We start from the raw sequence: 57,671 nt of genomic DNA, 5'->3' as shown, positions 1-57,671 counted from the left end.
AAGCGTTGTGGCTTCATGGTAATATTGGAGTAGGAGTAGGGCTTACTATTGTTCGCATACAAAGCGGTAAGTCTAGGTTGGGGGTACACTTTGCCAAAGACTTTGATATCGTCTTGCTGCCAAGGGGTTTCCGACCTTAATAATTTAAAATAAGAATCGGCCACCTGCTCCTCTAAAAAATGGGGATAGTAGATAATATCGCAATCCGGTAAAGCAAGATGCTGACCTTTTTTTTCATTTTTAGACATTAAACCAAAACCGTTTTCAGTTCATTTCTATATTCACTTGGGTTTTGCCCGGTAAATGCCTTAAATGATTTATTAAAATGCGAAAAGTTATTAAACCCACACTCAAAACATACCTCTGTAATACTCATCGGTTTTTCCGCTAGCAATTTAGATGCATGCACCAATCTATATTCATTTACAAATTGAACAAAGGTTTTATTGGTGATTTTTTTAAAGTACCTACAAAAAGAAGGGATGGTCATACTTACCATAGAGGATATTTCTTCCAGAGTTATCTCTTCCTTAAAGTTACTCTTAACATGGTTGAAAACAACGTTTATTCTATCATTGTCCTTTACATCCGTGGCTAAGGAGAATCCGGTAGCGTTTAACATTTTCATTTCGTCGGAATTGCCAAGCTCGTTCAAGATATTTAATATGCTCAACAAGCGTTGAAAATCAGTTTGATATTCCAATACTTCAATTTTATCACCTATTTTTCTTTTGGTCTTACCATGAAAAGCAATACCGCCGCTAGCCGCATCAAACAGACTTTTGATTTTTTTCATTTCTGGGATGGTAAAAAAATCAGTCCCTAAAAAATCAAGCTTCATTTGAACGACTGTTTCGCTGGTATTCCCCGTAAGGGCATCAGTAAGTCCACAATGGGGTAGATTACTTCCTATTAATATAAGGTCCCCATGGGTATAATAGGATACATGACTTCCAATTTGGCGTTTTCCAGATCCGCCATTTACATATACCAACTCCAATTCTGGATGGTAATGCCATAAATTGTTGCGGTTTAACTTATGCTCATCAAATTTTTGATAGGTAAAGGAATGCCCAAAATCTGGTTCAATGGCTTCAAAAGCAGGTTTTTGTACAATCATCTTTAATGTTTTTGCTCGATAAACGAGGTCTCTATATTGCTCCACAAAAGCATAAACTAATAGTATAGGACTTTTTACTGTCTATTGGCTCGTCATTTAATAGTTTATACATGTAAAATTAAATAACCTTTTTTGCTGGTTACTTTGCAAAATTAACCTAAATATGTGGAATTTTACCATACCCTTAGCGAAAAGTTAGTGGAGTTGGTAAAATAGAACATAAATCGGGAAAATATGATGTAGTGGGCGCTAGATATCGGGCGTATGTTTGTAGTGTAAATTATTAATTAATCCTTTAAAGTAATTTATTATGAAAACAATTGTAAAAATCACAACCGTAGTTGCCTTTATGTTCGCTACAGTAGCGGGTATGGCAAGAGAACCTAAACTGGATGTTGTTACCTTGGGTAATTCCAAAAGCGTCTTAATGACTTTGGATGCGCCAGGACAAAGTGTCAAAATCCAACTTTTGGATTCGGATTCTAATAGTATCTATTTTGAAAAACTTTCAAATGGTCATTTCAGTAAAAAACTGAATATGAAAGATTTAAAAGATGGTAATTACTATTTAATCGCAGAAAGTGGTCTAAAAAGTAACACGTACACCATTTCCTTGGAAAAGGGTGAAATCAAAATCATCGATTCTGTAGTAGATGCTAAACCATTTTTCAGAAAAACGAGGAACAAAGTGTTCATGAACTTTTTAAACCTGGACAAGTCAGAAATATCATTGAAAGTCTACGACCAAAATTATAGACTGGTATTCTCTGAAACTGTATCCGATAAATTAATTGTTGAGAAAGCCTTCAATTTTGAGGGAGCTTACTCAGGAAGTTACATGGTAGTAGTATCCGATGATACTAAAACCTACAGTGAAGAGTTTGTTGTTAATTAAGTTGGTTTAAGTTAATTTCAAGAAAAGGAGGCTGGAGAGCCTCCTTTTTGCTTTTTATAATGTTAGGTATTGATAGGCCCAATACATAAGAAAGAATTGTAGGGGGAGGCGTATAATAAGTAACCATTTAGGTACTCCTGCTGCTGCTTTTTCTCCGCTCAGCATATAAAAATGCACTAATAAGAATACCAATAACATACAGATTATACCATAAATGGATATATTCTTGGTCAAGGAAAAGCAAAGGCCTATTCCTAAAAAAAATTCAATGACACCACTGATATAAACCAAAGGTGTGTGAAAAGGCAAGTACCTCGGCATTATTCTTAAATAAATCTTCGGTTTAACGAAATGCATAATGCCTGCGAATATATAGATTCCCGCCATTAAATATAAATGCCACGGATATTGAAGATTCATTTTAAATATTTTAGCATTCTATCCTTTTTATATTGGGGCACGGCCTCATTTTCCATAAATTTCTTCAATATATTTTGCGGCTTCTCCTTCAAGAACATGAGTTCGTAAAATTCTTGAATCGTTAGTGTGTTTTTTGACAAGGATACCAAGATTAACTCATCCTCTTTTGTAACTTCTCCTTCCTCAATAATTTTTACATAGGTTCCGGGATGATTCTGATTAATAAATTCTTTTAAGATTTTCTGGGTTCCAAAGCGAATACCCAATTTATAACAGGGTTCTCGGGGTTGGGACACTTGTACCAATGCTTTTCCCAATTGATAAATATTTCCAACTCTAATTTTGGATTCATCCAAACCTTCAACAGTTAAGTTTTCTCCAAACATGCCCCAATCCCATTCCTGATTTGGGTATCGTTCTTTCCAAAAAGGGTATTGTTCCGAAGAAAAAAGATAGCATGCTTTGTTGGTGCCCCCGTGGTTTACCCTATTTATTATGGTATCTTTTTTAACATCGTTCTTGGTCAAAAACAATTCTTCTTTTGTTGGATATTTAAAAATCCCGGTCTGCTCTTCCTTACCGTTCCAAATGAATGTTCTGGGATTGTTGCAAATATTCGTAGAGATTACCTTCATTTGGTGAAGATAAAAAAACCGTCAATTAAATATTGACGGTTTTAAGATTGAAATTTTAGAAACGGTATTTAAATTTCTTTCTCTAATTTTTTGGTTAGGTAAAAACCGGATAATAGTCCTATACCTGCCATTAAGAATATGGTACCAGGGTAAGCAACATCTTCCTCCACATTTAAACTATAAACCAATATTGAGGCCAAAAAGATTGCGGTGCCTATTCCAATTAAAAGTAAGGCAAGATTAAGGATTAGAATTTTCCAAAAAGGTGCGGCGTGTTCTTTTTTACTTTTTACAAAAATACTGGCATCGGCTCCTTTTTCTATAAGGGCCATACGTTCCTTGTTTCTTGTTGAAAAAAATAAATAGGCTATTCCAAAAATAACCCCAAAAATTAAAGTGAAAATAATGACTTCTCCTCCCATGATTTGTTTTTTAATTGATAAATAAACTTGTTTACCCTTTGGACGACAATTAATTGAAGAAGGTTACAAGTTTTTTATTTTTTCTTCGAATGTTGTAACCTTTTGTGTGTAAAATGCGTCCTACCTTTAGAAATGGACATGGATAGGGACCAACCTTTAATAGATCTTACCAAACAGGGTAATATCTCCGCGTATGAACAGCTTGTGGATAGATACAAAAATATGGTATTCACGCTGGCATTGCGTTTGGTGGGTAATAAGGAAGAGGCCGAGGAAGTAACTCAAGATACATTTTTAAAAGTTTACGATGCCATTTCAAATTTTAAAGGAGATTCCAAGTTTTCTACGTGGTTATATAAAATTGCATATCATAAAAGCCTAGATTATATAAAAAAAATAAAGACGCAACCCAGAACAAATAGTCTGGATGGAAGTTATGAGCTGGATTTCCAATTGATGAATGAAACTTGGAATAGTTTAGAGTCAAAAGAAAAAAGAAGAAACATAAAAAAAGCCATAGAAAGATTAGAAGGTGAGGATGGTTTACTCATCACATTATTTTATTTTGAAGAACTTACCCTTAAAGAAATAGCAAATATTACAGATTTGGAAGCCAACACTGTAAAAGTTAGACTTCATAGGGCTAGGAAAAAACTAGCTTTGATTTTAAAAAACACGTTGGAACCTGAAACGATTAAATGTTATGAAAGAGCAGGAAAATAAAGAATTAAATCTATTTATTAAAAAAGCTTTTGAGGACTTGGAGCTGGATGAAGTTTCAAAAGATTTTAATAGGACTCTTTTTCAAAAAATAGAATTTTCCAAAAAAGCAATATTGAGCCCTAAACCCCTTATATCAAGGTTGATATGGTATGTTTTGGCCCTATTCGTGGTTACACTTTTTATTTTAGGGAATTCCATTGTTGAAATAAATGAAGTGTTTTGGTTGTCTACATTAAAATACAATACCATTGGTAATTTTGATTGGTTAAACTTTGATATCAATGAACTTAAACTGAATTCCTCAATCTATGCCACTATGGGACTCACTATTTTTATTGTATTCCAGGTTTTAATTTTAAAAAATTATTTCGCAAAACGACGGGTGCTGATTTAAGACAAAGGGCTGAACTTTTTAAGAAAACTTTCTTAACCTTGCCAGATGATTTATGCTTTGAATCCCAATATAGAAGTGCATGCATAATATGAGAATGATTAAAATCGGTTTCCCTCAGATATAAAATTTATCATTACATTTAAATCGATGATATTCTTATCGTTTTTACTTTTCACGGGATTTGTCGCTTTTTATGCGACCTATCAACTGCGTAAAGATAAATTGAGTACCAAGGACGGTTACTTTTTAGGGGGTCGTTCACTTACGGGTATTGTTATTGCGGGTTCCTTATTGCTTACCAATATTTCCACGGAACATTTAGTGGGCATGAACGGTTCTTCCTATAGAAATGGTGCCATCATTATTGCTTGGGAGGTTACCTCGGCACTCGCATTGGTCATTGGAGCCTTGTACTTTGCACCTAGATATTTAAAAATGGGATTGACCACCATCCCCGAGTTTCTGGAGAAACGATTTGATGGTCTTACAAGAACGCTTGTAGCCCTTTTGTTGATTATCTCTTTTGTGGCAACCTTACTACCAATTGTGCTGTATACAGGAGCCCTTAATATTGAGGCTATTTTTGAAATTTCAAATCTTTTAAACATAACGCAGACCCAAGGTATTTGGGTTACTATACTGGTTGTTGGAACCATTGGTGCCATCTATGCTATTTTCGGAGGACTTAAAATGGTGGCCTATACCGATACTATAAATGGTTTTGGACTTTTGGTTGCGGGACTTTTGGTGCCCATTTTGGCGCTGCTAAGTATCGGTGCGGGAAACTTGTTCCATGGTTTAGGAGAGGTTTTCAATAACAGTCCAGAAAAATTCAATGTGATAAGTAATGAGAACGGTGTTGGTGAAGGTGCCCGATCGGCCATATTACCTTTTGAGGTTTTATTCACTGGGTTAATGGTAAACCAAATCTATTTTTGGACCATGCATCAATCCATAATACAAAGGGTATTGGGAGCGGTTAGTTTAAAAGAGGCCCAAAAGGGTTTGTTATATACGGGGCTATTAAAAATTTTGGTGCCTTTGATTATAGTTTTACCGGGTCTAATTGCTTTCTATTACTTTGGTGAATCTTATTACGATAACCCAGACAGTGTGTACCCGGAACTGGTAAAGAAGGTTATGCCCTTTTGGCTTACGGGATTTTTTGTTGCGGTCATGATGGGAGCCATATTGAGCACATTTAATAGTGCATTGAACAGTGCGGCTACCGTATTTAGTCTAGGAATTTACAAAAGATATATTTCTAAGGGATCCAATGATCAAAAATTGGTTTCCATTGGTAAATGGACTTCTTTAATCCTTGCTGTTTTTGCCATTGGTATAGCTCCTTTTGTAGCCAATGCACCGGATGGACTCTATCAGCTTTTACAGCAATTAAACGGTATTTTCTTTATACCTATTGCAAGTGTTATTACGGCAGGATTTCTTTTTCCAAAAGTGTCGGCATTTGGGGCCAAAGTAGGTTTAAGCTTTGGTCTGGTGTTTTATGTGTTGATGTATTATGTTCTGGAAGTTAATTTGCATTTTGTACATATCTGGGGTATCGAGTTTGTTCTTAATATCGGTATTATGCATTTGGCCTCGCTTTATCGCCCGACAAAAGAGCGGTTTTCAATACAAAATGCGGATATACTCGATTTAAAACCTTGGAAATACGCGAAACACTTTAGTGTGTTTTTGGTGCTCTTTACGGTTGTTTTGTATTTTTTGTTGGGAAGTGTCTAGAATTCAGTAATTTGTTGGTTGAAAAAGATTTCAAAATTTTAGTGTCATGGAAGAAAAAACGTTTAGGAATTATGATGCACCGGATGTTTCGGTAGCCGTAAAGGAACACTATAGAAAGATGCGCAAAAATCAAACCTATGATTATGTGCAACGGATGCATAAGAAATATCTAACATTTGATAAGCCAATGGATCTATGGGAAGCCATGGGGCATTTAAATAGTTTAATCGATGTCAGTGATCCTGATTTGGATTTACCAAATGTGCAGCACCTTATACAGAGTGCAGAGGCTATACGAGGTGATGATAGACCGGATTGGATGCAACTCACAGGGCTAATACACGACTTGGGTAAAATTATGTTTATGTGGGGATGTGATGAAGATGGAACGAGTCAAGCCGAGCAGTGGGGCATGGTGGGTGATGTTTTTGTGGTAGGTTGTAAACTACCTTCTTCCTGTGTCTATCCTGAGTTTAATAAACTAAATCCCGATATGGCCGATGAACGATATAACACTGCCACAGGTATTTATGATGAAGCTTGCGGATTGGACAATTTGGAACTGGCCTGGGGTCATGATGAATATCTATATCAAGTATTAAATAACCATGCGGAAAATTCACTGCCAGAAGAAGCTATGGTCATGATACGCTATCATTCCTTTTATCCTTGGCATTCTGGTGGTAGTTATAAGGAGTTGACGAACGAAAAGGACAAGGAATATTTAGAGATCATAAAGGATTTTAATAAGTATGACCTGTATACAAAAAGTCAGAAAATATATGAATTGGAAGATGTAAGGGATTATTATCAACCGATTGCAGAGAAATATTTGGGCAAGGGTCCTATACTCTGGTAGTTGATTGTGAAAAATAAAAAAGGGCCACTTATTTAAGTGGCCCTTTTCTTTTATATAAATGAATTTATTTCACCATGTCGTAACTACGCTTAATGAAATTCGTTAGGTCTGCTCCTTTAAGCAATCCTTTGGAAAGCTTTGCCAAATCTAGGGATTGATTAATCAATCTTTCCTTTTTCTTTGCTGTCTTTGTATTCAGGATTTCGCTTACCAATTCATGATTTGTGTTTACGATGAGGTTGTACATTTCCGGCATGTTGCCCATACCGAACATACCTCCTCCGCCACCGGTTTGCTGCATCTCCTTCATGCGTCGCATAAATTCCGGTTCCGTGATTATGAATGGGGAGGCATCACTGTCCATAGCTTCCAATTGTACCGTGTAACTACTTTTTTCACCAAAGACAGACTCCAAATCGGTTTTTAATTTTTCTTTTTCCTCATCGGATAATTTGGAAATTTGATTGCCCTCTTTTTGAACCAATTTGTCTATATGGTCCGCATCTACCCTTGCAAAGGATATTTTCTCTTTGGAAGTTTCCAGCTTTTGCATTAAATGTCCTATGATTGGCGAATCTAACAACAAGACTTCGTAACCCTTGGCTTTGGCCGCTTCAATATAACTGTGCTGTGCCTCTTTGTCAGACGCGTAAAGGATAACCAATTTGTCATCTTTATCTGTTTGATTTCCTTTAATTTTTTCCTGTAGTTCTTCAAATGTAAAATAGGAACCATCTACTGTAGGATAAAGGGCAAACTTGTCCGCTTTTTCAAAGAATTTATCCTCCGAAAGCATTCCATATTCTATAACGATTTTAATATCGTTCCATTTCTTTTCAAAATCCTCCCGATTGTTCTTAAATAGAGAACTTAATTTATCCGCGACTTTTCGGGTAATGTAGGAAGATATTTTTTTAACTGCTCCATCTGCCTGTAAGTAAGACCTAGAAACATTTAAGGGAATATCCGGAGAATCAATTACTCCACGTAACATGGTCAAAAATTCCGGAACAATGCCTTCTACATTATCCGTTACAAAAACCTGATTTTGATAAAGTTGTATTTTATCCTTCTGAATATTTAAATCATTGGTAAGCTTTGGAAAATAAAGGATACCTGTCAGATTAAATGGATAATCTACGTTTAAGTGAATGTGGAACAAGGGTTCCTCGAACTGCATCGGGTATAATTCCCTGTAGAAACTTTTGTAATCTTCATCCTTTAAATCCGTAGGTTGTTTAGTCCAGGCCGGATTAGGGTTATTGATGATATTATCTACTTCTTTTGTCGGTGCGGGATCTTCTTCCTTTGCGTCTTCGGGCTTGGGTAAAGTTTCTGTTTTAGTTCCAAACTTAATCGGAACCGGCATAAATTTATTATACTTTTTTAAAAGCTCACTAATCCTTGATTCTTCTAAGAACTCTGTTGAATCCTCTGAAATGTGTAGAATAATCTCTGTACCCCTTTCCTTCTTTTTAGATTCCTCAATGGTAAAATTAGGAGATCCATCACATGACCAATGAACGGCCGGTTCATCTTTATAGCTCTTGGTAATAATTTCAACTTTGTCAGCTACCATAAAGGCAGAATAAAAGCCGAGACCAAAATGGCCTATGATACCTGCATCTTTGGCAGAATCTTCATATTTATTCAAAAACTCCTCTGCACCTGAAAAGGCAACTTCATTAATATATTTTTTTACTTCCTCTTCCGTCATACCCAAACCTTGGTCAATAACATGGAGTTTTTTACCTTCCTTATCAACCTTCACTTCGATCTTTGGGTTGCCGTACTCAACCTTGGCCTCACCTAAGGTGGCCAAATGTTTTAGTTTAAGGGTCGCATCCGTAGCGTTGGATATTAATTCACGTAGAAAAATTTCATGATCGCTATACAAGAATTTCTTAATAAGAGGAAATATATTGTCTACCGAAACATTGATTTTACCTGTAGCCATTTCTTTTAATTTTTAAATTAATGCTACCCTTAATAGTCAAAAAAAATACCAGACTTATCTTAAGTGACAAACTGACACATCTATCGATTATCAAACTTTAACAAAAGTTTTGTTTAATATTTTTATTTAAAGATTAAACATTATATACATTTACATGTGATTAGGAAAGAAAATGCTATGAAAAAGTTTTTATCATAATCACGTTTGATTATTTATTGGTTAGGTTGTTTGAAAACGTGCTTTCCCCTGAGAGCACGTTTTTTAATCTTATTCGGTACGTTTTTTGCAATTGAATATCAACACCTCAAACACTAAGGAAATGGCTACAAAGAAGAAAAAGATTACCCAAGAGGATATTATCGCTAAATACATGGATTATGTATTGGAACATGAGAGCGAACCCAAGACGGTCTACAAATTTTGTAAAGTGTCTTCCATTACGGAGGAAGATTTTTACTGTTTTTACAGTTCTATAACATCACTCAAAAAGGGAATATGGGATGCTTTTTTTACGAGTACGATGTCCTTGATGGAGAAAAACAAGGAATATACCACCTTTACCAATAGGGAAAAGCTGCTTACTTTCTTTTATACCTTCTTTGAAACGTTGACATTGAATAGGAGCTATGTGCTTTTCTCTTTGTCTCAAAGTAAAAATCAATTAAAAAATTTAGAACAACTTAAAGGCTTAAGAAAACACTTTAAAGAATTTACAAAGGGCTTGATCAACCATGGGAATGAACAGAAGTCCAGTAAAATTACCCAACACAATCCAACTATTTTTTCGGAAGGGGCTTGGTTACAACTGCTATTTCTACTAAGATTCTGGACGAAGGATGAATCCAAAGGTTTTGAAAAGACGGATTTAGCGATTGAAAAATCCGTAAATACAGTATTTGACCTTTTCGATAATACACCTTTAGAGAACATTGTCGATTTCGGAAAGTTTCTATACAAAGAAACCTTTGCATAATTATATACTAGTAAGCCATTGAAAACACTTGATAAAATACCAACCGGCAAAATAGAAAGAGCCAGTAAGTTAATTAAGACTGGAGTAAAAATTGGGGGGAATTATGCTAAGTACTATGGTAAAAAAATGGTAAATCCAGAACTTACTAGGGATGAGTTGGATACTGATAATGCCGGAGATATTTATGATGGCTTAAAAAGCTTAAAAGGAAGTGCGCTAAAAGTGGCGCAAATGCTAAGCATGGAGAAGAACCTTCTCCCGAATGCATATGTAGAAAAGTTTTCCCTCTCCCAATTTTCCGTTCCACCCTTGTCCGCTCCCTTAGTAAGGAAAACCTTCAAAAAATATTTAGACAAGTATCCTGAAGAAGTTTTTGATACGTTTCAGCAGGAATCCGTCAACGCTGCTAGCATTGGTCAAGTCCACAGGGCTACCAAAGACGGGAAAAGCTTAGCGGTTAAAATCCAATATCCTGGTGTTGCTGAAAGTATAAGCAGTGATCTTGCCTTGGTAAAACCTATAGCCTTAAGAATGTTCAACCTTCAAGGTAAGGATTCCGATAAGTATTTTAAGGAGGTTGAAGGTAAGTTGCTGGAAGAAACAAATTATTTGTTGGAAGTACAACAAAGTCAGGAAATCACTACAAAATGCGGGGTTATAGACAATTTAATATTCCCGAAATATTACGAAGGACTTTCCAGTGAAAAAATCATAACCATGGATTGGATGGAGGGAACCCATCTGGGAGATTTTACAAAAACCAATTTCTCTAAAGAGGTAGGAAATAAATTGGGGCAGACTCTGTGGGACTTTTACATGTTTCAAATCCATGGCTTAAGGAAAGTACATGCAGACCCTCATCCCGGTAATTTTCTAATTAATTCCAAACAAGAATTGGTGGCGATAGATTTTGGTTGTATCAAGGAAGTACCGGATACCTTTTACAATCCGTATTTCGAATTGGCAAAAAAGGAGAATATTTCCAACGATGCTATTTTTACACAAAAAATGTACGAATTGGAAATTTTGACGCCCACGGATACGGACAGGGAAATCATATTTTTCAAAGAACTATTTCATGAAATGCTAAGCTTATTTACCTCTCCTTTCCATGACGAAACTTTTGATTTTGGTAACCCGGATTTTTGGGGAAAAATTGCGGCATTGAGTGAGCATTATGCATCGGACAAACAAATTAGAAAGATGAACGGAAATAGGGGGTCCAAACATTTTCTCTATATGAATAGAACCTTTTTCGGTCTATATAATCTTCTCAATGATCTAAAAGCGGAAATTAAGGTAAATCATTTCAAAAAGTATTTGTAGCAAAACATCCTTTCTAAAATGAGTTCCAACTTGGGAATAGTTGTTATATTGCACTATTAGTATTGACAATAATTACAGTCAAAAAATCACAACATGTATAATTCGAAAATAAAAGGCTTAGGATATTTTGTGCCCGATAATGTGGTAACCAATGATGACCTGTCCAAACTGATGGATACCAACGATGCTTGGATACAGGAGCGAACGGGTATAAAGGAGCGTAGACACGTTATTAAAGGTGAGGACACGACGACTTCAATGGGAGTGAAAGCTGCCAAAATAGCGATAGAACGGTCGGGTATAAGCAAAGATGATATAGATTTTATTGTATTTGCTACCCTTAGTCCTGATTATTACTTTCCGGGACCTGGCGTTTTGGTGCAACGAGATTTAGGAATAAAAACAGTTGGTGCGCTGGATGTACGAAATCAATGTTCTGGTTTTGTATATGCTATTTCGGTAGCGGATCAATATATTAAAACTGGGATGTATAAGAATATATTGGTCATCGGGTCCGAGTTACATTCTCATGGTTTGGATATGACAACTAGAGGAAGGGCAGTATCTGTCATATTTGGAGATGGTGCGGGTGCAGCAGTATTGAGCAGGTCCGAAAGCACGGATGAAGGAATACTATCCACGCATTTACACTCAGAAGGGCAACACGCCGAGGAACTATCTTTAATTGCACCTGGGATGGGAAAAAGATGGGTTACCGACATTATTGATGATAATGATCCTAATGATGAATCTTATTTTCCATATATGAATGGACAGTTCGTATTTAAAAATGCTGTGGTTCGGTTTAGCGAAGTAATCATGGAAGGTTTAGCGGAAAATGCTTTAAAGCCTGCAGATATCGATTTATTGGTTCCGCATCAAGCAAATCTTAGGATTTCCCAATTTATACAAAAAAAGTTCGGACTAAAGGATGAGCAGGTTTATAATAACATCATGAGTTATGGAAACACAACGGCGGCATCTATTCCTATTGCTTTAACGGAAGCTTGGGAGTCTGGTAAAGTCAAATCTGGTGATTTGGTCGTTTTAGCAGCTTTTGGTAGCGGATTTACTTGGGGTAGCGTTATTATCCGATGGTAAATAAAAACCCGTGGTATAAACCACGGGTTTCTCAAGATTAAAACTAAACGTGAGAAAACCAACCAATCCTCTATCGTTTTTAGGTTTAACCTTTGCTTTAATAGACTAATTTTTAGCGAAGATGTTACACCGATTAAAAGCTTTAACGATTGATTAACCATTAAAGATTTATCAAAACGATACTTTTATGAAAAGCGAAACCCAGACAAATGCCTGGGTTTCTTTGCTGATAAGCTATACTAAACACTAACCATTAACTATAAATATATAGCAATATCAACCTCTTAAATATTTTCAATAACACTAAAACTAATCTTTATTCGTATTCCCTTAACAACTAAAAGACTATTATTCCTGGAATTAGTTACAGATTCAATAAACTTTAACACCCTAATTAATCATGAAAACAACTCTCGTTTTTGGCGCATCCTTAAAACCAAACCGTTACAGTAATTTGGTAATTCATAGGTTGGTTCATAACGGAGTAAAAACCGAGGCTTTCGGTTTAAGAACTGGAGAAATCGGGGGAGTGCAAGTTAAGACCAATTTAATTGAATTCCAAAATATTCATACAGTAACACTGTATTTAAATCCGAAGAGGCAAATTGAATACTACGATGCCATAATCGACCTAAACCCAAGTAGGGTAATTTTTAATCCAGGTACTGAAAATCCGGAATTTTATCAGCTGTTAGCGTATCAAAATATACACGTGGAAGTAGCCTGTACCTTAGTCCTTCTGTCTACCAATCAATATTGAAGCTGGTTAAATGAATTAAGTAATTTTCTTATCAGGCTGTCTACGAATAAGCCATAGGCCAATAAATGTAATGAGACCGTTTAGAGGAAGCAATTCATAACCAAATTGATAACCACCAATGGATTCTGAAGGAATCTTGGCCAAACCTAAAATAATTAGTACCGAGGTAAGAGCAACTATCCAAGCATATCTATCCTTGATCTGGTGCTTGGTAAATATACCAAAGGCAAAAAGCCCAAGTAGTGGACCGTAAGTATACGAGGCTACAGTGAGCAGCCCATCAATGACATTCCTATCCAATACATATTTAAAGGTAATTACGACCAATATCAATAAAATACTCATACCTATATGGGTTTGTCTTCGAGCCTTTTTCGCTTCCTTGTCAGATTTTTTTCCAGTTCCTAAGAAATCTACACAAAATGAAGTGGTCAAGGAAGTTAAGGCACTATCAGCACTACTATAAGCGGCTGCAATGAGTCCGAGCATAAACGTTACGGCAACTGTCATGCCCAAACCACTATTCAATGCAATTTCTGGAAATAAAAGGTCTGTCTTTGGTTGCCCATCCATTAATGGTACTGCAATTTGGTATTTCTCGGCATAAATAAAGAGTAGTGCTCCCAACAACATAAAAACAAAGGTCACCAAAACAAGTACGAAACTGAAGGAGACCATGTTTTTTTGAGCATCTTTTAAATTTCTACAGGTTAAGTTTTTCTGCATCATATCCTGATCCAATCCCGTCATACAGATTGTAACGAACATACCGCCCAAAAAGGATTTTATTAGATGATTTTTGGCAAAGAAATCATCGATAAAAAATGTTTTACTATAATTAGATAGTTCCTTCGAGGTTAAAAAGTCTCCAAAGCTCCACTCTAGCCGGTTCAAAATAAAGTAAATGGATAGGCCAACAGAAACTAGCATGAACAACGTCTGAAGTGTATCGGTCCAGACTATGGTCTTTATACCACCTTTAAAAGTATAAATCCATATTAAAAGAATGGATAATGTCACGGTAATTTCAAAAGGAACGTTCCAAGCGTCAAAAACAAACTGTTGTAGCACTATGGCAACGAGAAACAGGCGAAAGGCCGCCCCCAAAACCCGAGACACGAAAAAAGAAATTGCACCCACTTTATAACTAACAAACCCAAACCTACTATCTAAATATTCATAAATAGATGTTACGTTTTGTTTATAATATATAGGAAGAAGTACGTAAGCCGTAACAAAATAACCCAGTAAGTATCCAAATACTACCTGCAAATAACTGAATTTTGAAGCATCCACCCATCCAGGTACAGAAATAAAGGTGACACCGGATAGTGAGGCACCTACCATTCCAAAAGCTACCAGATACCATGGGGATTGCTTGCCGGCCTTAAAAAAATCCTCATTTGTATCGTTCTTTCCGGTAAAATAGGATATCAACAATAAAACTGAGAAATAACTACCAATTAACAGTAGAATATGGGAAGCGGTCATGGCAAATAATTTATGGTCAAAGTACAAAAAGTAAAAATAGTGCGTAATTTTACCAGAAACTCAAAGCAATGGATTTTTCTTCAAAATTATTGGAAAACGCCGTTTATGAAATGTCTCAGCTCCCGGGTATCGGCAAGCGTACTGCTTTGCGTTTGGTCCTGCATATGTTAAAACAGCCAGAAAGGCAAACGGAGGAGTTGTCCAATGCACTCGTGAAGCTAAGAAGTACGATACAGTTTTGTAAAAAGTGCCATAATATTTCGGACACGGAGCTTTGTGAAATTTGCTCCAATCCTAAAAGAGATGCTTCCCTTGTATGCGTCGTCGAGGACATTAGGGACGTAATGGCCATAGAGAATACGAGTCAGTATAGAGGGTTATATCATGTTTTGGGAGGTAAAATTTCACCAATGGAAGGAATGGGGCCACAGGAACTGACAATTTCATCTTTGGTGAACAAGGTTAAGGAAGGCGAAATAAAGGAGTTGATCCTAGCCTTGAGTTCAACTATGGAAGGGGACACCACCAATTTTTATATTTTTAAACAATTAGAAGGGTTGGAAGTTCTTACATCTACCATTGCAAGAGGAATAGCTGTGGGAGACGAGTTGGAATATGCCGATGAGGTAACTTTAGGTCGCAGTATACTAAATAGAATACCATTTGAAGGTACATTTAATAATAATTGAGGAAATACCTTGCTAAAATAAAAGCAGTAAAAGGCTTTTAATTTTACTATTTTTGCAAAAAACATATACAAAATAGACGTTATATTATCGATATGTCAAAATTTGAATTAAAATTACCAAGAATGGGTGAAAGTGTTGCGGAGGCTACATTAACATCCTGGTTAAAAGAGGTTGGAGACACTGTTGAAATGGACGAAGCCATTTTTGAAATCGCAACGGACAAAGTAGATAGCGAAGTCCCTAGTGAAGTAGATGGAGTTTTAGTCGAAAAAAGATTCAATGTTGATGATGTAGTTAAAGTGGGTCAAATCGTTGCCGTGATTGAAATTGATGGTGAGGAAGAAAACGCCCATGGCAATAATGAGGATAAAGGTGAAAGTGCTAAAGTTGAAGAAGAAATGATTACAGCTGCAGAAGATGCCGTAGTACAAGCTAAGGACACCGTAAGCCGACCTGTCCAGGATTACTCGGCTTCCGATCGATTTTATTCTCCATTAGTGAAGAATATTGCTAAAGAAGAAGGTGTTTCTTTGGAAGAATTGGAGTCCATATCAGGTACAGGTAATGAAGGCAGGGTTACAAAAAATGATATTCTTGGATATTTAGAAGGAAGAAGTAATGGCTCATTTGGTAAGATGGATAGTAAACAAGCTGAACAAATACCTCCTCAGCCTAAACCTGATAAAAAAGAAGTTGTAGAGTCTTCAAATACAGAACAAAACGAAGAAGTGCAAGTGAAAGTTGGTGCCGGTGATGAGGTTATTCCAATGTCAAGAATGGGCAAGTTGATTGCCAAACATATGGCAAATAGCATTTCGACTTCCGCTCATGTTCAAAGTTTTATAGAAGTCGATGTTACCAATATTGTCAATTGGCGGAATAAGATGAAGGTTGCATTTGAAAAGCAGGAAGGTGAAAAATTGACCTTTACTCCAATTTTTATGGAGGCTATTGCCAAGGCCTTGAAGAAATATCCAATGATGAATATTTCGGTAGAAGGGGATAGTGTAGTTAAAAAGAAAAATATAAATATTGGAATGGCCGCTGCCCTGCCCGATGGCAATCTCATAGTGCCAGTTATCAAAAATGCGGACCAATTAAATCTGGTAGGTATGGCCAAGGTCGTTAATGACCTTGCGGAACGTTCCAGAAATAATGCACTGAAACCGGACGAAGTTAAAGATGGTACATATACGGTTACCAATGTAGGTACGTTTGGAAGTGTTTTTGGAACACCGATCATTAATCAACCACAGGTTGGAATTATGGCACTAGGTGCTATACGAAAGATTCCTTCAGTCATAGAAACTGAGGAAGGTGATTTTATAGGGGTTCGCAGTAAAATGTATTTATCCCATAGCTATGACCATAGGGTGGTCAATGGAGCCTTGGGTAGCATGTTTGCAAAGGCCGTGGCCGATTATTTGGAAGCCTGGGATCCGGATAGGGAAATATAGTACTAGGTTTTGGACGATAATTTCTTTGGATTAACAGAATTCTAACATTCTATTCCTTTTTTTGATTTTAAATTTGAGGCTTACCAAACCAACAAATGTTAAAACAAAACCCAGTGTTTTTCAAACGCCTGTTTGAAAAATTTGCTTTACTATTTATTTTTTTAATCCCTTTTATTTCTATTGCTCAGGGAGATCAAGAAGAGGAGACTCAAATGAGGCTTTTTATCGATTGTAATTGTGATAGAAACTATGTGAGGCAAGAAATTCCATTTGTAGACCATGTCAGAGATCAATCCTTGGCAAACGTGCAATTGTTCATCTATGACGTTGCCAATGGAAGCGGGGGGCGCACATATTTATTGGATTTTAAAGGGGCGCAGGCCTATACCGAAATTCAAGGTGAGCTCTCTTATGAGACCACTCCCAATATGACTTCGGATGAAGTGAGAAAAGGTTTGGTAGCCAAAATAAAACTGGGTTTGCTCAAGTACATTCTGGAATCAAATTTGGCCTATAAAATTACATATTCCGTAAATAGCGAGGGAAACAGTACAATAGAGCAGATGAGTGTTGAAGATCCTTGGAACAATTGGATTTTTGAAATTTATGGTGAAGCTGAGCTCTCTAAAGAGTCGAGTAGGAACGAGTTTGAATATGAGGTTGGATTTGAGAGTGATAGGGTAACTGAAAAATGGCGTATTCGTGCGGATTTGGAATTGAACCAAGCCACAAGCAGATTTCAGCAGAACAACGAAACTTTTACAAGTGAAAGGCTGCGTTATTCTGCGGATGCCAGTATAGTTAGAAGCTTAACAGATCATTGGTCGACCGGTATTTTTGTCGGTGCGCGACACAATACGTTTACCAATCAAAATTTTTCTACTTACGTACGACCGGCAATAGAGTATAATATTTTTCCGTATCGTGAGGTTTTACAGCGAGAATTGGTTTTAGCCTACCGTATCGGTTATTTTTTTAACGACTATATTGATACTACCATTTTTGAAAAAGATAGTGAAGGCATATTTAACCATTCTTTGGACGTTCAACTCAGGTACCGCCAACCATGGGGAAATATTTATTCAAGATTAAGGGGTTCCACCTTTTTAGAAGATTTTAACAAAAATAGAGTTCAGTTATTTTCAAGACTTTCTGTCCGTATATTCAAAGGATTAGGGGTAACATTTTCCGGTAATTTCGAAGTCATACGAGATCAAATTAACTTACCGGCGGGTGATGCTTCCATTGAAGATGTATTGTTGCAGCAAAAACAGATTGCCACCGATTTCGAGCTTGGCTTTCGGGTGGGATTGAGCTATACTTTTGGCTCTGCTTTCAATAATATTATTAATAACAGATTGTGAATTTTACAAAAAAGTAAGTTTCTAGGATTCCGTGACCAAACTCTTAAAACTTATCTTTGTCTAAAAATGTAAACCATGGAGCTTAAGCTAACCCGACCTATATGTTTTTTCGACTTGGAAACCACCGGAACCAATGTGGCAAAAGATCGAATAGTGGAAATTTCAATTTTAAAGGTTTTCCCCAACGGTAACAAGGAAAGTCGAACATGGTTGGTGAATCCAGAAATGCATATTCCCGAGGAAGTCGTAGCCATTCATGGTATTTCCAATGAAAAAGTAGCCAATGAACCAACCTTTAAGGAGTTGTCCAAGGAAATCTACAAAATAATCAAGGATAGTGATCTGGGAGGGTTTAATTCCGACAGGTTTGATATACCCTTGTTAGCGGAAGAACTCTTGCGCGCCGACATAGATTTTGATATGAAAAATACTGTATCCGTGGATGTACAGACTATTTTTCATAAAAAAGAAAAAAGAACTTTAGAGGCGGCCTATAAGTTTTATTGCGACAAGGAACTAACCGATGCCCATAGTGCGGAGGCCGATACTAATGCTACATATGAAGTATTACTTTCGCAATTAGATAGATATCCGGATTTAGAGAATAATATAAAAAAGCTAGCAGAGTTTTCAAAAAGAAAGCAATTTGTGGATTTTGCCGGATTTATTGCCCTAGACCAAGATGGTGAGGAGGTTTTTTCCTTTGGAAAACATAAAGGTAAAAAAGTGCAGGAAGTACTAGAAAAAGAACCGGGTTATTTCGGTTGGATATTAAATGCCGATTTTCCGTTGTACACAAAAAAAATATTGACGCAAATAAAGTTGAGTAAACTGAACAATAAGCTTAGTTAGGACTAAAAACGATGAAAATAATCTGTATCGGTAGAAATTATACGGAACACATTGAGGAGCTTAAAAATGAAAAACCAACCGAGCCCGTAGTTTTTATTAAACCAGATTCGGCCGTATTGCCAAAAGAACAGGATTTTTACATTCCTGAATTTTCAAACGATGTGCATTATGAAGTTGAGGTTTTGGTGAAAATAAAACGCGTAGGAAAGCATATAAAGGAAGAGTTTGCCGGTACTTATTATGATGAGATTGGGTTGGGAATAGATTTTACGGCGCGCGACCTCCAGTCCAAATTAAAGGAGAAGGGATTGCCTTGGGAAAAAGCTAAAGGTTTTGACGGAGCTGCGGTGATAGGGAAATGGTTGCCTAAGACAAACTTTAAAGACCTTAACAATCTCAATTTTAGTCTAGTAAGAAATGGAGAGAAGGTACAAAGGGGTAACACCTCATTAATGTTGTGGAAGATAGATGAAATAATATCTTATGTGTCTACGTTCTTCATGCTCAAGAAGGGTGATGTTATTTTCACGGGAACACCTGCGGGAGTTGGCAAAGTAAGCCCAAATGACTACCTTTCAGGTAGTTTGGAAGACAAGGAACTTTTTAAAGTCAATATAAAGTAATGATATATAGTTTAGACAAGATTAATGAGATGGCAGATGGGGACCAAGATTTTATTCTATCCGTCATTTCTGTTTTTTTAGAAGAGGTTCCTGAGGATTTGGAAGGCTTAGAAGAGGCCATTCAAGAAAGAGACTATGAAAAAACGTATCAACTTGCACATAAAATAAAGCCTAATGTGGATTTATTGGGAATGGAGCAGACTAGGGCGGCCGCATTGGAAGTAGAGACAATGGGCAAACAAAGTGCTAGTTGGGAAGAAATAGAAAAGACTTTTCCTATTTTGAAAACCGATATACATCAGGTGATCGGTGAGTTAAAAAACGACTTTCAGTTATAATGCTCGCTGATATAGTTACCATTGGCGATGAGATTCTCATAGGCCAAATCATTGATACCAATTCCGCTTTCATTGCCAAGGAACTCAATAAAATTGGAATTTCCGTATATCAGATAACTTCTGTACAGGACGAGCGTGAGCATATTTTAAAGGCCTTGGAGGAAGCTAAGGCCCACGCTGATATTGTTATCGTTACTGGGGGGCTAGGTCCCACTAAGGATGATATTACAAAACATACTTTTTGCGAATTTTTCAATGATAAACTGGTTCAGAATAAGGAAGTGCTTCAACATGTAGAAAATCTTTTCGCAAATTATATTTCCAGTACCCCAATTTCTGATTTAAACAGAAAGCAGGCCTGGGTTCCCAGCAAGGCTAAAGTATTGCATAATGCAAATGGCACCGCTCCGGGTATGTGGTTTTACGAGGACAAAACAACTTTTGTATCCTTGCCTGGTGTACCTTTTGAGATGAAGCATCTCGTAAAGGAGGTCGTAATTCCTAGGCTCGCCGATTTTTATGAGCGTCCCCATATCATTCATAAAACGATTAATACCTATGGACTGGGAGAAAGTTCCATAGCCCTAAAAATTGAGGAATGGGAGAATAATCTTCCAAAATTTGTAAAGCTTGCTTATTTGCCCAGTTTGGGTAAAGTCAGGTTAAGGTTAACGGCAAAGGGAAAAGATTATGAAAAACTATCGCAGGCAATTGAAATGGAATCCCAAAAACTATTTCCCTTAATAGGGGATATTATTCATGGGACAGAGGATGAAGAAACGATTGAGGAGGTTATAGCCAAATTGCTCACCAAAAATGGAAAGACCCTTGCTACTGCGGAAAGTTTTACGGGGGGAGCGATTGCAGAACAAATTACTGCATTGCCAGGGGCTTCCGCCTACTTTAAGGGAAGTGTGGTTTGTTATGCAACAGAGGTCAAAGTCAATGTTTTGGGCGTGCCTCAAGACGTAGTGGATAAACATTCCGTGGTTAGCGAGCAAGTTGCAATCGCTATGGCGAAAGGGGTTCAAGGTTTATTAAAAACAGATTTTGCAATCGCGACAACAGGTAACGCAGGGCCCACCAAAGGGGATTCTGATGCCGAGGTTGGAACCGTGTTTATTGGAATAGCTTCGCCAACCCATGTTTTTGCCCTTACATTTAACATGGGAAACCAACGTGAAAGAATAGTTCAAAAGTCTGTAAATAAGTCATTTGAGTTACTTAAAAAAGAAATTTTAAAAATGTGAGGAGTATTGTTGGCTGAAAGATAAAAATGATATAAATTTGCACCCTGTTTAAAAGAAAAAATTCGGCACGATGTCAAAAGTTTGTGAAATTACGGGAAAGAAAGCGATGTTCGGAAATAATGTTTCCTTCTCCATCAACAAGACAAGAAGAAGATTTGATGTAAATCTTTCCAAGAAGAGGTTTTACATTCCAGAGGAAGACCGTTGGGTAACTTTAAAAGTATCTACCAGAGCTTTGAAGATTATCAATAAGAAAGGTATTTCTGCCGTTTTGAAGGATGCAAAAGCTAATGGGTTAGTAAAATAACCTAAATTATAGATTACAATGGCAAAGAAAGGTAATAGAATACAGGTAATTTTAGAGTGCACTGAGCACAAGGAGTCCGGTAAGCCTGGAACTTCTAGATATATTACTACTAAGAATAAGAAAAACACTCCTGAAAGATTAGAGATTAAGAAATTCAATCCTATCTTAAAGAGAATGACAGTTCATAAAGAAATAAAATAAGTAGGTCATGGCAAAGAAGACGGTAGCAAGTTTACAATCAAGTTCAAAAAGATTGACAAAGGCCATTAAAATGGTTAAGTCACCAAAGAGTGGTGCTTATGTTTTTGTAGAATCCGTAATGCCACCAGAGATGGTAAATGAATGGTTGGCTAAGAAATAAAGTATAGCTTTTAATTAAGTAATTGAGCCCCTTTCCTGCGAAAGGGGCTTTTTAATTTTTATATTTGAGTAACTATTGATTGTAAGATGAGTTTATTTAAAAAGATATTTTCTTCAGAAAAGAAGGAAACATTGGACAAGGGTCTTGAAAAGACCAAAACCAGTTTCTTTACAAAATTAGGTAAGGCAGTTGCCGGCAAATCCAAAGTGGACGATGATGTTTTGGATAACCTGGAGGAAGTATTGGTAACATCGGACGTGGGTGTGGATACTACATTAAAGATCATTGAAAGAATTGAAGCGCGGGTAGCCAAGGATAAATATATGGGTACTGACGAGTTAAATACCATCTTAAGGGAGGAAATAGCTGGATTGTTATCAGAAACTCATTCAGGTGAAGATTCAGAGATTAGGATTCCATCGAATAAAAAGCCCTACGTAATCATGGTTGTCGGTGTCAATGGGGTAGGTAAAACAACTACCATTGGAAAACTGGCCCATCAATTTAAAAAACAAGGGCTAAAGGTAGTTTTAGGTGCAGCGGATACGTTCAGGGCTGCGGCCATTGACCAATTACAAGTTTGGGCGGATCGTGTAGGTGTTCCCCTTATAAAACAACAAATGGGTAGTGATCCGGCATCCGTGGCTTTCGATACCCTTAGCTCTGCAGTAAAGCAGGATGCAGATGTGGTAATCATTGATACGGCCGGTAGACTTCATAATAAAGTAAACCTTATGAATGAGCTGACTAAGATAAAAAGAGTTATGCAAAAGGTTGTTGATGATACCCCGCATGAAGTCTTGTTGGTTTTGGACGGTTCTACGGGTCAGAACGCCTTTGAGCAGGCCAAGCAATTTACAAGGGCCACCGAAGTCACTTCTTTGGCCGTTACCAAATTGGATGGTACGGCGAAGGGTGGAGTGGTTATTGGAATATCCGACCAATTTCAAATTCCGGTTAAATATATTGGGGTAGGGGAAGGAATTGAAGACCTTCAGGTTTTCAATAAATACGAATTCGTAGATTCTTTTTTTAAAATCAATAATTGAAAGTAGTAGGGTTATTTATTCTTCTTTTATTGTGGACCACGATTGGTTGGTCACAGATTACACACCCTAAAGCAAGTCCGTTTACCAGAATAGAACAAGAGGTAGGTCTATCCAAGATTTCTTTGGAATACTCCAGACCCGCTGTTAGAAATAGAAAAGTTTTCGGTATTCAGGCAGATGGAAAGCCGGCGCTAGTACCTTACGGGCGAATTTGGCGTGTGGGAGCCAATGAATCCACAAAAATAACTTTTGATTCCGATGTAAAGATTGAAGGTAACGATTTGCCCAAAGGAACTTATGCACTTTATATTTTCCCCTATGAAAACCAATGGGAAATTGTTTTCCATAAAAATACCTCACATTGGGGGGACGGAAGGGACAACTACAATCCGGAGGAAGATGCGCTGAAGGTTTCTGTCCTACCCCTGAAAACCTTGGCTTTTCAAGAAAATATATTGATATATTTTGATGAACTTCAGCATGACTCGGCCCAATTGATAATCCACTGGGCAAGCACAAAAGTTCAAGTTTCCCTGTCCTTCGATACTACGTCCACGATGGACCTAGAAATCCAACAGAAATTACAGGATAATCCATCTGCTCAAACTTATTACGAAGTTGCCAGATATTACCAAGAGCAAGGAATACGCCTTGATGAGGCCCTCTCCTATTTGGAAAAGGCATTGGAAAAAGGGGGCGGCACTTATTATTTTTATAGGGTAAAGTCCCTTGTTGAAGCTGATTTAGGCAACTATAAAGATGCTATCGTTACAGCGAGCAAATCCCTAAGATTGGCGGATGCAGAGAAAAAGGATGAGTTTGTGCGGCTCAATCAAAAAAGCATAAAGCTTTGGAAATCCAAACTATAAAAAATAAAAAATAAGAAGAAATATGAAAAAGTTAATTGGACTATTTTTATTGGGACTGCTCTTGTCCTGCAAAACGGATACTACAACGAAAGAATCAATTGTATTATGGGAGCCTTATAACGATTCTGCCCAAGTAGCCGCTAATGCTGATCACGATATAAGTAGGATGCGCTACAAACTCATCCAATCCAAAGTATTGGATAAAAATGCCATTTTTCTTCCATTGTATGATGAGGTGGTAAAAATGAAAGAAGAGGAATACGAGGCTTTAAAACCTTTGATTCTAGAGCAGGATATCTTTTCAATACGTAACAGTATTGAGCAAGACAAGCTGACATACGAGCAACTGGTATTGTTTTATCTATATAGGATATACAAGTACGAACTGAACAATGAAACCACTTTAAATACGGTAATTGCACTGAATGAAGAGGTGGTTTCAGCTGCCAGAAAATTGGATGAACAGAAGCGGGAAGGGAGGTTGCCGGATGTCCGTCACCCCATTTTCGGTATGCCGATACTATTAAAGGACAATATCAATACGGCAGGTATGAAAACTACTGCAGGTAGTATTGCGCTGATGAACAATGAAGTCGATGATTCTTTTATTGTAGAACGGTTAAAGGAGAACGGTGCCCTGATTTTAGGGAAAGTGAACCTTAGTGAGTGGGCCTATTTCCTTTGTAGTGGTTGCCCTGTAGGGTACAGCGCCGTGGGTGGTCAAACCTTGAATCCGTATGGGAGAAGGATTTTTGAGACCGGCGGTTCTAGTTCCGGTAGCGGGACTTCGATAGCTGCCAACTACGCCGTAGCGGCAGTGGGTACGGAAACTTCGGGTTCTATTTTGTCGCCCAGTAGTCAGAATTCCGTGGTTGGATTAAAACCGACCATTGGAATTTTGAGTCGGTCTGGAATTGTACCGATTTCCAGTACCTTGGATACTCCGGGACCTATGACCAAAAATGTGCTGGACAATGCAATATTGCTGTCGGCCATGAAGGGTTATGATGCAGCCGATTCTAAATCTGTAAAAGAGGAATATCCCGGTATTTTATCGGCAGGTTTAAACCCAGAACCATTGAAAACACTGAAATTGGGCGCTATGACTACGCTTATAGAGCGCGATAGCATATATAGGGAAACAATTGAGGAATTAAAGCAAGCTGGAGTAGAAATCATAGAATTTACGCCGCCAGAGGTTAAAATGGATGGTTTTTTAAGTATCCTGAACGTCGATATGCGGAATGACTTGCCAGCGTATTTAAATTCTTATTCAAATCCTGAATCCGTAAAAATTTCCTCGATATCGGATGCAGTCGACTTTAATAATAAGGATTCCTCGATACGAATTCCCTATGGTCAAGCTTTGTTTGAAGGTATTTTGGCCGATAGTACTACAGTCGAAGGTTTGGAGGAAATAAAGTCCAATTTGGAGAAAAGCGGACGTTTATTTTTTGATACCGCCATGGATAAATATAATTTGGACGCCATATTGTCTATCAATAACTATCATGCCGGATATGCTGCAGTAGCTAAGTATCCAGCATTAACAGTTCCAATGGGCTATAAAGAAAGTGGAGAACCTATTAGTCTTACTTTTATAGGTAAACAATTCTCCGAAGCTCATTTGCTGAGAATGGCTAAGGCTTTCGAGGATAAATTTCAAAAAAGGAAAATGCCTCGTGGCTACAATTAATTAAGTTAATTATGACCCTAAGAATCCTTGTTTTATTTTTTCTAATGATGAGCAGTTATACATTTTCACAAAAACGAATACGGGATTACGGTATTGCGATCGGCGTTTTAAAAACAGGTAAGTTTAATGCCATAACAGACGTTGCTGGAGTTAAGGTGGGGCAGGTTTCGGTTGTAAAAGGTGAGTCAGTGCGCACCGGGATTACGGCTATTCTACCCCATTCTGGAAACATTTTTCAATCTAAGGTACCAGCGGCTATTCATATAGGAAATGGTTTTGGCAAATTGGTAGGTTATAGTCAAGTAAAAGAATTGGGGAACATCGAAACACCAATAATATTGACTAACACTTTGAGTGTTCCTGTAGCATCTGAAGCTTTGATAGAATATACTTTAAACTTGCCAAGAAATGAGAACGTGCGTTCGGTTAATTCGGTTGTCGGGGAGACCAACGATGGATGGCTCAATGATATCAGGGGAATGCACATCAAAAAAGAACATGTATTAGAAGCTATCAAGGAAGCAAAAGAGGGACCGGTTATAGAAGGCAATGTAGGTGCCGGTACTGGCACCATTTGTTTTGGTTACAAAGGTGGAATCGGAACTTCTTCTAGACTACTGCCCAAATCTTTGGGAGGTTACACGGTAGGCGTTTTAGTGCAATCTAATTTTGGAGGAGTCTTGGAAATAAACGGTGTTCCTATAGCAAAAGAATTTAAAAAATATCCATATCGAGATAAAATTTTAAATGATGCGGACGGCTCCTGTATGATTGTTGTAATGACCGATGCTCCCTTGGATGCCCGTAATTTGGAACGGTTGGCTAAAAGAGCTATCATGGGTCTTGCGAAAACGGGGGGAATTGCTTCTAACGGGAGTGGCGATTATGTTATAGCAGTATCAACTGCTGAAAACAACAGACTACCCTATGAAACCAGAAGCATGTTTAACTTGGTGAAATTATTACGAAATGACGAAAAATCACCTTTGTTCTTGGCTACAATTGAGGCTACGGAAGAAGCTATTTTGAATTCATTGTTCGCGGCGGAAACAATGATTGGTAGAGATGGTCATAAAATAGAGGCACTTCCATTAAACGAGGTGATTCCATTAATGGAAAAATATAATAAAATTGGCCAAGAGTGAAATGTTAATGCTTATTCAATGACTTGGTTGATAGCCTCCCAAAGCTCAGTATCAAAACTAGAGGGCCCCAAGGCGGCGTCTCCGGTGTCTTGACCCATACGAACAACTACCATATTCTCACTGGGTATAACATATAATTTTTGGTCATTTTTACCTAAACCGGCATACAGGTCAGAAGGTGCATTGGATATCAATTGCGTAGGAAATACAATCTGGGACTGCGGGGCCATTGCACTTTCCTTTCCGTTCAGCCACCAGAGGTAACCGTAGGATTTGTTCAGATCTTGAGAGGTATCCTTCATATTGGAAAGAAATTCCTCATTACCCAATATTACGGTGTCTTCCCAAATACCATTGTTCAAGTTTAGGAGTCCAAAACGCGCCATGCTTCTTGCGGTGCTCCAATACACATTATTGTCTCCATTACTGGAGAGCCAGGTACCGCTCATACCAATTTTATCCTTAAGCGTATTTGCAAAATAAAGTTCAAAATCCTCACCGGTCGCATTCGTGATAACATCTTGAATTAAGGTATAGGGAGCATTGTGGTACCCCCAACGTGTTCCGGCATCCGCGATATACGTTAAGCAATCCGGGGTTTTGCAATCTCCTTGGGTATCATCCAAACCTGTGGTCATAGTCAATTGATTCCAAACGGTAATCAAACTTTCTTTTTCTGGAGTTAAAGAAGTCCAACCTGCGCCTAAGTAGGCAGAAGTTTGATCTTTCAATTCTAAAAAACCTTCTTCAACGGCAATACCACTAACAAAGGAGGTCAATGTTTTTCCAGCGGACGCCCAATACCATGCCGAGTCCTTATCAAAATCTGTAGCATACCATTCCATAGCCATTTTCCCATCTTTTAGGATTATAAAAGATTTGGTTTCGTTATCATCCAAAAGGGTATAAAGTTCAGGTATGGCCTCTTCATTCCAATTCAATTCAGAAGGGGAGCGTGTTTCCCAAGTGTCGGAATTTAAAGGGGGAAAGTACAGGGATTCAGGATCATTGGTATCAAGAGTTTCTTCTTCCTGGTTGATTTGATCTGTGGAACACGCCTGGAATAGTAGTGCGAATAAAATGAATGTATATAGAAATCGGTCCATATTATTTTTTTGCATTAGACTGTAGTTTTGGCCAGAGGTTTAACGTAAAAACCAAAGAAATAGTCTGTTATAAGGAATTTTTCAATTCTCAAATTGTACTTTTGCACCCGCCTTATAGAGAACGATAAAGCAGGGTATACTATGCGCACAAAAACGCTCAAAAGAAATAAAATCAATGTGGTTACCTTAGGTTGTAGCAAAAATGTGTACGACTCTGAGGTGCTTATGGGACAGTTGCGTGCCAATGATAAGGAGGTTGTACATGAAGAAGAGGGGAATGTCGTTGTGATCAATACCTGTGGATTTATAGCCAACGCCAAAGAGGAAAGCGTGAATACGATTTTGGAGTATGTTCAAAAGAAGGAGGAGGGTGTTGTAGATAAAGTTTTTGTTACCGGGTGTTTAAGTGAGCGCTATAAGCCCGATCTACAAAAGGAGATTCCCAATGTGGACGAGTATTTTGGGACCAGTGAACTTCCTAATTTATTAAAAGCACTAGGTGCTGACTATAAGCATGAATTAATTGGCGAACGTCTGACCACCACGCCCAAAAATTATGCCTATTTAAAGATTGCCGAAGGCTGTGACCGCCCTTGTTCTTTCTGTGCCATCCCTTTAATGCGTGGTAAACACAAAAGCACACCCATAGAAACGTTGGTTATGGAGGCTGAAAAATTAGCGGCAAAAGGAGTCAAGGAACTTATTCTGATAGCCCAAGATCTTACCTATTATGGTCTGGATCTATATAAAAAAAGAAACCTTGCCGAGCTTTTGAAGGCCTTAGTACAGGTTGACGGAATAGAATGGATACGCTTACATTATGCTTTTCCTACGGGCTTTCCTATGGATGTCTTGGATGTTATGCGGGATGAGCCTAAAGTTTGTAACTACCTTGACATTCCTTTGCAACATATATCCGATAGTATCTTGAAAAGTATGCGTAGGGGTACTACAAAGGAGAAAACCACGCAGCTTTTAGAAGATTTTAGAGCGGCTGTTCCTGAAATGACTATTAGAACGACCTTGATTGTTGGATACCCTGGTGAAACAGAGGAAGATTTTGAAATTTTAAAATCCTGGGTTGAGGAGATGAGGTTCGAACGCTTAGGTTGTTTTACCTATAGCCACGAAGAAAACACACATGCTTACAATTTGGTCGATGATGTTCCAGAAGAAGTAAAACAGGAACGTGCCAATGAAATAATGGAAATTCAATCCCAGATTTCATGGGAACTAAACCAAGAGAAGATTGGGCAAACGTTTAGATGTATCATAGACCGAAAAGAAGGAAACTACTTTGTGGGAAGAACGGAGTACGACTCACCGGATGTGGATAATGAAGTATTGGTAGATGCCACCAAGCATTATCTAAAACAGGGGGAATTTGTAAACCTCAAAATTACGGAGGCTGCTGATTTTGATCTTTATGGAGAGCCGGTCTAACTAACTAATTTCTAAACTATTTCTCAAAATAGAGATAAATATAGATTGCGGCCCCAAAACTAACGGCATTGGTTGATGCCAGTTTCCAGCCCTCCTTTGCGTGTTCATCCAATTTTTCCTGAATCTCCTTTTGTGAGGATTTCATTATATGTTTGGTGTCCAAGGTTAGTTTACTGTAATAAATGAGGGTCTCTACCTTATATTCCTGCATATTGGTATTGTTTTTAGACTAGTTAACCATAAATAAGGCGTTGGCGAAAAACAATTTACCGTTCTCCCAAAATCCTCTAAAAAGGGGATTGTCAACCATATAAATAACATGGCCCCTTCCCATTCGTTCCGTACCAAAAATAAGCGTTTCGGCAATCATCTTCTTGGCTTCGCTTCCGGCAAACCCTGAAACGGGAATATTTTGATCTTCTGCAAGGTATACGGCATTTCCACCATCCAGATAATTGTAGGAACGGTCACCTAATTTCAAGGTGAAATAAGAATCCCCGTAACCATAGGCCAAAGGGTTTGTGGAATCGACCTTAGTTTTAAAAATGGCCCCTGTAATAGCCGATTTTATATACTCCCTTTCCGAAGCATCAAAAGCCTCAAGACGAACCGTGCTGTCCTTTTTTTGTTCCTTCTCCTTTATACTAAAACCTTTTTGTTTGGAGAGACCATCAATGGCGCCGCCCATGGCAATCAATTTTCCACCTTGGCTTACCCAATCCTTAATTTTTTCGGTAACTTTTTCGTTGAGGAAACTGCGATATCTCCATCCATCGGGTAAAATAAGAATATCGTACTTGGAGAGATTTACCCTCCCAAAATAGCTCTCATCCAGTACGGTAATGGGGTAATTCAATTGTTGTTCAAAAAAATGCCAAATTTCACCAAACCTTAGGGTAGATGTAGGTTCCCCGGATAATACAGCTATTTTAAGTTCCTGTAGTACTTCCACCGAACTGGAACCAAAATCCTTACCGCTTTCAACAAATCCCGTTGAAGTGGGCGTTAGGTGTTTTGAGAATCTCTTGGATGCCTCATCCAATATCATGCTGAATCCATCAATATGTTTGTTGTCAGCCCCAATAATAATAAGACTTCCCCTATCATAATTTATACCGTCAGCAGTAAATGGCTTCTGTGCGTATCGTACTCTAATATTATGGTTTAAGAGCTCGGCCAGGAATTTAGCATCTTTCATACTGTTCCAATCGGTCAAATACGCATAGCTGTCTGGGGAGGTAATGCCATAGGTCTCATTAGTGGATTGATATTCGTTTTGTTGGACGGTACCATCTGTTGCTAAAGCATCTAGGCCATAGGCATAGGGTAGGGACCAGGCAGTGATATCGTAAGTAACGGAATCACTTAATTCTGTATTGGGTTCGAACAAAACCTTGACCAAAGTTCCTTTTTTCTGGTCCGTTGATACGACCAGACTTTGGTTAGAACTCCTAAGTGTTCCAGATTTCGAATCACTGTATTTGAACCCCTTAAAATTACTATTGGTTCCCGAACCATATTCAATTTCATGTTTGTCCAATAAGTTGGCTAAAGTTTCCAGTTTGTCAGCATTTCCATTTAGAATATAAGTTTGGTGCTTAAAGTTTTTTTGATTGTAGAATTTTTTGAATTCTTTGTTCAGGCGGTCTGTATTTTTACTGGCAACTTCAACTGTAGAAAGCCCTGTGGTGTGATGGTGGGCAATTCGGTCCTTTAATGTCAAGGTGTCGCCAATACTAGTGATAATTCCTAAACCTGCTCTACCACTACCTCCTTGCTCATAGGTCATACCTATGCCACCGTTATAGGTAGGATAAGTATCTCCATAACTCGGATAGAGCAAATCGAATCTTTCTTTGGTAAAATAGAACCAACCGTTCTCATCAAAATACTTTGCATGATTTTTACCAATAGTGACCTGAAATTCCCGCTGAAAATCTGTAATCACTTCATGGAATGGTTCTGCGGCAGGTGCAAAATAATAGGGATTATCTACGCCCTGCTCATGAAAATCAACATGAACATGGGGTAACCACTTATTGTATTCCTTTAGTCTTTGTTGGCTTTCAACTTGGGTAAGCCATGCCCAGTCCCTATTAAGGTCGAACATATAGTGGTTGCTTCTTCCGCTCCACCAACCTTCATGATGCTCCTTACTGTTAGGGTCCACGTTGTAAGGAGTATTTTTATATTGATTGTACCAATTTACATAACGGTCCCTTCCATCTGGGTTGATACAGGGATCCATAATGACGATTGTATTTTCCAAATATTCTTTTTTGGAGGTCAAAAGATCATAAATAGTCTGCATAGAAGCTTCTGTACTTACACTTTCGTTTCCATGGACATTGTAGCTTAGCCAGACTATAGCTTTGCTTGGAGAACCATTACCATCGATATTTTTTAGGTGCTCGGCCCTTATTTCCTCCAGATTGTTCATGTTGGCCTCCGAAGAAATATGGGCAAGTAACAATGGCCTACGTTCATTGGTTTTCCCATATTCCATTAACTTCATTCTATTTGGCTCTGCCTGGGCCAAGTATTGGTAGTAATCCACTACTTGATGATGACGGGTAAATTGCGTTCCCAGTTCATATCCTAAAAATTCGGATGGTGATTTAAGTTGTGCCAATAAAAATGTTGGAAGGGTAAATAGGAGAATTGGTAAAAGTCTTTTCATATTAAATTTTAAAAGAATGGTATGTCTCAAATCTACCAATTTATTGATAACTTTTATCATATAAAACGGGGTTTTTGACGAATATTGACAGATTTTGGTCTCATGTAATTAACGTATTTTTAGGAACTGTAAGTTGGGAGTGTTTTATATTTACCGTCATTAACATTTTTATATGGATATTGATTGTCTGTCTTTTCGAAAAACGGGGTATTTTTCTAATTTAATTTGTGACTATATAGAGGGAAAAAATGAAGTAGAAGTGCTTTACAATCAATTTCCAAAACTTGAGAACTTTAAGGCTCAAATCAAGGAAAAGGAAAGCTTTCCAGTAGCTCATAGGAAAGTTCTGGTCAAAGCCTTAAAGAATCAGTATAAGAATGTAAAAACGTCATCCCTAACTTCTGAACACATCGATTCATTGGAAAATGAGCGCACGTTTACAGTGGTTACGGGGCACCAGCTCAATCTTTTTACGGGTCCGCTTTATTTTCTGTACAAAATTGTGTCGGCCATAAATTTGGCCAATAAATTAAAGGAAGAATATCCTGACTATAATTTTGTCCCCGTCTACTGGATGGCAACAGAGGACCATGATTTTGAAGAAATCAATTATTTTAATTTTCAGGGGAAAAAAATTCAATGGAACAAAGAGGCCTCGGGAGCTGTAGGCCATTTGTCTACCAAAGGATTGGAAGAAGTATTTGAAATTTTTTCGCTTGGCGTTGGAGGTAGCAAAAATGCCACGCATCTAAAGGAACTTTTCGCTAAGGCCTATTTAGAGCATGAAACATTAACCGAAGCCACTAGATTTTTGGCCAATGAACTTTTTAAGGTGCAAGGTCTGGTCATCGTAGATGGTGATGACAAAAATCTAAAAGAATTGTTGCTGCCATACATGAAGAAGGACATCTTTGAGCAAGTTTCCTTTCATGATATATCAAATAGGATTGAGGAAATCCAGAAAATCAATTCGGATTATCCTATACAGGTTAATCCGAGAGAAATAAATTACTTCTATCTAATTGATGGTATCCGCGAGAGAATTATAGAACAGGATGGTAACTATTTCGTGAACGATACCCAATTATCTTTTAGTAAGGAAGAGCTAATAAAGGAGTTGGAAGAATATCCAGAAAGATTTTCACCCAATGTGGTGGCAAGACCCCTATACCAAGAAGTTATTTTGCCAAATCTTTGCTATATAGGGGGAGGAGGAGAATTGGCCTATTGGTTGGAACTCCAGTCTTCTTTTGAGTCTATGGATATTCCATTCCCTATCTTGTTATTGAGAAATTCGGCCTTGGTGATAACTGGAAAACAAAAAGAAAAGTTGAAAAAATTGAATGTCTCGTATGATGATGTTTTTCTAAAACAACATAGTCTAATCAATAAAAAAATACGGGAAATTTCCAATATTGATATTGATTTTTCTCCACAGAAAGAATTGTTGGAGGAACAGTTTAAAGGAATGTACAATTTGGCCGAAAAGACCGATAAATCATTTCTCGGAGCTGTAAAGGCTCAAGAAGTTAAACAAAAGAAAGGGCTCGATAATTTGGAAAAGCGATTACTTAAAGCTCAAAAAAGAAAGCTTGAAGATCATGTCATGAGGTTAACGGACATCCAAAATGAACTTTTTCCTAATCAGTCCCTTCAGGAACGACAATTAAATTTTTCCGAACTTTATTTGGAATATGGTGAAGCACTTTTACCCATGTTGTTTAAGTCCTTGAATCCCTTAGACTTGAGCTTTGTAATCCTAACCAAGAATTAGTCATTTTGAGTTTTTCCTGCTTTAGCCAGACTGTAAATTAAAATCCATATTACGATGCATGATATAGATATTGATATGGTCGAAATGACCCTAGATGTGGTCAAATATGCCATTAATCGAATAACCCAAACCAATCCATCCTTGGGTAAGCCCAAAACAGAAAGCGAGCTGAGGAAATTGGTTGGGGAAACAGTTACAAACTCAGGAATCGGAGGAGAAAAAGCTTTTGAGCTGTTCCGGAAGGTATTGGTCAAGGCCACCGTACCAATCGACCATCCAAGACATTTGGCCTTTGTACCAGCTGCACCTACCAGGGCTTCAATTCTTTTCGATTTGGTAACATCCGCGTCAAGTATTCACGGTGCCTATTGGATGGAAGGCGCAGGAGGAATTTTTTGTGAAAATGAGGCTATGAAGTGGTTGGTTTCACTTACAGGTATGTCAGAACCAGCCTTCGGGGTATTTACAAGTGGGGGTACAGCCGCCAATTTATCGGCCATAGTCACGGCCAGGGAAAAATGGAGAAAGAATCCAAGAAACATCAATCAAAAAGGAATTTTAATTACTTCCATCGGAGCGCATTCATCTATCAAGGCCATGGCCAAGGTGATTGATGCAGATGTATTACTGGTAGAGTCGGAAGATGCAATGCGTAAATCGACCTTGGAAAAGTTTTACAAACAATTACCAGAGTCAGAAAAAGCAAGGGTTTTTGCCGTTGTGGCCACGGGAGGCACTACAAACGCCGGAATTATCGATGAGTTGGATGGAATTGCAAACTTTTGTCTTTCAAAAAATCTCTGGTTTCATGTAGATGCGGCCTATGGTGGTGGCGCTCTTGCTGCAAAATCGGTTCGTCATTTGTTCAAAGGAATAGAAAAGGCGGACAGTGTAACCATAGACCCTCATAAATGGCTTTTTTCTCCCTATGATTGTGGTGCGGTCATTTATAAGCATCCAGAAGAGGCTAAAGATGCACATGCACAGGAAGGGTCTTATCTCGAAATCTTCAAGGACGAAGGTGCGCATGGGTTTAATCCTTCCGATTATCAAATCCAATTGACCAGACGTTTACGAGGTCTGCCGCTTTGGTTTTCCTTAGCTACGCATGGAACCGAAAAGTATGAATGGGCAGTAGAGCAGGGCATCAATTTGGCCAAGATTGCCGGTGAGCTCATAGAAAAGAACCCATTGACAGAATTGGTAAGAAGACCTAGTCTTTCCTGCGTGCTTTACAGAAGAATTGGATGGACTGCGGAGGATTATAGAAATTGGACCTATAGAAATCATGAATCGGGATTTGCATTGGTGACACCGACCAAATGGAAATCCGCCAATGGCTATGAAACGGTATCCCGATTTTGTTTTATCAATCCGGATACCACGCAACAGGATATTGAGGATATTTTAGAAAGTATGGAATAAAAAAGTCATGGGACGAGGAATTCACCTTCCCAATTTTCATCCTCCATGGAATAGGCTACCCGAATATGATTAGGCCTTTTTAACTTTAAGTATTCTATCCTAAAAGGTTCTATTTCAATCATACAAAAGAAATGATCTCCGGTTAAATATTCCAAATTATTGGGATTTTTAAGGGTGCTTCCCGGTGCGGTTTCGGTGGTATAATCCTTTTTATTGCTTTCTGGGATATCCTTCCACATGGTTTTAAGCTTGTTTTCATCCGTTACCACAGAAGCAAGCCCTTCAATTTTAACTTGTAAAAGTTTTTCAGGGTTATAGAACAAAAGACTAATGTTAGGATTCTCCATAATATGCATCACCTTTTTGGAGCGCTTGTCTGTATAAAAACAAAGGTGTCCATTATCAAACACATGTCTAAGGACAATGGTCCGTAACCGTGGTAATTTGTCCATTCCCACAGTTCCAAATGTCCCAAATCTAAAGGGGTGTCCTTTTTCTTTTACCCCCCTTTTTAGTTCTTCTTGAAGTTCATTCCAAAAATTGTCCATCATTTTATTTATAAAAATACAAAATCATGGTAGGGTATTATGAGAGATAGTTGTTATATATACAAATTGCTATGAAAAAGAAGATTTTGTTGATGAATCATTTTTAGGTTGGTTTTTGATTTTAATTAGTAAGCTCGGGGTGGTTCCCGAGCTTTTTTTATTGAAGTGTAAGGTTTTGGAAGTTTTTCGACAAATAAATTAGGAATGCAAAATGCTATGAAAAAGAAATTTTTCAGAATTGTATTCCGGTTAGGTTGGTTGAAAAAGCCCGGTTCTTGCCGGGCTTTTGTTTTTTAAAATTATAGTAAAAGTACATTTTGATAATAATGAATTAATTTGTAGGAATTGATTTATTCTGTTTACTTCCAGTTGTTTATTTAATTTTATATCAAGTAATAATTTAATTATCTTACTTTGTAGTCCAATCGCATGGTAATGGAAGCGGTTTTGTTTTTCGAAGCTGTATTATACGCACCACCCCAAGAATAATCCTCCCCGGAGTTTTGACCGGTAATTTGAAAAACTCCCATTTTGGCAGAAACCAAATCACCCAAATTACTACCTGAATTTTCAGCAATTTTTTCGGCGCGCAACCTTGCGTCTTCGGTCGCTTTGGAAATCATTTGGATTTTTAAATCGGCCAACTTAGTATAATAATATCTAGGTGGGTACGAGTTGAATTGTACCCCTTTGTTTAATAATTCTGTAATCTCCCTAGAAACACTTTCAATTAAGCTAACATTCTGAGATTCTATCTTAATAGTTTGTGTCAGCTGATAGCCTCTAAAAATACTACCCACATAATTTCCATTTTCGTATTTGTTATCCCGAAGTTCGGTTGTCTGCACACTATTAAAAATCAGCTGCTCCTCTTTAATTCCTTTAGAGGTTAGATATTCTTTAACGATGTTCTTGTCCTTGTTCAACTGATCAAATGCCGATTTAAGGACGGTGTTAGTATTGGAAAATTGACCTTCCCAAACAATTAGATCTGAAGTGAAATTTTCATTACCCAACCCGGTTACCGAAATGATCTGTGGAGGATTTGCCCGCTTTACGTATGCGTTGCCTAAAAAGAAGGCTGCAATTACAATAGCGGCACTAAATATAATAGCTGAAATATGTTTCAAAATAATTGTTTTTAATTTATGATAAATATACCAAAAGATAGTTTTCTAAAAATTTCAATTTGCTATTTTTGCCCATGCAAAATAATGTTCTGATATTAGATTTTGGTTCCCAATACACGCAACTCATCGCTCGAAGAGTTAGGGAACTGAATATTTTCTGTGAAATAAAACCATATAACAAGCTGCCAGATGATTTATCTGAATATAAGGCAGTCATACTTTCAGGTTCACCCCATTCTGTAAGGGCCGAGGACGCACCACATCCAGACCTTTCTGGAATAAAAGGAAAAAAGCCCTTGTTGGGTGTCTGCTACGGTGCTCAATACCTTGCCCATTTTAATGGGGGCAATGTAGAAAAATCAAATACCAGGGAATATGGAAGGGCCAAATTGGCCAAAATATACGAAGAGGACCCTTTTTTAAAAGATATTGGGATTGGCAGTCAGGTTTGGATGAGTCATGCTGATACCATTAAAAGTCTACCGGATAATTCTATTTTACTGTGCAGTACCCATGACGTTGAAAATGCGGCCTTCAAATTTAACGGTGAGGACACCTATGGAATACAATTTCACCCAGAGGTGTATCATTCTACCGATGGTAAACAAATCCTAGAAAATTTTTTAGTGAACATTGCCAAAGTAGAGCAAACTTGGACGCCAGCAGCATTTGTGGAAACCACGGTCGCTGGTCTAAAAGCAAAGATTGGCAATGAAAAGGTGATTTTGGGCCTCTCCGGAGGAGTGGATTCTTCCGTTGCCGCCGTGCTTTTGAACAAGGCCATAGGGAAAAATCTGCATTGCATCTTTGTAAATAATGGACTGCTTAGAAAAAACGAGTTCGAAGACGTGTTGCATCAGTACAAGGATATGGGATTAAATGTGAAGGGTGTTGATGCTTCGGCACGTTTTTTGGATGCCTTGGAAGGAGAAAGCGACCCTGAGTCCAAAAGAAAAACCATTGGTAGGGTTTTTATTGAGGTTTTCGATGATGAGTCCCACCTGGTTGATAATGCAAAATGGTTGGCACAAGGGACAATTTATCCAGACGTAATTGAATCGGTATCGGCTACTGGTGGTCCGTCTGCGACGATAAAAAGCCACCATAATGTAGGAGGTTTACCAGATTTTATGAAGCTTAAAGTTGTTGAACCCTTGAAGATGCTTTTTAAGGATGAGGTACGAAGAGTAGGTAAAAGTATGGGATTGGAACCTAACTTATTAGGAAGACACCCATTTCCTGGCCCAGGTTTGGCCATTAGAATTTTGGGAGATATAACCCGAGAAAAGGTGGCTATTTTACAAGAGGTAGACCATATCTTTATTAAGGGATTAAAGGATTGGGGTTTATATGATCAGGTTTGGCAGGCCGGAGCTATGCTTTTACCCGTAAATAGTGTAGGGGTCATGGGAGATGAGCGAACTTATGAAAAATGTGTTGCTTTAAGAGCGGTTGAAAGTACCGATGGTATGACCGCGGATTGGGTAAATTTACCCTACGAGTTTTTGCAAAAAACCTCGAACGATATAATTAATAAAGTGCCTGGTGTTAATAGGGTTGTTTATGATATTAGCTCTAAACCACCGGCGACCATAGAATGGGAGTAAGTATGAAAAATTTAGTTAAGATATTTCTAACGTTAAGTTTTAGTGTTTTTTTGGGGTGTAAGGCCTTAGGGCAAAAGTTTACGACACATTCCGTAAAGCAAAATGAAACATTATATAGCATTTCCAAAAGATATGGTGTTTCCCAGGATGAAATCTTAAAATACAATAAGGAGCTTAAGAAAGGTGAACCGCTAAGCATCAACACTATATTGGTTATTCCAAATGCCGGTGAAGTGTCGGCACTACCGGAACGAACTGAAACTACCAAACGAAATAACGAACCTGTTGATGGTGCCGTAGAGGAATTGGTCAATAGGATTATAAATGATTCGGTGGTAAAGCATGAACCCATTGGCTTTGTAAATCACAGGGTAGGTAAAAAAGAAACGTTGTATGGAATAGCCAAGGAATATGGCGTTACCGAGGAGGAAATAAAGAAATACAACAAGGAACTGTATTCCTCACAACTTAAAAGAAAAATGGTCATTAGGGTACCTAAATATAAAAAGGTGGATAATGACCAAAATACCATCGATGTAGGGGATTATGAGAAATATGTAGTGGCGCCAAAGGAAACTAGATGGAGTATTGCCCACAAATATGGCATCACCATCGATAGTATGTTAGTTTTAAACCCATCCCTCTCAAAAACTTCCAATTACCTACAAGTAGGTTATGAATTGCTGCTTCCGAAGATTGCCGGTACATCGGTAGATAACCAGGAAACACAATTGTATACTTCCTATACGGTACCTCCTAAAATGAATTTTTACAGGCTTGAAAAAGAGTTCGGGGTAAAATCCGATGAAGTAGTTCGTTTAAATCCGGAGATTACGGAACGTGGAGGGCTAAAGGAAGGTATGGTCATTCGTCTTCCAGAAACCAAGTTGAATCCAGGAGAAATAAATACGGAGAATTATATTTTCTATGAAGTAAAACCAAAGCAGAATGAGTTTCGACTCACAAGAAAATTTGGTATGAGTTGGGAGGAGTTGATACAACTAAACCCTGAGCTTAGAGCCGGACTTAAGGCTGGTATGGTTTTAAAGTTGCCGAAAAATCAAGCCGGTGATTTTGAGGTTAGAAACTCTTTAGTTCTGGATAAAATCAGTCTTTTAGATAGCATCAATGTGGACAACAAACCGAAGATAATGTTTCTTCTGCCGTTTAGGTTGGACAAGTTGGATTTAAATAATAGGGAAACTGTGGAATGGACCATTGAAAACAGAAATAGTCTTAAATACAGCCTTGGTCTATATTCAGGAGCATTGGTGGCGTTGGATTCCATAAAATCACTAGGAATTTCTGTAGATGTGAAGACTTTTGACAACCGTTTGGACCTTCAAAGAACAAAAGAAATACTACAACGAGAGAATTTAGGTTCTTATAATGCAATTTTTGGTCCGCTGGATATATTATCGCTAAAAGAGGCCTCTACACAGGCAGCAGGTTATAACCTGCCTGTAATTGCCCCGGTACCTGCCAAAAGTGATATTAGTTTGGGCAATGTTTTTTTCTCTTATACTGAAGAAGAAACGCTAAGGGAACATATGTTAAAATTTGTTACTGAAAAGCGTAAGGATGAAAATATAATCATCATTGCTGATGCGGAAAACATTGCGGTTAAGGATACTATTTTAAATAAGTTCCCAACGGCTAAGATTATCGAGGTAAAAGAAGAGGAAGAGAATATAGGCATCAATCGTGATAAGTTGGAACTTCAGTTATCAGAAGAATTGGGAAATTGGGTTTTTGTTGAATCGGATAATTTTAAATTGATTTCTAGTGTTGTCTCTATCTTAAACTCTTTCAATAATTCGGTTTTGGATATTGAGAATCCTGACGCCAATAAAGTGATGGTTCGAATGTTCACTACAGATAAGAACAATGCATTTGATAATGAGGTTATTTCTAGTACTCATTTATCTAATCTTCGGTTTACATATCCTTCAGTATATAGAGATGCACCTTCGGATTCTTTTGTTAAAAGATATAAAGCAAGATTTGGCGATATTCCGGATAAATTTGCCGTAAGAGGTTTTGACCTTACTTATGACCTGTTATTAAAACTAGCTTATAAGAACGATTTGTTGGAGGTTTCTAAGTATATCGGTGAAACTCAATATAGCGGCAGCAAGTTTGATTATGAAAAAGACATCTCATCAGGATATTATAACAAGGCATCCTATATCATAGGATATGATAATATGTTTATAAAAGAATTGGAATAGGATGACATCAGCAGTAATCTATAATGGGGGTTTAAGAACGGAATGTTTACACGTAAAATCGGGTGACTCTTTTGTCACGGATGCACCAACGGATAACAACGGCCTAGGCCAGGCATTTTCACCTACGGATACAGTAGCGACTGCCCTAGCAAGTTGTATGTTAACCATGATGGGAATAAAGGCCGATGGACTGAGTGTGGATTTGCAAAATTCCAAGGCAGAGGTGACCAAACATATGGCTGCTTCACCAAGAAGAATTTCGAAAGTTGAGGTTAGATTAAGTCTGCCTTCAAGTATCTCAGAAAAGGATAGAAAAATTTTAGAACATACCGCTAGAACCTGTCCTGTACTTTACAGTTTGCATCCAGATATTGAAAAGGAAATTTCATTCCATTGGGAACTTTAAAATTTATAGGTCCAATTTTTATCTTCTTTTTTCTTTTTAACGGGGATTTAAGAAGTCAAAAAGAAGTTCCTTGGTCCTCTGATTTTAAACTACAATGGGAGGATTTTAAAGGTGAAGTTCCAGTTAGAGCCATGGCGGCGGCAACTACGGCCAGTGGTATCAGTTATAGTTTTTCTTCACGAAGTGAATTTGGGGAGATGGTCTTAGATTTTGAAGTTCAGTCTTTTTTCTACCCTACAATATCATGGTTTAGACCAGAACTTTGTAATGATGTTACCTTACTTCACGAGCAACTTCATTTTGATATTTCTGAAGTATTTGCTAGAAAAATGGATAAGGAAATGTCCGAAACAAAATTCACCGAAAACATCAAACAGGAAGTAAGGGATATTTACAAACGAACTTTAAAGGAGCTGGATGACTTTCAAAGAAACTATGATAAAGAGACTGACTTCTCCCGTAATCTTGAGAAACAGAAACTTTGGCAAAAACAGATAGTTAGTTTGCTCAAATGAAAATCTAACACTTAATTCCCTGTACAGGCAGCACGAAGTTCGGCAATGGATTCTTTTGTGCTTTCTGACAAATACTCGGAGCAGCTATTTTCCAAATCATCTATGTCCGCTAGAATAGCCGTACAGCTTCTGTCTGGATTGGCTTCGTTGGTGTCCTCAAACTCTTGCACGAGATTGGCGCAAGTCAATGCTTCGGTAGTTTCGTCAAATGCATCCTTTACTTGTTTTACACAGCTGGAGCACACGAGCATTAAAAATAGCACATAGATGACATTATTTTTGTTCATATCTTTAAGGTTTGTTGATTTGTTAGGTTTATTAAAAACTGGATATTGAACGAAAAAAAAACCCTTTTCTTATGAAAAGGGCTTTTTTTGTGAATGATATCATACTTCTTAAACGTCACAAATAGTAACGCCTTGCTTCAACGCAGCAATTTTATCTTCCCAGCTAGGAACAAATTCCTGTGCCACATGTCCTGTGTATCCAGTATCCAAAATGGCTTTCATCACCGCAGGATAAAAAATCTCTTGTGTTTCATCGATTTCATGGCGTCCTGGATTACCTCCTGTGTGGTAATGACCATAATATTGATGGTAATCCTGAATGTTTCTTATGATATCCCCCTCCATTATTTGCATATGGTAAATATCATAGAGTAGTTTAAAGTTCTCCGAACCTATAGTTTCACAGAGTGATACTCCCCATTCAGAGGTATCGCACATATAGTCTTTATGGTTTACCTTACTATTTAAAAGTTCCATCTGAATGACCACTCCATGCTCTTCGGCAAGCGGTATAATTTCCTTTAAACCCTTGGCACAATTTCTTAGACCCACCATATCGTTCATTCCATCTCGATTTCCACTAAAACAAATCAAATTGGTATACCCACCCTCGGCAACTAAAGGTATAACACGTTTGTAGTCAGCTATCAATTCTTCATGATATTCAGGGTTGTTCCAGCCTTTTTCAATTCCAAGGCCAGCACCCCAACACATGGATGCGTGAATATTATATTTCTTAAGCAGGGGAAACTGTTCTGGGTCTACCAAATCAATAGCCCCGATATCCAGTTTGTTCAAATCCTGTAAAAATTCTTCAAAAGGGATGGATCCATAGCACCAGTAACATGCACTGTGGTTGATATTGTGTTTTAGTTTAAAAGGCTTTTCGGAATTATTTTTCCCCGTACTTGCTTTAGCAGTGGCCATGAAACCAACCGAAGCAGCTGCAGAAGTACCAATAAAGTCACGTCTTTTCATCTGTTTATTTCTTATAATGGTTTAAAAGTCAGATGTAATTAGCAATTAAAAATCCCGATATGTATATGGATTTGTAATAGTTTGTTTTACATTAATTGACAAAGTTGATTTCCTAAAGATAATTTTTTTAGATTTAAAAATGGAATTAAAACCTGATAACAGGAAATTAGTAGAACTGGCACATTATCGTATGCCTTTCGGTAAATACAAAGGAAGATATCTGGTAGATTTGCCAGAACCCTATTTGGTTTGGTTTCAACAAAAAGGATTTCCAGAGGGTAAGTTGGGCGATTTATTGCGATCGATGTTAGAAATCAAAACAAATAGTTTGGAAACCTTAATCCGTAATATTCAAAAACATTTTCCAAAGGAAACCCCTTGAATTCTATTCGCAATTTGTAACTTTGTGTCCCGTAACATAGAAATTTTAAAATGGCACAAACCAAATACATCTTCGTTACGGGAGGCGTTACTTCTTCACTTGGAAAAGGAATTATTGCCGCATCCTTGGCAAAATTGCTTCAATCAAGAGGATATAAGACAACCATACAAAAATTAGACCCTTACATTAACGTAGATCCAGGTACGCTAAATCCCTACGAACATGGCGAATGTTATGTTACCGATGATGGGGCGGAAACCGATTTGGACTTGGGCCATTATGAGCGTTTCTTAAATGTTAGGACTTCCCAAGCGAATAATGTTACAACAGGAAGAATTTATCAAAGTGTAATTGATAAAGAACGAAGAGGAGAGTTTTTAGGAAAAACGGTTCAAGTAGTTCCACATATTACCAATGAAATAAAGGAACGTGTTCAAGTTCTTGGTAATAGTGGTGATTATGACATCGTTATAACTGAAATTGGAGGTACTGTAGGTGATATTGAATCACTTCCTTATATTGAAGCTGTACGCCAATTGCTTTGGGAATTGGGCGATAACAACGCTATTGTTATTCATTTGACATTGGTGCCTTACCTTTCAGCGGCAGGTGAACTAAAGACAAAGCCTACTCAGCATTCTGTAAAGACTTTAATGGAAAGTGGAATAAAAGCCGATATCCTAGTCTGTAGGACAGAACATAAAATTTCTGATGAAATAAAGGATAAACTCGCACTTTTTTGTAATGTAAAAAGAGAGGCGGTCATTCAAAGTATAGATGCATCTACTATTTATGATGTACCTATTTTAATGCAGGAGGAAGGATTGGATACGGTTACACTTCAAAAATTAGCTTTACCGAATACCGTTGAACCGGACCTAACGAATTGGAAAGAGTTTTTGGAGCGGCATAAGAATCCTAAAAATGAAGTTACCATTGGGCTTGTAGGGAAATATGTAGAACTTCAAGATTCCTATAAATCAATTTTGGAAGCCTTCATACATGCCGGGGCACAAAATGAGGTAAAGGTAAATGTCAGATCTATACATTCAGAATATATTACGGGAGAAAACCTTGAAAGTAAGCTTAAAGGTTTGGATGGTATTTTGGTTGCTCCAGGTTTTGGTGAAAGAGGAATCGAAGGAAAAATAAAAGCTGTGAACTACGCCCGAACAAATAACATCCCGTTTTTGGGTATTTGTCTGGGAATGCAAATGGCAGTCATAGAGTTCGCAAGAAATGTATTGGGACTAAAAGAAGCGAGCTCCACGGAAATGAATGAGGATACTCCAAATCCTGTAATCAGTCTTATGGAGGAACAAAAAGCGATAACCGATAAAGGAGGTACTATGAGATTGGGTGCTTGGGACTGTGTACTTAAGGATGGAAGTTTGGTGCAAAAAGTATACCATGGGGAAAAGGAAATATCCGAAAGGCACAGGCACAGGTATGAATTTAATAACCTGTATAAAAAGGACTTAGAGTCCTCTGGGCTTTTGGCGACAGGTCTAAACACTAAAACCAATTTGGTAGAAATTGTGGAATTGAAAGATCACCCTTGGTTTATTGGAGTTCAGTATCACCCAGAATATAAAAGTACTGTGGCCAATCCGCATCCTTTGTTTGTCGGTTTTGTTAAAGCAGCTTTGGTACACAAAAAGTCACTAACTAATGCCAGTATGGCATAAACTACGTATTTGGGCATATATTTGCTCACTGAGAACCAAACAATTACCTTATTTATTAGATATTTTTAGATGGAAGAAAAGAAATTAGATGTAAAATCTATCATTGGTTTCGTATTGATATTTGGAATTTTGATCTTCATGTTTTATCAAAACAAACCAACTCCTGAGGAACTTGAGGCCCAAAAAGCGGAGCAGGAACAAATTGAGGCAGCGGCCGAGGCCCAAGATAAATCGGTCGACAACAAAATTGTGGAACAAACTCCTACAGTCGACTTAAACGATTCTACTGCAATTGCCGGGTATAAAAGCCAAATAGGTGCATTTGGATTTACTACTCCAAGAGACGCTACTACGATCTTGGAAAATGACGTATTATATTTGGAGATAAGTAACAAAGGCGGACAGGTTGTTGAGGCAAAAATGAAGAATTTTGTCACCTATGATTCAGTTCCCGTTTATTTGGTAAAGGATGGAAACTCCTCTTTTTCATTGGATTTTTCTACAACGGATAACAGGGTACTTAGTACGGATGACCTTTATTTTGAACCTTCGTTAACAAATTCGGGAGACAATCAAGTCCTCTCCATGAAGGCGAAAACTTCCAATAACCAATATTTGGAATATAGGTATGAGATGAAACCGAATGAGTATTTGATAGATTTTACGATTCGTACTCAAGGTTTGGATAGGATTATTAATGATAGTAAACCGGTTACGCTGGATTGGAAGTTAAAGGGAATTAGACATTCTAAAAGTATCGAGTATGAAAACAGATATACACGTTTGACCTACAACCATGAGGATGGAAAGTTAAGCAAACTTTCGGCTGGTGGCGATGACGAAGAGACAGAGGAAGATATTAAATGGATTTCCTACAGACAGCATTTTTTTAGTTCCATATTGGCTACCAATGAACCTTTTAAAAGTGGCGAACTTACATCCACGAATTTAGTAGAAGAAGAAAGCAGGACCTTTGGGTTTACTAAAAGCTATGGCTCAGTTTTACCGCTTGAGGTCAAAGGTGGGGAAATTACAAAAAATATGAATTTGTATTTTGGCCCAACCGACCTTGAAGTATTGTCCAAATACGAAGGATTGGATTTGGTGGAATCTATTCCATTTGGATGGGGAATTTTTGGCTGGATTAATAGATATATTTTCACACCGTTCTATTCCTTTTTAAGCACGTACTTTCCCTATGGTGTTGCAATTATCATCATGACTATATTGGTTAGATTGGCCATGTCACCGGTTACCTATAAGTCCTATTTGTCTCAGGCAAAAATGAAGGTCTTAAAACCAGAAATTACGGAATTGAGCGAAAAGTACAAGGACAATGCCATGAAAAAACAGCAAGAAACTATGAAGTTATATGGTAAGGCTGGGGTGAGTCCTATGAGTGGTTGTGTTCCGGCATTTTTACAAATGCCAATATTTTATGCCCTTTTTATGTTCTTCCCAACGTCTTTTGCATTACGTCAAAAGTCATTTTTATGGGCAGATGATTTATCTTCTTTTGATACTATTTACCAATTTCCGGAAGGATTTTCAATTCCATTTTATGGAGATCACGTAAGTCTTTTTCCTATTTTGGCTTCTGTGGCAATTTTCTTTTATATGACAATGACTACAGGTCAAAATATGCCCACACAGCCTGGTATGCCCAATATGAAATTTATAATGTACTTAATGCCATTTATGATGTTGTTCTTCTTTAACAACTATGCCAGTGGTTTAAGTTTGTATTATTTTGTATCGAATTTGATTACTATTGGAATCATGTTGGTCATTAAGAACTTTATACTTGATAATGATAAGATTCACGCGAGGATACAGGAGAACAAAAAGAAGCCTAAAAAAGAAAATAAGTTTCAGCGTAAAATGCGAGAAATGATGGAGCAGGCCGAAGCTCAAAAAAAGAAATAAGGATTCAAAACTAATATAATTGAAAAGCCTCTACAAAGTGTAGAGGCTTTTGCCATTGATTAAGGTATGGTTTGGTAAGATTTGGGGATGTAAATATGAAGTTTTAGTTTCCTAAAAAAAAAAAAGGGTTGTAAAGTAAGGTTATTTGTATGCTAAAGAATAATAAGCTGATGTTAGAATAGAATTAACCAGTTTGAATTAACTCAAATTAGATAGTTTAGCAATGATAATAAAACATACTTATATAATATTTTTAACTAAAAAAAGCCGCATGAAGCGGCTCTTTTAACTTTGGTAAAATTGGTTTAGTTATTGGTGTCTGGTATCATAACTTTATTTATGGCATGGATAACGCCGTTATTGGCTTGCACATCCACCGCAATAATTCCAATATCAGTATTACCTGACCCATCGGTTATTGTCACATTACTTTCAGAATCAATACTAAATGTAAGTGTGTCACCTTCTAAAGTCGCAGGTGAAACTAGGCCATCACTTAAATCACCAGAAACAATATTTGCTTCAGCAATAACATGGTGGTTAAGTACTGCGGTTAAAACATCTCCACTTGGAACTTCGGATAAAGCTGCAAAAGCATCGTTCACAGGGGCGAATACTGTAAAAGGTGCGGGTGCTTCACCAGAAGTACTTAATACGGAAACGAAATCTGGTTGACCTTCGCTAGTAAGCGCTCCTACTAAGGAACTAAAGTTAGGATCAGCGGTTGCGAAGGTAACTACCGTTGGTAAATCAATAACAGTATCCACGGCGTGTATTATTCCGTTCGTTGCTACAATATCTGCTGCTGCAACCGTACTTGTGCCATTTATCTGGACACCATCATCTACATTTATGTAAAGACTTAAGTTATCACCGTCCGCGTTGGTAGCTAAACTATTTACATACATGTTGGTCAAACTACCAGAATCTGCCGCTGTTCCTGAAATTACATGATTGGATAATATTGAATTCAAATCATTAGCATCTGGATTCATAAAACTTTCAAATGCCATATTTGAAGGTGCAAAAACAGTGAAATCTGTCTCAGGATCGGAAAGCAAGTCGGTAAAAGTTGTGTTACCATCTGTGGTAAGAGCTCCAACTAATGAAGATAAGTCTGGATTTGCTACTGCATGGTCGACTATATTTGGTAGACCAATGACCTCGTTAACAATATGTACTACACCATTGATAGCCTTGTTATCAGCAGAGGTTACTTCTGAAACTCCATTAATTACTACACCACTTTCGGTATTTATAAAAAGACTGAGGTTACTATCATTTGGACCAGCTGTTGATAATGAAGAAACATAACTTGTAGTCAGGTCTGTGGATAAATTTGTTCCACTCACAACATGATTTAATAGTACCTGAGTAAGAACTGGTACTGGAACCGCGTCCAAACTTGCAAAATTGTTCTCTTCTAAGAACGCCTCAAAAGCAGCGTTTGTTGGTGCAAATACGGTATATGGGCCTCCAGTTGCCAATACGTCAGGTAAATCCCCGTCGGCTGCCACTAAAGCATCCACTAAAATACTAAGGTCGGGAACTGATATTGCCAAGTCGGTAATGGAGCTTAACAGAACATCACTTAAAGCGTCCAAGGCAGCCTGAGGGATAAGCACTTTATCAATTATATGTACTACTCCATTTTCAGTTTGAACATCGGCAGTAGTTACAGAAGCCATTTCTCCAGCTGCGTCAATAAAGGAAACACCTCCTTCCAAACTTACGGTTAGGTTTTCCCCTTGAACTGTAGCAATTGTTTGACCTGCTGTCAGCTGATCAGAAGTGACAGCTGCACCAGAAACCACATGATAGGTTAGAATGGTCGCAAGCAAATCTTGTAATTGTTCGCTATTAAAATCGTCCAACGAATCAAATCCATCCAATCTATTTAATAGACTTGTAAATGCGTCATTTGATGGTGCCAAAACTGTAAAATCTACTTTTTCGTTGCTCAAAGTAGTAATCAAGTCATTGTTGGCACTTTCATCGGCTTTAGTCAATGCAGAAACTAAAGTACTTAACGAACCTGTTGCTTGTGCGGTTTCGACAATATTATCGTTGTCCATCATTTGGGGGCCTCCATCGTCGTCGTCGCTACATGAAACGACTAAGGCAACCATCAGGAGGAAAATGGTCGGCTTTAAAAATGTTTTAAAAGTTTCCATAGTATTTTGTTTAATTATTTATGAATAAACTTAAACAAATTATCATAATTGAAATTAAAGCTTTGTTAAAATTGATTTAGGCGTCAATCGAGTTTCGAGCATCTTTTTCTGTATAAATCCATTTAAATTCAGGGACTTTAGGTTTCTTTGTTTCAATAATCATTATTAAAAAATTTATCAAACTTTAACATAACTCTTTGATTTAAAATCACTTCATAAGATTGATTTCTGAATTTTTAAATTAAGGCAGTACACATGATTAGTCACTTAAAGGCATTTCAAAAAAATAGTATAATAGTAATTGGGTATTGTAATTTTGTACTTTTGTAACGACAAATAGGTCGATATGAAAAAAGTAGTAGTTGGACTTTCAGGAGGAGTGGATTCTAGTGTTGCGGCCTATCTTTTAAAGGAACAGGGTTATGATGTAATCGGTCTTTTTATGAAGAATTGGCATGATGATTCCGTTACCATTTCTGAAGAATGTCCATGGTTAGAGGATAGTAACGACGCTTTGATTGTTGCCGAAAAATTGGGAATACCTTTTCAAACCGTGGACTTAAGTGTAGAATATAAAGAAAAAATAGTGGATTACATGTTCCGGGAATATGAAATGGGGCGTACTCCAAATCCCGATGTGCTTTGTAATCGGGAAATCAAGTTTGATGTGTTTCTTAAGATTGCCTTACAGTTGGGTGCAGACTATGTGGCAACTGGCCATTACTGTAGAAAAGGAACTATTAAAAATGATAGTGGTTCCGAGACCTACCAACTAGTAGCTGGAAAGGATAAAAATAAGGATCAATCCTATTTCTTATGTCAGCTATCCCAAGAACAATTATCAAAAACCTTATTTCCAATAGGTGAATTGACCAAGCCAGAGGTAAGGCAAATTGCATCCAAAATGAATTTAATTACGGCCGATAAAAAGGATTCTCAGGGTCTATGTTTTATTGGAAAGGTAAGGCTTCCTGAATTTTTACAGCAACAACTAAAGCCTAAAAAAGGAAAAATAATTGAGATAGCACCATCAGTTAGCAAATATCAGACTATGGTTCCTGAATTTGCAAATAAAGAATCGGAATTAGAGTATTATGCCAAGAAGCCAGAATACAACATAAAGGATGGTACCGTAGTAGGTGAGCATGAAGGTGCACATTATTTTACCAAAGGACAGCGGAAAGGCTTAAACGTTGGAGGAACAAAGGAACCGTTGTTTGTTATTGAAACCGACGTTGAGGAAAATATAATATATACTGGTCAGGGAAAATCACATCCTGGACTTTATAGAAGAACTTTGTTTGTGCAAGAATCTGAAATACATTGGGTTAGGCCAGATTTAAGTTTAAAAGAGGATGAAAGTCTTAAAGTTAAGGCCAGGATTAGATACCGGCAAGAACTTCAAAATGCGACGCTCTATAAAATTGAAAGTGGACTTTATGTAGATTTTGGTGAGAAACAATCGGCAATTACCGAAGGTCAATTTGTGGCGTGGTACCAAGGTGATGAACTTATAGGTTCCGGGGTTATTTCATAAGTGTGTTTTCATCCTCAATTATTTTTTGATTAAAATTCGAATCTATGCAAAATAGAATCACCGAATTATTTAAGATAAAGTATCCTATTGTCCAGGCTGGAATGGTTTGGACGAGTGGTTGGAGATTGGCATCCGCTGTTTCCAATGCAGGAGGACTTGGGCTAATTGGGGCAGGAAGCATGTATCCCGAGGTATTGCGAGAGCATATTAGAAAATGTAAGGCCGCGACTCAAAATCCTTTTGGTGTCAATGTTCCAATGTTATATCCAAATATTGAGGAAATTTTCAATATTATAGTGGAAGAGGAGGTGAAAATTGTTTTCACCTCCGCAGGAAACCCTAAAACATGGACCTCCTTTTTGCAAGAAAAAGGTATAGCGGTAGTACATGTTGTAAGTAGTTTAAAATTTGCCCTAAAAGCGGAAGCGGCAGGAGTTGACGCCATTGTTGCAGAAGGTTTTGAGGCCGGGGGGCATAATGGACGAGAAGAGACAACTACTTTGGTTCTTATCCCTACCGTTAAGGAAAGAGTTTCTGTTCCAATTATAGCAGCGGGTGGAATAGCCACCGGAGCATCAATGTTAGCTGTAATGATCTTAGGAGCCGATGGGGTTCAAATAGGAAGTAGGTTCGTGGCAAGTGAGGAGGCCTCTAGTCATATCAATTTTAAGAAAGAGGTAGTAAATGCCAAAGAAGGGGATACCCATTTGACGCTAAAAGAATTGACCCCCGTACGATTATTAAAAAATCCTTTTTATAAACTAGTCCTAACGGCATATGAAAAAGGAGCTTCTAACGAAGAACTACAAGATCTTTTGGGCAGGGGCAGGGCCAAAAAGGGAATGTTTGAGGGAGACCTAGAAGAAGGTGAATTGGAAATAGGTCAAGTTTCCTCGATTATACATAAAATTCAACCTGCAAAGGCAATTATTGATGAGATAGTTTCTCAATTTCTAAAGGCAAAATTAGAATATCTGGAAAATAACGAGTTTAGTTTTTAAGGTTCAACCTTTTCGTAGGTATATGTTACTGCAGCTGTTGTCACGACACCATTAACTTCTTGTATTTCAACTGTATTGGAATATTCAAAACGGGTGTTAGATTCGTTAAATGAGAGTTGAGAATTTAGACTACCGCAGGATATAATTAAGAATAATTCGTCCGAATCTAGTCTCCAGGTTCCAGAATTACTAGTACCGTTACACCCTTCTGTTCTAGACCCATTTTCGTATGAATAAACCCTATTTTCTCCAAAAATGAATACAGCATCTTTAGAACAATCGGCGTACTGACTAAACATGTCAACGCTGGGATTATCTGTGAAATCATTAGTCAAATCGACTTCTGTATCCGAAACTAAATCGATGAGCGACCACTCCCCAACTAATTTGGTTTCTGTGGCCTGTAATTCTCCAGTAAATTGAGGAGGACATTCAAGAGGGTCTTCCGTGACTCCGCAATTCAAAAAAGTTAAACCCAAGATTCCCAAACAAAGAAGTGAAATTCGATTCATCATATTATATTTCTTTATTACGAAGATGTTATAAACCAAAATGGTTGCTTCCGATAATAATAAATCTATATTAAGCTCCTTTTTCTCGTTCCTTTAGGCCTCCCAAATACTCCATTAAATCTCGTAATTCCCTTCTTGTAATCATTCGACCCATAGCAGGCATAGCGGATATAGAATTCTCTCTTTTTTTGACACGACCCTTTGGAACTTCCATGGGTTCGGCCTCTGAAGTGCGTAATAATATTTCCTTGCTGTTTTCCTCTATAAGAACCCCTGTAACTTTTTGTCCATCCGTTAGTGTTAAGGTAACAGAACCATACCCTGGAGCCAATCTAGCACTGGGTTCTATGAGCGATTCCAAAATCTGCTCACGTGTAAGAATGTTGGCAATATTGTCCAATGCCGGACCAACTTCTCCTCCGGAGCCATTGACCGCATGACATCTTACACATTGCGCTGTTGGATTATTGTTAAAGACGCTCCTTCCGTTCCATCTATTACCACCATACAAGGTTTCCTGATAAGAATCTGCGGTATAACCTGCTTTTCTAAGTTGTCCCATTTTATTGATTAATAGCGAGTCCTCTGTAGCTTCAACAGATTCCATAAGGTCTAAAATAATATCCGGTCCTAACCTGTTACTACTGGCTTTGTCGATTAAACTACTTAAAATGGCAGTGCTATTTTCTTTGGGTAAGTCTCCGAGCACATTTAGCATACTTTGCTGCTCTCCCGTTGATCCATTTTGGAAAATAGGGTCCACTATAGTGGGTAGCTTTTCTTTTGGCAAGTTCAAGTCCGACAATAAACTTACCGCTGCCGTTCTAACTTCTTCATGGGAATCTTTCATACCATTGGTCATGGCAACTTCCATACGGCCATAGTTCAATTTTCCAAGCGCTTTTAATACTGTGGCTCTGACCTGTGGATTATCATTTTTTCTAAAAATTGTATATAATTTGTCATTATAGCTATCAATACCAACTGCGCTTATAGCTTTAGCAATCCCGATAAGTATTTCAGGGTTCTTCTGCTCTAGAAAAATGGGAATTTCTTTTTCCAACCTTTCCTTTAATTGACTACTATCCCTAATTATTTCCCCTCTATACCTGCCATCGACACGATCTAAAACAGAAGGGTTGTTCCAAGTACTTAAAGCGGCGAGAGCCTCACCTCTTAATACATTTGATACCGATTCTCTTTTTGCAAAGTTGATGAGATCTTGCAAAGCGTCTTGGCTTCCCACGCGTAATGCCGCATTTATAGCTCTTCTTAATAATGGTTCGGATGTGTATTTTTCCTCTTTAAGAGTTGCCGCTAGGGCTGGTAAAGCATCTTCAATAGACCAATCGTCATTGATTGCTCTTGCCGCTTCGGTCACTATATAAATATCCTTATCAGAGAGAAATGTTGTTATTTCAGGGCTTTGAAGCCTTCTTAAAACTAATACCGCAGCAATTCTTAGGCTTCTATCCTCACTACTGGCCAGAGCCACAATGGGATCAACCTCGCCGATTCTGGTCAAAGCCAATACAGCAGCATGTCTAAGATAAAGATCCTTGTCATCATTTTCTGCAATCATTTGAATAAGGGAATCTACCGCAGGGGCATAAGATAATCTACCTAAAGCCTGCGCAGCATAAAATTTTACGCGGTCATTTTTATGGGACAACAGCGAAATCAAAATATCTGAAGCATTCCCATATTTAACATCGCCGAGCACTTTTGCCACTTGAGCAATTATCTCCGGGTCATCATCTGATAACAATGGAACCAAAGGATCCGCTTTACTTTTGTTTTCGGCTGCAATTTGTCCTATGGCCCAAATTGCGTGTATTCGTGCAAATTGATTTTCTTCCTCAATAATTGCATTTTCCAGAGCCCTATAACCCCAGAAAGTCCTTTTTGCCAATTCAAACTGGGCTTTCTGGCGAATTCGCATATCCTCGTAGCTCAATAGTGTAATCAGATTTTCAGTATCATCATCTTTGTAATTGTGAGTCATCAATTTTTCCGTTTCCAAGCGCTGTTGTTCCAAATCATTTTCTTCCTCGGTAACATCCAGTTTCCAAACCCTACCAAAGTCTTTGGAGCCCCAACCATTAATCCAATCGGCAAGATATAGCGCACCTTCCGGGCCAAAGGCAATGCCCGTTGGTAAAACACCCGATAAAATAGATTCATCGGTCCCGAGTTCAAAAGTTGCTCCTTTTTGTTTTAAATCAAAGGACCAAATATGTGATCGACTGGGGTCGCCAACAAATTCAACCAGAAAAAATTTGTCGAGCCATTTCTTGCCTAATGCGGTACCTGGGTTATATAGCATACCAGTTGGACCATTGTGAAAATTTTGAATTGGGGGCATAATGTAAGCAGCTTGACCTTCCCATCTTGGAACATAAAGCTTTTCATCCATCCACACGTTATACCCATTATTATTGGGATCCGTATACTTACCGTACTGCCAATTCGAGCGCCATCCAGCGTCAGAACCTTCAACGATATGCACTAATCTTTCGCTCTCCCCTCTATGATCGCCATCATTGTCAGAGGAGATTATATTACCGTAAGCATCAAAGACAAACTCATGGGTATTCCTCAATCCACGTGCAAAAACTTCAAAATCACTTCCATCAGGATTACTTCGAACTATAACACCTTGGTTTGGGTATTTATGGTTTACTCCATCCACAGTTGTGAGATTGGCACCGATATCACCAATACCCCAGTAAATTTTACCATCTGGGCCTTGGGTGGCACCGGACATTCCATGACCCCCAAAGCCAATATGTACAGCAAAACCCGTTGCAATACTTGTCTTCTCATCTAAAATTTTATCGCCGTTGGTATCTTTCAATCGATACATGTCCGGTCCAATACCAACAAAAACATCTTCATCCCTAACCAAGAGTGCGCCGGCAACATCATTTATTTCGTCATTAAAATCATTAAGTATTTGGGTGGATTTGTCTGCAATGCCATCACCATCAGAATCCTCTAGCATCCAAACTTCATCTTTTTCTACCGCCAAATCCTTCCAATCGTGAATAGAATCATTGTTCAAATCTGGAAACCAGCTATTTTCTTTGCTTTTTTCAGGTGCAAATGTCTCGCGTAAAAAGGCTCTTCTTTCCTCAACGGACTGTAATCCTATTGAAGCAGTCATCCAGTCCCGGTGTCCGCGGATATCAAATTCAGAATTTTTATTTCTATTGGATCGTGTTATATAAATTCTGCCTTCCTTGTCTACATCCATGGCAATTGGATCGGGAGCTAGTGAATCGGTTGCCCAGAGGTTTAACTTTAGACCATCTGCAACTATGGCCGAAATGCCATCTCGCGCTGTTTGGATTTTTTCCGTTATCGCAGTACTGTCTTCATAAATTACTACCGGCGTTTCTACTGGTTTTTTATTTTGACAGGAAATTAGGGTGATTAATAGAATAGCGAAAGTGGCTGGGAATTTAAAATAGAATCTCATATTGAATTTTATGATTTTGGAAGCCGTAAAATTAGTGAAAATGAAAATTAAAGATTCAACAATTATAGCAGGATTTTTATTTGTCTCCTACTTAAAATGTGAAATATTTAATTTTCTAACTAGATTTTCATCAAATACATGAATTTTACCATATTCTAATGGGAAAGGAAAGGGTGACATGAATTATATTTGAAACAACAATATAAAGCAACAGATTTATGAAATACAGAATTTTATTCTTATCCATTTTATTTTTTAGTTTTTTACCCGTTTTTGGTCAAGAAGGGCATCCTTTGGAAGGTAGATGGAATTTGACCATAAATCAGGAGGAATCAGAATTGCCCAGTTGGTTAGAAGTTATGCATTCGGGAAATAATACACTGATTGGAAGATTTACTTATGCTTTTGGAAGTGCGAGACCCGTTGCCGAAATTGAAAAGTTCGGAGATGTTTTTAAATTTGAAATTCCTCCACAATGGGAGCCGGGAGCTGCAAATATGGAATTCCAATTTAAAATGAATGGGAATGCCCTCGAAGGGAGCATGGTATATACCAATGGAAAAACGTACACCTGGACTGGAGAAAAAGCTCCGGAATTGCCTTATTATGAGGATTTTAAAATGGGTAAGAAGATAGATTTGTTCAATGGAAAAAACCTTGAAGGCTGGGAAATAAAGGATGGAAATCAATGGAAAGTAGTGGATGGTGTTCTAACAAGCGATAAGTCCGGTGTAAATTTGGTTTCCAAAGAAAAATTCAATGATTTTAAATTACATGTGGAATTTAAATATCCTGAAGGTAGTAATAGTGGATTGTATTTAAGGGGCCGCTATGAAGTTCAAATAGCCGATAATATTGGACTGCCTCCTTCATCCATTTATTTTGGCGGAGTCTATGGATTACTTTCTCCAAATGAAAATGTGGCAATGCAGGCAGGGGAGTGGCAGACTTACGATATAAGTTTAATCGGTAGAAGGGTTACCATAGAGGCAAATGGTATAACTGTAATCGCTGGTCAAAACATACATGGTATGACAGGCGGTGCTTTGGACAACAAAGAATCTGAACCAGGGCCTATTATGATTCAGGGCGATCATGGTCCGGTAGAATTTAGGGCAATAGAAATCACGCCAATCACAAAGAAATAAAAAAAAGCCTCCATTTTTGGAGGCTTTTTTTATTCTTCCCATGCTATATTGGAAATGAGTTCCAAGGCTTTTTTTTCTTCATCCCTATGTACATAGATTTCAGAAATATGGGGTAAAGGTGTACCGAAACCAGCTAAACGAGCCGATTCACTTTCGCTTTTTACGATAGGTTCTATACCACTGTCCTTAAGGATCTGTTCAATTCTGTTGCTTTTAGCGCTGTTTCCCCCAAATACTTTTATGTAATCTGTATTCATAATTTTTGACCTGTTACGGCTATTTATTTTCTAACTATTTCGAAAAGAAATCAAGCTTTTAAATCCAAGCTATAAAATTGCTAAAACAATTTACTCAATCCTTGAAATGATTCCTTTTAAATGAACATTAAAGTTACTTAAAGTTTGGCTAAGAATATCGATTTGTTCCTTTGCTTCGTCCCAGTTTTTTTGTTCGATAGCCTCTCTGACTCCCGGAAGGGTTTTAACCCCATATCCAGTGTAAAAACCAGGAGCATAAATTTGATGTTTGAACCAGGGTCTTCTAGGCAATCCTTCCTCGGAAGTGAGCATATGTTCGGCTTCCATCAACTTTTTATTAATGAAGAGTTTTTTATCCTTTGATAGGGTTCTAAAATCTAACTTATTAAACTTTTCAATTGTCATTTCAAGATTACTCAGTGCATTTTGTAAAGGAGAGAAATCTAAATAGGGAACTTTTTCCTTGGGTTTCGGGTTGTTATACTTTTTGGTTGGGTCCGATGCCAATTCATACGCATTCTTTTCAATTAGCATATTATGCTTTTCTACCGATGTCCGCATTTTTTCGGTTTCTTTCATTACTTCATCCAAATAGCCCGAAACCGTGGTATGC

At 37.8% G+C, this 57,671-nt stretch carries 55 protein-coding genes (2 of these 55 running past the window's edge); 36 read left to right on the top strand and 19 right to left on the bottom strand.

The window, feature by feature from the left end; genetic code table 11:
- Positions 1–248 carry the 5' portion of an alpha-ketoglutarate-dependent dioxygenase AlkB family protein gene (locus tag PP182_RS15290; RefSeq protein ID WP_272652141.1) on the bottom strand. The gene continues 349 nt to the left of window position 1, outside the view, so only the first 248 of its 597 coding nucleotides appear in the window; the start codon lies at positions 246–248; its stop codon lies beyond the left edge, outside the window.
- Positions 248–1,120: an AraC family transcriptional regulator gene (locus PP182_RS15285; protein WP_272652140.1), complete on the bottom strand. Its 873-nt coding sequence runs from the start codon at positions 1,118–1,120 to the stop codon at positions 248–250. Before PP182_RS15285 ends, PP182_RS15290 begins: the two co-directional genes overlap by 1 nt.
- A 310-nt stretch (positions 1,121–1,430) precedes the next feature.
- Between PP182_RS15285 and PP182_RS15280 the strand changes: the two genes are divergently transcribed.
- Complete coding sequence (locus PP182_RS15280; protein ID WP_272652139.1) at positions 1,431–2,015, top strand: hypothetical protein; 585 nt, start codon at positions 1,431–1,433, stop codon at positions 2,013–2,015.
- Positions 2,016–2,069: 54 nt separating this feature from the next.
- On the opposite strand, the gene PP182_RS15275 is transcribed toward PP182_RS15280, so the two are convergent.
- From PP182_RS15275 to PP182_RS15265, 3 genes are all read right to left on the bottom strand, one after another.
- Positions 2,070–2,435, bottom strand: a complete 366-nt coding sequence (locus tag PP182_RS15275) for a DoxX family protein (protein ID WP_272652138.1) — start codon at positions 2,433–2,435, stop codon at positions 2,070–2,072.
- The gene (locus PP182_RS15270; protein WP_272652137.1) at positions 2,432–3,070 is read right to left on the bottom strand and encodes an MOSC domain-containing protein; all 639 of its coding nucleotides are present in this window, start codon (positions 3,068–3,070) and stop codon (positions 2,432–2,434) included. Before PP182_RS15270 ends, PP182_RS15275 begins: the two co-directional genes overlap by 4 nt.
- A 68-nt stretch (positions 3,071–3,138) precedes the next feature.
- Complete coding sequence (locus PP182_RS15265; protein ID WP_272652136.1) at positions 3,139–3,492, bottom strand: DUF6249 domain-containing protein; 354 nt, start codon at positions 3,490–3,492, stop codon at positions 3,139–3,141.
- Positions 3,493–3,624: 132 nt separating this feature from the next.
- Between PP182_RS15265 and PP182_RS15260 the strand changes: the two genes are divergently transcribed.
- From PP182_RS15260 to PP182_RS15245, 4 genes are all read left to right on the top strand, one after another.
- Positions 3,625–4,215: an RNA polymerase sigma factor gene (locus tag PP182_RS15260; protein WP_272652135.1), complete on the top strand. Its 591-nt coding sequence runs from the start codon at positions 3,625–3,627 to the stop codon at positions 4,213–4,215.
- On the top strand, positions 4,196–4,609 hold the full coding sequence (locus tag PP182_RS15255; protein WP_272652134.1) for a hypothetical protein: 414 nt from the start codon (positions 4,196–4,198) through the stop codon (positions 4,607–4,609). Before PP182_RS15260 ends, PP182_RS15255 begins: the two co-directional genes overlap by 20 nt.
- A gap of 147 nt (positions 4,610–4,756) precedes the next feature.
- A complete protein-coding gene (locus PP182_RS15250) occupies positions 4,757–6,355 on the top strand; it encodes a solute:sodium symporter family transporter (protein WP_272652133.1) in 1,599 nt (532 codons plus the stop codon).
- Positions 6,356–6,401: 46 nt separating this feature from the next.
- Positions 6,402–7,214, top strand: coding sequence for an inositol oxygenase family protein (locus tag PP182_RS15245; RefSeq protein WP_272652132.1), 813 nt, complete (start codon positions 6,402–6,404; stop codon positions 7,212–7,214).
- A gap of 64 nt (positions 7,215–7,278) precedes the next feature.
- On the opposite strand, the gene htpG is transcribed toward PP182_RS15245, so the two are convergent.
- Positions 7,279–9,171: a molecular chaperone HtpG gene (gene htpG / locus PP182_RS15240; protein ID WP_272652131.1), complete on the bottom strand. Its 1,893-nt coding sequence runs from the start codon at positions 9,169–9,171 to the stop codon at positions 7,279–7,281.
- A 319-nt stretch (positions 9,172–9,490) separates the two neighbouring features.
- Here htpG and PP182_RS15235 point away from each other — a divergent pair, with 319 nt between their 5' ends.
- From PP182_RS15235 to PP182_RS15220, 4 genes are all read left to right on the top strand, one after another.
- Positions 9,491–10,144 (top strand): TetR family transcriptional regulator C-terminal domain-containing protein, encoded by a 654-nt coding sequence (locus tag PP182_RS15235; protein WP_272652130.1) that lies wholly within the window; start codon positions 9,491–9,493, stop codon positions 10,142–10,144.
- Between the two features lie 18 nt (positions 10,145–10,162).
- Complete coding sequence (locus PP182_RS15230; RefSeq protein ID WP_272652129.1) at positions 10,163–11,470, top strand: ABC1 kinase family protein; 1,308 nt, start codon at positions 10,163–10,165, stop codon at positions 11,468–11,470.
- Positions 11,471–11,563: 93 nt separating this feature from the next.
- Positions 11,564–12,571 (top strand): 3-oxoacyl-ACP synthase III family protein, encoded by a 1,008-nt coding sequence (locus PP182_RS15225; protein WP_272652128.1) that lies wholly within the window; start codon positions 11,564–11,566, stop codon positions 12,569–12,571.
- 400 nt (positions 12,572–12,971) lie between these two features.
- A complete protein-coding gene (locus PP182_RS15220; RefSeq protein ID WP_272652127.1) occupies positions 12,972–13,331 on the top strand; it encodes a CoA-binding protein in 360 nt (119 codons plus the stop codon).
- Between the two features lie 15 nt (positions 13,332–13,346).
- On the opposite strand, the gene PP182_RS15215 is transcribed toward PP182_RS15220, so the two are convergent.
- Positions 13,347–14,822, bottom strand: a complete 1,476-nt coding sequence (locus PP182_RS15215; protein WP_272652126.1) for a sodium:solute symporter — start codon at positions 14,820–14,822, stop codon at positions 13,347–13,349.
- Positions 14,823–14,890: 68 nt separating this feature from the next.
- Here PP182_RS15215 and recR point away from each other — a divergent pair, with 68 nt between their 5' ends.
- The 14 genes from recR (at position 14,891) to PP182_RS15145 (ending at position 26,822) form a co-directional block, all read left to right on the top strand.
- Positions 14,891–15,511: a recombination mediator RecR gene (gene recR, locus PP182_RS15210; RefSeq protein ID WP_272652125.1), complete on the top strand. Its 621-nt coding sequence runs from the start codon at positions 14,891–14,893 to the stop codon at positions 15,509–15,511.
- Positions 15,512–15,603: 92 nt separating this feature from the next.
- Entirely contained in the window at positions 15,604–16,968 is a 1,365-nt protein-coding gene (locus tag PP182_RS15205; RefSeq protein ID WP_272652124.1) for a dihydrolipoamide acetyltransferase family protein, read from the top strand.
- A gap of 95 nt (positions 16,969–17,063) precedes the next feature.
- Complete coding sequence (locus PP182_RS15200; protein ID WP_272652123.1) at positions 17,064–18,332, top strand: hypothetical protein; 1,269 nt, start codon at positions 17,064–17,066, stop codon at positions 18,330–18,332.
- 75 nt (positions 18,333–18,407) lie between these two features.
- A complete protein-coding gene (locus PP182_RS15195; protein ID WP_272652122.1) occupies positions 18,408–19,184 on the top strand; it encodes a 3'-5' exonuclease in 777 nt (258 codons plus the stop codon).
- 11 nt (positions 19,185–19,195) lie between these two features.
- Positions 19,196–19,807, top strand: a complete 612-nt coding sequence (locus tag PP182_RS15190; protein ID WP_272652121.1) for a fumarylacetoacetate hydrolase family protein — start codon at positions 19,196–19,198, stop codon at positions 19,805–19,807.
- Complete coding sequence (locus tag PP182_RS15185) at positions 19,807–20,145, top strand: Hpt domain-containing protein (RefSeq protein ID WP_272652120.1); 339 nt, start codon at positions 19,807–19,809, stop codon at positions 20,143–20,145. The genes PP182_RS15190 and PP182_RS15185 overlap by 1 nt, the downstream gene beginning before the upstream one ends.
- The gene (locus PP182_RS15180) at positions 20,145–21,395 is read left to right on the top strand and encodes a competence/damage-inducible protein A (RefSeq protein ID WP_272652119.1); all 1,251 of its coding nucleotides are present in this window, start codon (positions 20,145–20,147) and stop codon (positions 21,393–21,395) included. Before PP182_RS15185 ends, PP182_RS15180 begins: the two co-directional genes overlap by 1 nt.
- 70 nt (positions 21,396–21,465) lie before the next feature.
- Positions 21,466–21,702: a 50S ribosomal protein L28 gene (gene rpmB / locus PP182_RS15175; RefSeq protein ID WP_272652118.1), complete on the top strand. Its 237-nt coding sequence runs from the start codon at positions 21,466–21,468 to the stop codon at positions 21,700–21,702.
- 18 nt (positions 21,703–21,720) lie between these two features.
- Complete coding sequence (gene rpmG, locus PP182_RS15170) at positions 21,721–21,903, top strand: 50S ribosomal protein L33 (RefSeq protein WP_094997961.1); 183 nt, start codon at positions 21,721–21,723, stop codon at positions 21,901–21,903.
- 7 nt (positions 21,904–21,910) lie between these two features.
- Positions 21,911–22,063 carry a DUF4295 domain-containing protein gene (locus PP182_RS15165; RefSeq protein WP_272652117.1) on the top strand — a complete coding sequence of 51 codons (153 nt, stop codon included), beginning with the start codon at positions 21,911–21,913 and terminating at the stop codon, positions 22,061–22,063.
- 86 nt (positions 22,064–22,149) lie between these two features.
- Positions 22,150–23,112, top strand: coding sequence for a signal recognition particle-docking protein FtsY (ftsY, locus tag PP182_RS15160; protein WP_272652116.1), 963 nt, complete (start codon positions 22,150–22,152; stop codon positions 23,110–23,112).
- Complete coding sequence (locus tag PP182_RS15155; protein ID WP_272652115.1) at positions 23,109–23,981, top strand: DUF2911 domain-containing protein; 873 nt, start codon at positions 23,109–23,111, stop codon at positions 23,979–23,981. Before ftsY ends, PP182_RS15155 begins: the two co-directional genes overlap by 4 nt.
- A gap of 22 nt (positions 23,982–24,003) precedes the next feature.
- A complete protein-coding gene (locus PP182_RS15150) occupies positions 24,004–25,677 on the top strand; it encodes an amidase family protein (RefSeq protein ID WP_272652114.1) in 1,674 nt (557 codons plus the stop codon).
- Between the two features lie 11 nt (positions 25,678–25,688).
- Positions 25,689–26,822, top strand: coding sequence for a DmpA family aminopeptidase (locus PP182_RS15145; protein ID WP_272652113.1), 1,134 nt, complete (start codon positions 25,689–25,691; stop codon positions 26,820–26,822).
- A gap of 11 nt (positions 26,823–26,833) precedes the next feature.
- On the opposite strand, the gene PP182_RS15140 is transcribed toward PP182_RS15145, so the two are convergent.
- Entirely contained in the window at positions 26,834–27,943 is a 1,110-nt protein-coding gene (locus PP182_RS15140; protein WP_272652112.1) for a serine hydrolase domain-containing protein, read from the bottom strand.
- 126 nt (positions 27,944–28,069) lie between these two features.
- On the opposite strand from PP182_RS15140, the gene rimO reads away from it, so the two are divergent.
- Complete coding sequence (rimO, locus tag PP182_RS15135; protein ID WP_272652111.1) at positions 28,070–29,371, top strand: 30S ribosomal protein S12 methylthiotransferase RimO; 1,302 nt, start codon at positions 28,070–28,072, stop codon at positions 29,369–29,371.
- A gap of 16 nt (positions 29,372–29,387) precedes the next feature.
- On the opposite strand, the gene PP182_RS15130 is transcribed toward rimO, so the two are convergent.
- Entirely contained in the window at positions 29,388–29,582 is a 195-nt protein-coding gene (locus PP182_RS15130; protein WP_272652110.1) for a DUF4177 domain-containing protein, read from the bottom strand.
- Between the two features lie 18 nt (positions 29,583–29,600).
- Complete coding sequence (locus PP182_RS15125) at positions 29,601–32,051, bottom strand: M14 family metallopeptidase (protein ID WP_272652320.1); 2,451 nt, start codon at positions 32,049–32,051, stop codon at positions 29,601–29,603.
- Positions 32,052–32,223: 172 nt separating this feature from the next.
- Here PP182_RS15125 and bshC point away from each other — a divergent pair, with 172 nt between their 5' ends.
- Both bshC and PP182_RS15115 read left to right on the top strand, forming a co-directional pair.
- Entirely contained in the window at positions 32,224–33,825 is a 1,602-nt protein-coding gene (bshC, locus tag PP182_RS15120; protein WP_272652109.1) for a bacillithiol biosynthesis cysteine-adding enzyme BshC, read from the top strand.
- Positions 33,826–33,879: 54 nt separating this feature from the next.
- On the top strand, positions 33,880–35,250 hold the full coding sequence (locus tag PP182_RS15115) for a pyridoxal phosphate-dependent decarboxylase family protein (RefSeq protein WP_272652108.1): 1,371 nt from the start codon (positions 33,880–33,882) through the stop codon (positions 35,248–35,250).
- Positions 35,251–35,255: 5 nt separating this feature from the next.
- Here the strand turns inward: PP182_RS15115 and PP182_RS15110 are convergent, their stop codons facing one another.
- Together PP182_RS15110 and PP182_RS15105 are read right to left on the bottom strand one after the other, a co-directional pair.
- Positions 35,256–35,801, bottom strand: a complete 546-nt coding sequence (locus tag PP182_RS15110) for a pyridoxamine 5'-phosphate oxidase family protein (RefSeq protein WP_272652107.1) — start codon at positions 35,799–35,801, stop codon at positions 35,256–35,258.
- Positions 35,802–36,202: 401 nt separating this feature from the next.
- The gene (locus tag PP182_RS15105; protein WP_272652106.1) at positions 36,203–36,928 is read right to left on the bottom strand and encodes an SIMPL domain-containing protein; all 726 of its coding nucleotides are present in this window, start codon (positions 36,926–36,928) and stop codon (positions 36,203–36,205) included.
- A 74-nt stretch (positions 36,929–37,002) separates the two neighbouring features.
- On the opposite strand from PP182_RS15105, the gene guaA reads away from it, so the two are divergent.
- The 4 genes from guaA to PP182_RS15085 are packed head-to-tail and all read left to right on the top strand — an operon-like array spanning position 37,003 to position 41,687.
- Positions 37,003–38,535 carry a glutamine-hydrolyzing GMP synthase gene (gene guaA / locus PP182_RS15100; protein WP_272652105.1) on the top strand — a complete coding sequence of 511 codons (1,533 nt, stop codon included), beginning with the start codon at positions 37,003–37,005 and terminating at the stop codon, positions 38,533–38,535.
- Positions 38,536–38,537: 2 nt separating this feature from the next.
- Positions 38,538–40,766: a LysM peptidoglycan-binding domain-containing protein gene (locus PP182_RS15095; RefSeq protein ID WP_272652104.1), complete on the top strand. Its 2,229-nt coding sequence runs from the start codon at positions 38,538–38,540 to the stop codon at positions 40,764–40,766.
- A gap of 1 nt (position 40,767) precedes the next feature.
- Positions 40,768–41,172 carry an OsmC family protein gene (locus PP182_RS15090; RefSeq protein WP_272652103.1) on the top strand — a complete coding sequence of 135 codons (405 nt, stop codon included), beginning with the start codon at positions 40,768–40,770 and terminating at the stop codon, positions 41,170–41,172.
- Entirely contained in the window at positions 41,160–41,687 is a 528-nt protein-coding gene (locus tag PP182_RS15085; protein ID WP_272652102.1) for a DUF922 domain-containing protein, read from the top strand. Before PP182_RS15090 ends, PP182_RS15085 begins: the two co-directional genes overlap by 13 nt.
- 11 nt (positions 41,688–41,698) lie before the next feature.
- Here the strand turns inward: PP182_RS15085 and PP182_RS15080 are convergent, their stop codons facing one another.
- Positions 41,699–41,974: a hypothetical protein gene (locus PP182_RS15080; RefSeq protein WP_272652101.1), complete on the bottom strand. Its 276-nt coding sequence runs from the start codon at positions 41,972–41,974 to the stop codon at positions 41,699–41,701.
- A gap of 108 nt (positions 41,975–42,082) precedes the next feature.
- On the bottom strand, positions 42,083–42,952 hold the full coding sequence (locus PP182_RS15075; RefSeq protein ID WP_272652100.1) for a hydroxypyruvate isomerase family protein: 870 nt from the start codon (positions 42,950–42,952) through the stop codon (positions 42,083–42,085).
- A gap of 139 nt (positions 42,953–43,091) precedes the next feature.
- Between PP182_RS15075 and PP182_RS15070 the strand changes: the two genes are divergently transcribed.
- From PP182_RS15070 to yidC, 3 genes are all read left to right on the top strand, one after another.
- Positions 43,092–43,334, top strand: a complete 243-nt coding sequence (locus tag PP182_RS15070; protein ID WP_272652099.1) for a DUF3820 family protein — start codon at positions 43,092–43,094, stop codon at positions 43,332–43,334.
- A 50-nt stretch (positions 43,335–43,384) separates the two neighbouring features.
- On the top strand, positions 43,385–45,022 hold the full coding sequence (locus tag PP182_RS15065) for a CTP synthase (RefSeq protein ID WP_272652098.1): 1,638 nt from the start codon (positions 43,385–43,387) through the stop codon (positions 45,020–45,022).
- 69 nt (positions 45,023–45,091) lie between these two features.
- Positions 45,092–46,948, top strand: coding sequence for a membrane protein insertase YidC (gene yidC, locus PP182_RS15060; protein WP_272652097.1), 1,857 nt, complete (start codon positions 45,092–45,094; stop codon positions 46,946–46,948).
- A 305-nt stretch (positions 46,949–47,253) separates the two neighbouring features.
- Here the strand turns inward: yidC and PP182_RS15055 are convergent, their stop codons facing one another.
- Entirely contained in the window at positions 47,254–49,122 is a 1,869-nt protein-coding gene (locus PP182_RS15055; protein WP_272652096.1) for a fasciclin domain-containing protein, read from the bottom strand.
- Between the two features lie 346 nt (positions 49,123–49,468).
- On the opposite strand from PP182_RS15055, the gene mnmA reads away from it, so the two are divergent.
- Complete coding sequence (gene mnmA / locus PP182_RS15050) at positions 49,469–50,659, top strand: tRNA 2-thiouridine(34) synthase MnmA (protein ID WP_272652095.1); 1,191 nt, start codon at positions 49,469–49,471, stop codon at positions 50,657–50,659.
- A gap of 44 nt (positions 50,660–50,703) precedes the next feature.
- Positions 50,704–51,660, top strand: a complete 957-nt coding sequence (locus PP182_RS15045) for an NAD(P)H-dependent flavin oxidoreductase (RefSeq protein WP_272652094.1) — start codon at positions 50,704–50,706, stop codon at positions 51,658–51,660.
- On the opposite strand, the gene PP182_RS15040 is transcribed toward PP182_RS15045, so the two are convergent.
- Entirely contained in the window at positions 51,657–52,175 is a 519-nt protein-coding gene (locus PP182_RS15040) for a DUF5004 domain-containing protein (protein WP_272652093.1), read from the bottom strand. The two genes, PP182_RS15045 and PP182_RS15040, sit on opposite strands and share 4 nt — an antisense overlap.
- Positions 52,176–52,242: 67 nt before the next feature.
- Positions 52,243–55,653, bottom strand: a complete 3,411-nt coding sequence (locus PP182_RS15035) for a HEAT repeat domain-containing protein (RefSeq protein ID WP_272652092.1) — start codon at positions 55,651–55,653, stop codon at positions 52,243–52,245.
- Between the two features lie 218 nt (positions 55,654–55,871).
- Between PP182_RS15035 and PP182_RS15030 the strand changes: the two genes are divergently transcribed.
- Positions 55,872–56,801: a 3-keto-disaccharide hydrolase gene (locus PP182_RS15030; RefSeq protein ID WP_272652091.1), complete on the top strand. Its 930-nt coding sequence runs from the start codon at positions 55,872–55,874 to the stop codon at positions 56,799–56,801.
- 29 nt (positions 56,802–56,830) lie between these two features.
- Here the strand turns inward: PP182_RS15030 and PP182_RS15025 are convergent, their stop codons facing one another.
- Positions 56,831–57,058, bottom strand: coding sequence for a putative signal transducing protein (locus PP182_RS15025; protein ID WP_272652090.1), 228 nt, complete (start codon positions 57,056–57,058; stop codon positions 56,831–56,833).
- 90 nt (positions 57,059–57,148) lie between these two features.
- Positions 57,149–57,671 carry the end of a transferrin receptor-like dimerization domain-containing protein gene (locus PP182_RS15020; protein ID WP_272652089.1) on the bottom strand. 1,676 nt of this gene lie beyond the right edge of the window, so 523 of the gene's 2,199 nt are visible here — the last part of the coding sequence; its start codon lies beyond the right edge, outside the window — the gene reads right to left on this strand; its stop codon occupies positions 57,149–57,151.

The sequence above is a fragment of the Maribacter sp. PR1 genome (assembly GCF_028464145.1).
Taxonomy (GTDB): Bacteria; Bacteroidota; Bacteroidia; order Flavobacteriales; family Flavobacteriaceae; genus Maribacter.
Note: the sequence above shows the minus strand (reverse complement) of the source record. Positions and strands in the feature narration are given on the sequence as shown.

Coding starts and splice junctions, on each gene's coding strand:
- PP182_RS15285 (WP_272652140.1), bottom strand. CDS start 1,120: ATGATTGTACAAAAACCTGCTTTTGAAGCCATTGAACCAGATTTTGGG.
- PP182_RS15280 (WP_272652139.1), top strand. CDS start 1,431: ATGAAAACAATTGTAAAAATCACAACCGTAGTTGCCTTTATGTTCGCT.
- PP182_RS15275 (WP_272652138.1), bottom strand. CDS start 2,435: ATGAATCTTCAATATCCGTGGCATTTATATTTAATGGCGGGAATCTAT.
- PP182_RS15270 (WP_272652137.1), bottom strand. CDS start 3,070: ATGAAGGTAATCTCTACGAATATTTGCAACAATCCCAGAACATTCATT.
- PP182_RS15265 (WP_272652136.1), bottom strand. CDS start 3,492: ATGGGAGGAGAAGTCATTATTTTCACTTTAATTTTTGGGGTTATTTTT.
- PP182_RS15260 (WP_272652135.1), top strand. CDS start 3,625: ATGGACATGGATAGGGACCAACCTTTAATAGATCTTACCAAACAGGGT.
- PP182_RS15255 (WP_272652134.1), top strand. CDS start 4,196: ATGAAAGAGCAGGAAAATAAAGAATTAAATCTATTTATTAAAAAAGCT.
- PP182_RS15250 (WP_272652133.1), top strand. CDS start 4,757: ATGATATTCTTATCGTTTTTACTTTTCACGGGATTTGTCGCTTTTTAT.
- PP182_RS15245 (WP_272652132.1), top strand. CDS start 6,402: ATGGAAGAAAAAACGTTTAGGAATTATGATGCACCGGATGTTTCGGTA.
- htpG (WP_272652131.1), bottom strand. CDS start 9,171: ATGGCTACAGGTAAAATCAATGTTTCGGTAGACAATATATTTCCTCTT.
- PP182_RS15235 (WP_272652130.1), top strand. CDS start 9,491: ATGGCTACAAAGAAGAAAAAGATTACCCAAGAGGATATTATCGCTAAA.
- PP182_RS15225 (WP_272652128.1), top strand. CDS start 11,564: ATGTATAATTCGAAAATAAAAGGCTTAGGATATTTTGTGCCCGATAAT.
- PP182_RS15220 (WP_272652127.1), top strand. CDS start 12,972: ATGAAAACAACTCTCGTTTTTGGCGCATCCTTAAAACCAAACCGTTAC.
- PP182_RS15215 (WP_272652126.1), bottom strand. CDS start 14,822: ATGACCGCTTCCCATATTCTACTGTTAATTGGTAGTTATTTCTCAGTT.
- recR (WP_272652125.1), top strand. CDS start 14,891: ATGGATTTTTCTTCAAAATTATTGGAAAACGCCGTTTATGAAATGTCT.
- PP182_RS15205 (WP_272652124.1), top strand. CDS start 15,604: ATGTCAAAATTTGAATTAAAATTACCAAGAATGGGTGAAAGTGTTGCG.
- PP182_RS15200 (WP_272652123.1), top strand. CDS start 17,064: ATGTTAAAACAAAACCCAGTGTTTTTCAAACGCCTGTTTGAAAAATTT.
- PP182_RS15195 (WP_272652122.1), top strand. CDS start 18,408: ATGGAGCTTAAGCTAACCCGACCTATATGTTTTTTCGACTTGGAAACC.
- PP182_RS15190 (WP_272652121.1), top strand. CDS start 19,196: ATGAAAATAATCTGTATCGGTAGAAATTATACGGAACACATTGAGGAG.
- PP182_RS15185 (WP_272652120.1), top strand. CDS start 19,807: ATGATATATAGTTTAGACAAGATTAATGAGATGGCAGATGGGGACCAA.
- PP182_RS15180 (WP_272652119.1), top strand. CDS start 20,145: ATGCTCGCTGATATAGTTACCATTGGCGATGAGATTCTCATAGGCCAA.
- rpmB (WP_272652118.1), top strand. CDS start 21,466: ATGTCAAAAGTTTGTGAAATTACGGGAAAGAAAGCGATGTTCGGAAAT.
- rpmG (WP_094997961.1), top strand. CDS start 21,721: ATGGCAAAGAAAGGTAATAGAATACAGGTAATTTTAGAGTGCACTGAG.
- PP182_RS15165 (WP_272652117.1), top strand. CDS start 21,911: ATGGCAAAGAAGACGGTAGCAAGTTTACAATCAAGTTCAAAAAGATTG.
- ftsY (WP_272652116.1), top strand. CDS start 22,150: ATGAGTTTATTTAAAAAGATATTTTCTTCAGAAAAGAAGGAAACATTG.
- PP182_RS15150 (WP_272652114.1), top strand. CDS start 24,004: ATGAAAAAGTTAATTGGACTATTTTTATTGGGACTGCTCTTGTCCTGC.
- PP182_RS15145 (WP_272652113.1), top strand. CDS start 25,689: ATGACCCTAAGAATCCTTGTTTTATTTTTTCTAATGATGAGCAGTTAT.
- PP182_RS15140 (WP_272652112.1), bottom strand. CDS start 27,943: ATGCAAAAAAATAATATGGACCGATTTCTATATACATTCATTTTATTC.
- rimO (WP_272652111.1), top strand. CDS start 28,070: ATGCGCACAAAAACGCTCAAAAGAAATAAAATCAATGTGGTTACCTTA.
- PP182_RS15130 (WP_272652110.1), bottom strand. CDS start 29,582: ATGCAGGAATATAAGGTAGAGACCCTCATTTATTACAGTAAACTAACC.
- PP182_RS15125 (WP_272652320.1), bottom strand. CDS start 32,051: ATGAAAAGACTTTTACCAATTCTCCTATTTACCCTTCCAACATTTTTA.
- bshC (WP_272652109.1), top strand. CDS start 32,224: ATGGATATTGATTGTCTGTCTTTTCGAAAAACGGGGTATTTTTCTAAT.
- PP182_RS15115 (WP_272652108.1), top strand. CDS start 33,880: ATGCATGATATAGATATTGATATGGTCGAAATGACCCTAGATGTGGTC.
- PP182_RS15110 (WP_272652107.1), bottom strand. CDS start 35,801: ATGATGGACAATTTTTGGAATGAACTTCAAGAAGAACTAAAAAGGGGG.
- guaA (WP_272652105.1), top strand. CDS start 37,003: ATGCAAAATAATGTTCTGATATTAGATTTTGGTTCCCAATACACGCAA.
- PP182_RS15095 (WP_272652104.1), top strand. CDS start 38,538: ATGAAAAATTTAGTTAAGATATTTCTAACGTTAAGTTTTAGTGTTTTT.
- PP182_RS15090 (WP_272652103.1), top strand. CDS start 40,768: ATGACATCAGCAGTAATCTATAATGGGGGTTTAAGAACGGAATGTTTA.
- PP182_RS15080 (WP_272652101.1), bottom strand. CDS start 41,974: ATGAACAAAAATAATGTCATCTATGTGCTATTTTTAATGCTCGTGTGC.
- PP182_RS15075 (WP_272652100.1), bottom strand. CDS start 42,952: ATGAAAAGACGTGACTTTATTGGTACTTCTGCAGCTGCTTCGGTTGGT.
- PP182_RS15070 (WP_272652099.1), top strand. CDS start 43,092: ATGGAATTAAAACCTGATAACAGGAAATTAGTAGAACTGGCACATTAT.
- PP182_RS15065 (WP_272652098.1), top strand. CDS start 43,385: ATGGCACAAACCAAATACATCTTCGTTACGGGAGGCGTTACTTCTTCA.
- yidC (WP_272652097.1), top strand. CDS start 45,092: ATGGAAGAAAAGAAATTAGATGTAAAATCTATCATTGGTTTCGTATTG.
- PP182_RS15055 (WP_272652096.1), bottom strand. CDS start 49,122: ATGGAAACTTTTAAAACATTTTTAAAGCCGACCATTTTCCTCCTGATG.
- mnmA (WP_272652095.1), top strand. CDS start 49,469: ATGAAAAAAGTAGTAGTTGGACTTTCAGGAGGAGTGGATTCTAGTGTT.
- PP182_RS15045 (WP_272652094.1), top strand. CDS start 50,704: ATGCAAAATAGAATCACCGAATTATTTAAGATAAAGTATCCTATTGTC.
- PP182_RS15040 (WP_272652093.1), bottom strand. CDS start 52,175: ATGATGAATCGAATTTCACTTCTTTGTTTGGGAATCTTGGGTTTAACT.
- PP182_RS15035 (WP_272652092.1), bottom strand. CDS start 55,653: ATGAGATTCTATTTTAAATTCCCAGCCACTTTCGCTATTCTATTAATC.
- PP182_RS15030 (WP_272652091.1), top strand. CDS start 55,872: ATGAAATACAGAATTTTATTCTTATCCATTTTATTTTTTAGTTTTTTA.
- PP182_RS15025 (WP_272652090.1), bottom strand. CDS start 57,058: ATGAATACAGATTACATAAAAGTATTTGGGGGAAACAGCGCTAAAAGC.